Source organism: Streptomyces sp. NPDC031121, from assembly GCF_055570615.1.
In genome coordinates this window covers 310319-363273 of record NZ_JBVIGV010000005.1, presented here as the reverse complement: position 1 = coordinate 363273, position 52955 = coordinate 310319, and the positions used below count along the sequence as shown (strand labels likewise).

The window sequence follows — 52955 nt, the reverse complement described above, 5'->3', positions numbered from 1 at the left end:
ACGGAAAAAAAGAGCAGTCCCCCCCCCCCCCCCCCCACCCCGCCCCCCCTCTCCCCCCCCCCCCCCCCCCCCCCCCCCCCCCGCCCTCGCCCTCGCCGCCCTCGCCCTGCTGGCCTCCGCGCCCGCCCCCGCCTCCGCGATCCCGCCGCCGCCACCCGCCGCGCCGGCCGCGGATCCCGCACCGGCGGGCACGGCCGCGTTCCGGCTGTCCGACCCGCGGGTCATCGCGCACTACAGCCACGAGGACGGGCAGACCCCCGAGAACATCGCGCTCGACCCGGACGGCTCCGCGTACCTGACCTTCGCCCTCGCCCGGCAGGTCGTGCACTCCGACGCCGACGGGCACACCCGGGTCATCGCCACCCTCCCCGAGGCGGCGCCGGCGCGGACCCCGGGCACGGGCGCCGCGGCCGTCACCGGGATCGTGCGCACGCACGACGGCAGCCTGTACGTCCCGTACGTCACCGGCACCGACCGGACCGGCATCCACCGGATCCGCCCCGACGGCACCGTCGAGCTGTTCGCCCGCCTGCCCGCCGACGGCCACGCCAACGGCCTCGCCCTCGACAAGCGCCACGGCCTCCTCTACGCGGCCGACTCGCGCCTCGGCACCGTCTGGCGGATCTCCCTCCACGACGCCTCCGTGACCGCCTGGGCCGCGGGCACCCCGCTGGAACCGCTCACCTCGGCCGGCGCCAACGGCATCAAGGTGCACCACGGCGCCGTGTGGGTTTCCAACTCCGACCGCGGGACCCTGCTGCGGATCCCCGTCCGGGAGGACGGCACGGCCGGCGCCGTCGAGACCCACGCCACCGGGCTCGCCGGAATCGACGACTTCGCGTTCACCGGGGACGGCAGGACGGCCGTCGCCGCGCTGCCCGCCTCCGACGAGGTGGTCCTCGTACGGCCCGACGGAACCCGCGGCACCCTGCTGACGCGGCGGGACGGGATCTCCGGCCCGACATCCGTCGCGGTCCGGGACGGCAAGGTGTACGTGGCGAGCGCGTCCGCTCAGGCCACGGACAAGGACCCCAACCTGCTGGTCGCCGCCATCGAGGGCGCCGGCCGCGGCGAACCGGCCCCCGCCGACCCCGGCGCGGCGCACAGCGGGGCGGCCGCGGCGGCCACCGACGAGGCCTCCGCCGCATAGCGGCCCGGGGCGGCGCCGCCGGCTCGGTCCCGGCGCCGCCGTCCGGCGCGCCGCCCCGCCGCCCCGCCACGGGATCAGGCTCCGGCCGCGGCCTCGTCGTCCATGCCCGCGAGGACCAGCGGCAGCCGGGCCGCCCCGCCCTCCGCCACCTTCAGCGGGACACCCCAGTCCTGCTGGTGCACATGGCATGCGGGGTACTCGTTGGCCGGGTCGTCGTCGCAGGACGCCGCCATCGCCGACACGTGCAGCACGCCCTCGGCGACCTCCGGGTTCAGGGCCAGCTCGCGGAACAGGTCCGTCCCCGCGCCCTCGCCCGACAGCAGCAGCTCCGGCGGGGTCGACGACACCAGCAGCCGCGTCGACGGCCCGTACCGGGTGTCGAGCTTCTGCCCGCTCGGCGCCCGGAAGACCACGTCCAGCCGCAGGGTGCCCGGCGCGACCTCGGTCGCCGCCCGCTGCGTCCGGTGCGCGACCGCCTCCACCCGCACGGCCTCCTCCGGCAGCCACAGCCGCGTCAGCCGGTGCCGGGCCGACTCCACGACCACGATGTCCTCACCGGCGAGGACCGCGCCGCTGGGCTCGCGCAGGTCCGTGGCGAGCGTGGTCACCTGCCCGGTCGCCGGGTCGAAGCGGCGCAGCGCGTGGTTGTACGTGTCGCACACGGCGACCGACCCGTCCGGCAGGGCCGTCACGCCGAGGGGATGCTGGAGCAGGGCCTGCGCGGCGTCGCCGTCGCGGTGGCCGAAGTCGAACAGGCCGGTGCCGACCGCGGTCCGCAGCACGTACCCGTCGCCGTCCTCGGCGCGCTCGACGTAGCGGAGCGCGCTGTTCTCCGAGTCGGCCACCCACAGGCGGTCCCCCGCCGCGGCGAGGCCCGACGGCTGCGCGAGCCAGGCCTCGGCGGCCGGGCCGTCGAGGAGCCCCTCGCTCGTCGTGCCCGCGGCGACGGCCACGGTGCCGTCGGCCGGGTCCCACGTCCACAGCTGGTGGACGCCCGCCATCGCGATCCACACCCGGTCCTGCCACCAGGCCACGTCCCACGGCGAGGACAGGTCCACCTCCAGCGCCGGGCCGGAGCTCGGCGAGCCCTGCCACCACTGGCGGCCGGTGCCGGCGACGGTCTCCACGGCCCCGGTGGCCGGGTCGTACGTGCGCAGCGCGTGGTTGACGGTGTCGGCGACGACGACCTTCCCGCCGGGCAGCAGCGCCAGGCCCTGCGGCTCGCTGAAGGCGTCCGGTCCGAAGCCGCGCTCGCCGCTGCCGACGTGCCGGACGACGGTCTCGCCGTCCGGGGCCAGCTCGACGAGCCGGTGCCGCGTCGAGTCGGACACCAGCAGGTTCCCCGACGGCAGCACGAGCGCCTTCCCCGGGAACCGCAGGTCGCCCGCGACCGGCTCGGGCGCCACGTACGGGCCGTCCCCGCGCCGCAGCGTGCCCTTGGCGGCGTGCTCGGCCTCCAGCTCCCCGACGAGCCGCTCAATGGCATGCGCATGCCCCTCGCCGGCGTGCTGGGCGACGATGTACCCCTCGGGGTCGATCACGACGAGCGTCGGCCAGGCCCGCACGGCGTACTGCCGCCAGGTCGCGAGCTCGGGGTCGTCGAGGACGGGGTGGTGCACCTCGTACCGCTCGACGGCATCGACGACGGCGGCGTGCTCGGCCTCGTGCACGAACTTCGGCGAGTGCACGCCGATGACGACGACGGTGTCGCGGTGCTTCTCCTCCAGCTCCCGCAGCTCGTCGAGGACGTGCAGGCAGTTAATGCAGCAGAACGTCCAAAAATCGAGAATCACGACGCGTCCCCGCAGGTCGGCGAGGGTCAGCTCTTTGCCTCCGGTGTTCAGCCAGCCCCCCTTCCCGACCAGCTCGGGGGCGCGGACACGGGCACGGCGGGGCGCAGGGGTGGGCGCCGGGGCGGCATCGTTCATCCTTCAAGCTTGCCATCCGCGTGTGAACGGCGGATCAGCGCGCGCTCCCTGCTCCCGGGCTCATGCCTTCAGGAAGGCCTCGAGGGAGCGGACCAGGGCCGTGGTGAAGGCGGTGCGGGTGGGGGTGGGGAGGCGGTCGAGGGAGAGGTAGGGGTTGAGGTCCTCCAGTTCGACCAGGAGGAGGCCGCCCTCGGGGGTGCGGCAGGCGTCCACGCGCTGGATGCCGTGGGCGAGGGTGTTCCACTCGACGAAGGTGCGGGCGAAGGCCAGGTCCGCGGGGGTCGGGTCGTAGGGGGTCAGTTCCCAGCGGCGGTCCGGGTCGGGGGCGTGGAGGGCGTACTGGAAGGCGTCGTCCACGAAGTAGAAGGACACCTCGTACGCGAAGTCGATGCGCGGCTGGATCAGGTGCGTGCCGGGCGGGGTGGAGGGGGTGGGGGTGTAGTGCAGGCCGATCGAGTCCGCGCCTTCCTTCGGTTTGACCGCGTATGCGGTGGAGCGCGGGAGGAGGTGCAGGTCGGCGGGGTCGTCGATCGTCGGGATGACCGGGAGGCCCGCGGCGGTCAGGTCGAGGAGGTACTGCTTGCCCGCCATGTCGCCGCGGCCGGTGGGCGGGTTGTAGACCGGGGTTCCGGTGGCGCGGGCCGCGGCGCGGAAGGCGTCCCACTGCTCGCGGTAGTGGATCACCGGGCCGCTGTTGCGGACGATCGCCGCGTCGAAGCCGTGCGCGAGGAGGGCCGCGGCGTCGCCGGGGTGGCACAGGGCGAGGTCGAAGTGCTCGCGCAGGCGGGAGGTGAGGTGGACGTCCTCGTCGCCGTAGCGGCGTCCGCGCGCCGGGTACGCCAGGTCTGTTACGTAGAGCAGGGCCATGGCCCCAACCTAGTGCTCCGGCCGGGTCGGGGCTCCTGCCCTTGAAGGCCGCTGAGCGGGTTCACGCCCGGCGGGACGTCGACGCCCTCCACCGTTGCGAGCGCACCGCCCGGAAGGCCGTCCGTTCGGTCCTCGCCCCCTTGCACGCCGCAGCCACCCGCATCCAGGACCTCGACCCGCCCGCCCAGCACACCTGCCACGCGCCGAGAGGGAGTCTCCCGACCACGTACGAGGACGGGAGACTCCCTGATGCAGGCCGGACAGGCGACCGATGACCGCGAAGTCGGAAGCCGATCTCAGTCGCGGTTGCGGTCGTGGTCGTTGTGGTTGCGGTCGTGGTCGTTGTGGTTGCGGTCGTGCTCGTGGTGGTTGTGGTCGCCGTTGCGGTCGTGGTCGTGGTCGTGCTTGTGGTGGTCGGGGGCGGGATGGAACTTCACGGTCGTGGTCGTGGTGACTGTCCTCTTGAGGACCTTGCCGTGATGGTTCTTGGTGGTCTTGGTGACCGTCGTGACGGTGGTGACCTTGACCCGCCCGTCACTCAGGGTGCGCTTCGTGACCGTGGTCTTGGTCGTCACGTTCGCCTGGGTGCGGCCCTCGTGCGCCACGTACTCCTGGATCGTCTGAACGGCCGGCGTCTGCGGCGTGGCCGGCGCGGCCGAAGCGGCGGAAGGGAGGAGCGCTCCGCCGGCGGCGAGAGCTCCGCAAGCGCCGAGGAGGGCGAGACGCTGGGTGAGGTTGACGCGGGTCATGGGTGTCTCCTGGAGGGGTAAGTCAGCCGGTCCATCGCCCGGCCGATCCGAGTCGCCCCTTGCTGGGGCCGTGCTTCCATTGGGCCCCGTGGACGGCACCCGGGTCAGGCCCCTGGATCTCGGGGCTTGACACCCTCCTCCTCGCAGTGTCCGTTCCTCGGCCGGACAGGTCGGCTCCCGACGCGGTCGGCGGAAGGTCCTCCGCCACTGCTGCGGTGCACCCGCTCGCCCGGCCGCCCGTCCCGCCACCGTTGCGGGGCTTCCCGAGTGCGGGACGTCCCGGCATCGCGCACCTTGGGCCGCATCCCGCTGCTCCTGTCGCCGGTGGGGCGGCCCGCTCCCTACCGGCTTTGCGCGGGACGTGTGGTTACCGTTCTCCCATGCCGCCTGACCCCGCATCACGTCCTGCCGAATTCACCTCCATGCCCAGGGCGGAGTTCGCCTTCCCCGGTCCGCTGCGCGACCGGCTCGTCGCGGCGATCCTCGACGGTTCGAAGACTTCTACGACGACGCTCCTCGTCGACTACGAGCACGAGTGCGAACCCCTGCCGGAAACGGGGGACCGGTGGGTGGTCATCGACTCGGACGAACGTCCGGTCGCGATCATCGAGGTGACCGAAGTGCGCGTCGTCCCGCTGGCAGAGGTGGACCTGGCGCACGTGGTGGACGAAGGGGAGGGTGACACCAGCGTGGCTCGGTGGCGTGCGGGCCACGAGGAGTTCTGGCACAGCGAAGAGATGCGTGCCGCGTTGGAGGACCCCGAGTTCACCGTCGACGACGCGACGCCAGTGGTTCTGCAGCGCTTCCGCCTCGTCACCGACCTTCGCGCCGCCCCTTGAGGCCGGTCCGGGCGGCCGCTCCGACCACGGCCGTCCCGACCGGATGGCAGCCGGCAAAGGTGGTGCCCAGGCTGCTACCGCCCTGCTGCCGTCCGGGACCTCGTTCCGGCTGCGGTGTAGGCCTGGGCGGGCCCTGCGGCCGCGCCGGGGGCGCGGCGGGCCGCCGCGTGGCTGCTGTCCCGGGTGGGCGGAGCGTCGCTCGTCAGGTATTGGGCTGGCACTTGAGGGTGAACGTCAACTCGTCCGACGCTTTGTCTGCCGAGAGCTTGGCAGTCACCTTGGGGGCGGGGTCCTGGGGCATCGCCCGCGTCGGGGACTTCACCCGGAACGATTCGACCTTCATAGGTGAGGCGGTGAACTTGACGTCCGGGGCGATCGTCCTGTTGCCGGACGACCAGGTGTAGTCGACGTTCCCGGTCCCCTTTCCGACGAGGCTGCCCTCGAAGGTGACTTCCTGCGGTTCCTTGCAGTTGACCTCGGGGGTCGCAGTCGACGCCCTGGTGATATCCACGGACGTAATCCTGACGGGTGCGGCGGGCGGCCTGGCAGCCTTGTCGCACTGGGTCGTCTGCTTGTTGGCGCCCTGCCCGACAGACACGCTGTAACGGGCGTTCTTGACGTCCTCTTCCGTGAATGCGCCCTTCGCGTTGACGTGGGCCGTGAACGTTGCGTCCGCTCCGGTGATGACCACTTCCTGCCCTGCCTTGAAGCCCTTCAGTTGCAGGTCGTACTCGACGGGATCCGTACCGGCGGCTACGACGATGCCGCATTCCGGTTGCTGCGGGGCCGCAACCGGCGCTGCTGGGGCAGCATGGGCGGCGAGCCCGGGCGGTAGGGTGACAGCACCCACGATGAGGGGTGCGAGAATTGCGTATTGGGCGTGCCGATTCATGCGATCCCTCCTTGCAGGAATGGCATTGCGGGGATAGCCGACATCTCGAATGGCGCACGCCATCACTCCGCGCGGTGCGGGTGCAGGCAAACGACGTGAGCGCGGGGCCGCGGGTACCAGCCAAAGGCCCCCCGGCGGCCCGGGCATCTGTATTCCGGTCGGGCCCATTTCCTGGGCACCGGGCCACACGACGCCCCTCTTCCAGGGTATCTCCGGACCAGGGACGCGGCATGCTGGGCGGTCTGTATCCCTCGAGTCCCCCCGCAGGGGCGGTTTCGGGCCTGGCGTGCGCATGGGCAGCTCGTGCGGTCTGCCACCAACTTGTTCCGCAATTGCGGCTCGCAATTGCGGCTAGAGGCGGCGGTCCTTCAGGGCCGGGAACTGGTCGCGGGTCTCCGCGACCTTCGACGGGTCCAGGTCGACGTGGAGGACCGTCTCCTCCGGGCCCGCCTCGGCGAGGACCTCGCCCCACGGGTCCACCGCCAGGCTGTGCCCGGCCTGTTCGACGCCCGCGTGGGTGCCGGCCAGGGCGCAGGCCAGGACGTACGACTGGTCCTCGACGGCGCGGGCGCGGTTCAGCAGGGTCCAGTGGGCGCGGCGGCGGGCGGGCCAGCCCGCGGAGACGACCAGCGTCGTCGCCCCGGCGTCGACGAGGCCGCGGAACAGTTCGGGGAAGCGCAGGTCGTAGCAGGTGGCGATGCCGAGGGTCTGCTCCGGCAGGGCCACGGTCGTCAGGGTGTCGCCGGCCGCCATCATCACGGCCTCGCCCTGGTCGAACCCGAAGCGGTGGATCTTGCGGTACGTGGCGGCCAGCTCGCCGGCCGGGGAGATCGTCAGCGCGGTGTTGTAGAGGGAGCCGTCCCCGGCGCGCTCGACGACGGAGCCGGCGTGCAGCCAGACGCCCGCGTCGCTCGCGGCCTTCGACATCGCCTCGAAGGTGGGGCCGTCGAGCGGCTCGGCCTCGGTCTCGAACAGCTCGTAGGCGAAGGCTCCGACGGTCCACAGCTCGGGCAGCACGACGAGGTCCGAGCCGGCCTGCTCCCGTACGAGATCGGCCACGCGGGCCCGGCGGCGGGCCACCGACTCCCCGTCGGACACCGCGATTTGGATGAGCGAGGCGCGCACACTACCACCGTTCTGGCGTTCAAGCCGCCGATTCGGGCCTACGATCGTCACACGAAAGCACTGCCGGGGTGCTCATCGGCAGCGTAGTTTGGGATCCAGTCCACCGCTTCCGGAAAACGCGCCACCGAACAGCTCGCGAGGGGTCCCCTTGACCGTCCATCCGCATCCCAGCCTCCAGCCCTATGCCGACGCGTGGACCCACTCCGTCGAGGCGATATCCGAGCTGGTCCTCCCGCTGACGGAGGGCGAGTGGAACCGGGCGACACCCTGCCCCGGGTGGTCGGTCCGGGACATCGTCTCGCATGTCATCGGCGTCGAGACCGAGATGCTCGGCGACCCGCGGCCGATCCACACGCTGCCCCGGGACCTGCGGCACGTGGTGGACGAGTTCACCCGGTACATGGAGGTCCAGGTCGACGTCCGGCGGCACCACACGGCGCCGGAGATGACCTCGGAGCTGGAGTACACGCTGATCCGGCGGTCGCGGCAGCTGCGCAACGAGAAGCGGGATCCGGCCACGGTCGTGCGGGGGCCGCTGGGCGACCAGGTGACGCTGGAGACGGCGCTGCGGCTGCGGGCGTTCGATGTGTGGATCCACGAGCAGGACCTGCGGGCGGCGCTCGGCGTGCCGGGCAACTGGGACTCGCCGGGCGCGTACGTGGCGCGGGACCTGATGCTGGCGCAGCTGCCGAAGGTGGTCGCGAAGAAGGCGGGCGCGCCGGCGCACTCGGCGGTCGTGGTGGACGTCCACGGGCCGGTGGAGTTCCTGCGGACGGTGCGCGTCGACGGCGGCGGGCGCGGCAGCATCGACTCGACTCCCTCGCTGGGCCCGGCGGTCACGCTGGCGACGGACTGGGAGACGTACGTGCGCCTAGCGGCGGGCCGGGTGCGGCCGCACGCGGTCGGCGACCGGCTGAAGGTGGAGGGCGACCGGGAGCTGGCGGACGCGATCCTGGCGAACTTCGCCGTCACGCCCTAGCGGCGGGCTGCGCGGCGGCCGTGCGCTCGCGGCCGTGCCCGCCTTCCTGCTCGCCTTCCTGCTCGCCTTCCTGCTCGCGTTCGTCCGCGCGTTCGTCCGCGCGTTCGCGTTCGCGGGCCAGGGCGCGGCCGCGGAGCCGCAGGATCCGGGCGACGCCGAGGAGCTGGACGGCGAAGACGGAGGAGAAGGCGGCCCGGTAGTCGCCGCCGGTGGCGTCGAGCAGGACGCCGATCGCGAGCAGGGCGGTCATGGAGGCGAGGAAGCCGCCCATGTTGGTGATGCCGGAGGCGGTGCCCTGCCGTTCGGCCGGGTTCGCGGGGCGGGCGAAGTCGAAGCCGATCATCGAGGCGGGCCCGCACGTCCCGAGCACCGTGCACAGCGCGACCAGCAGCCACATCGGCGCGCGGCCGCCGGGTACGGCGAGGACGGCGGCCCACAGGGCGGCGGTCAGTGCGACCGTGCCGAGGGCGAGCGGGGCGCGGGCGCTCTGGCGGCGGCCTATGGCCTGGCCGTAGACCAGCCCGAAGAGCATGTGCGAGGCGACGATGAGGGTGAGCAGCCCGGCGGCGGTCGTCCGCGGCAGCCCCTGCGCCTCGACCAGGAACGGCATGCCCCACAGCAGCAGGAACACCATCGCGGGGAACTGGGTGGTGAAGTGCACCCACAGGCCGAGGCGGGTGCCCGGCTCGCGCCAGGAGTCGCGGATCCGGCTGCGGACGAACCCGGCCCCGCCGGAGCCCGGCCCGGCGGCGGCCGCCGGGCCCGCCCCGGCGCCTTCGGGGCCGTCCCGCAGGAACAGCACCAGCGGGGCGAGCACCACCAGGCCCGCGGCCGCGCTGCCCGCGAACGCCGCGGCCCAGCCCAGCCCGTGCAGGACGGGCGCGAGGACGAGGGTGGACACGAGGTTGCCGGACATGCCGACGAGCCCGGCCAGCTGCGCCATCAGCGGTGCGCGGCGGACGGGGAACCAGCGGGTGCCCAGCCGAAGGACGGAGATGAAGGTCATGGCGTCGCCGCAGCCCAGCAGGGCGCGGGCGGCGAGGGCGGTCTCGTACGAGGGCGCGAGCGCGAAGCCGAGCTGGCCGACGGTGAAGAGGACCGCGCCCAGGGTCAGCACCCGCTTGGTGCCCAGCCGGTCCACCATCAGGCCGACGGGGACCTGCATGCCGGCGTAGACGAGGAGTTGGAGGAGGGAGAAGGCCGACAGGGCCGAGGCGGAGACGTGGAAGCGGTCCGCGGCCTCCAGCCCGGCGACGCCGAGGCTGGTCCGGAAGACGACGGCGACGAAGTAGACGGCGACGCCGATGGACCAGGCGGCCACCGCCCGCGGCCCGCCCGGGGGCTCCGCGGGGCCGGTCACCGGCCGGTCGCCGGCACGGGCTGCCCGGCGCGGCCGGCGCGGGCCCGTACGGCGGCGGGGGCGGAGGCAGGCGCGGGCACGGTGGCGGAGGCGGGCATGCACCCAGCATAGGTACATGCATCATGCACGCGTATGGCGTTCCATGATGCGGACGAGACGGGGCCGGGCCCGCTGCATCGAAGGATGTACGGCGGCTTCGTCCACCGGCACGACGTACCGGGCCGGGCGCGCCGGGACGCTGGAGCCATGGCCCACACCACCGCCCTTCCCGGGAGCCGTGTGACCGCGGCCCGGCTTCCGCTGCTCGATGTCCTGCGCGGCGCCGCCATCCTCGGCACGCTCATGACCAACGTCTGGATCTTCGCCGCGCCCGGCTCCGAGTGGGGCGTGCTCCAGGGCGGGCTGGACGCCCCCGACCCGCGCACGGACCCGTCCGCTGCGAACATCGCCGAGTCCGTGTTCCGGTTCCTGGCCGACGGCAAGTTCCTCGCCCTCCTGACCGTCCTGTTCGGTGTGGGGCTGGCCATCCAGTACGACTCCGCCGCGCGCCGCGGCGAGCCGTGGCCGGGCCGGTACCCGCGGCGGGCGGCGTTCCTGTTCCTGGAGGGCACGGTGCACTTCGTGCTCGTCTTCGCCTGGGACGTGCTGATGGGGTACGCGGTCACCGCGCTGCTGGCCGCCTGGCTGCTGGCCCGCTCCGAGCGGGTGCGGAGCGCGGTGATGTGGACGGCGGGCGGCCTGCACCTCGCACTCGTCGGACTGCTGACCCTCGCCCTCGCGGCCTCGCCCGACGGGGCGGACCGGGCGCCCGACCCGCAGGCCGTCGCCCTGTACGCCGAGGGCAGCTGGGTCGACCAGATCCGCTTCCGCCTCGGCAACGCCCTCGCCCTGCGCATCGAGCCCGTCTTCACCTTCGGCCTGCTCCTCTTCCTCTTCCTGCTGGGCGTGCGCCTCTACCGGGCCGGGGCGTTCTCGCCCACCGGTGCCGGGCGCCGCATCCGGGTCCGGATGGCCCGCTGGGGCCTCGGCGCGGGCCTGCCGCTCGGGGCGGCCGCCTGGCTCGGCGGGGACGACTTCTTCTTCCTCGGGCGGTACGCCGTCGCGCCGCTCGTCGCGCTCGGCTACATCGGCCTCATCGGCTGGGCCCTCGACCGCTTCACCGTCCCCGGGGCGGCCGCGCTCGGCGCGATCGGCCGGACCGCCCTGTCGGCGTACGTCGGCCAGAACGTGCTGTGCATGCTGGTCTGCTACGGCTTCGGGCTGGGCCTCGCCGGCCGGCTCGCCGGGACCGGGCCCTGGTGGGTGATGGGCCTGTGGGCGGCGGTGTCGCTGGTGCTGGCCGCCGGGTCCGTGCTGTGGCTGCGGCGCTTCGACCGCGGCCCGCTGGAGGCGGTGCAGCACCGGCTGACCGGCCGGCGCCGGGCCTGACGCGCCGCCCGTGCCCGGGCGGACGGGGGCCTCGTACGGGGCCGCGTCCGCTCAGGCAGGGCCGATCACCCGCCCCTCGTGCCAGCCCGCCCCGTCCCGCCAGTAGTGCTGGAGGCGGCGGTCGGTGCGCAGGACGACGGCCTCCAGGTTGAACCCGAAGCTGCCCTGGAGCAGGCCGGTGACGGCCTGTACGCCGTGCCCGAAGACGGCGCTGCGGCTCCAGGCGGACCCGGCGGCGCCGCGCCGCCAGTGCTCGACGCGTCCGCCGGCGACGGCGACGCACAGCTCGTAGGTGCCGGCGGTGTCCTCGTCGGCGGCCCCGTCCTGCCCCTCGATCATGCAGGGGGCGGAGGCGGCGCCGCTGCCGAAGACCTCGCCGGGCCGCCAGGTGAACCCGTCGGCGTCGTCGCGCCACCACCGCTGCATCCGGCCGTCCGTTCGCGCGGCGACGAGGTCCAGGCAGCGGCTGCGGGTCTGGACGAGGGCGGGCCCGCAGTGGGCGATGCCCGAGGCGAAGCGGCCGCCGTCGTTCCACGTCCAGGGGGCGCCGTTGATCCGCCACCAGTGGTTCAGGCGGCCGTCGGCCGTGCGGACGACCACCTCGAAGTTGCCGGGTTTGCCGTAGTCGCTCTGGATGAATGCCGGGGTGGAGCCGACCGCGGCGTCGCCGGTGCCGAACGCGCCGCCGTCGCGCCAGCAGCCGGCGGACTGCTCGAAGTACCAGTGGCGCAGCCGGCCGCCGGTCGTCACGTGCAGGGACTCCATGTTGCGGTTGTAGGTGGAGCCGGTGAAGGACGGCTGCCCGGAGGCGTCCCCCGCGAAGGCCGCGGCGCGCGCCCAGGGGAACGGGGCATCGCCCTCCCGCCACCAGTGCCGCAGGCGGCCACCGCCCGTCGTGGCGACCATCTCGAGGTTGCGGTGGGCGCGCCCGTTGCCGCTCTCGTAGACGTTGCCGGAGTGCAGGCGGCGCCTGGACCACGGGTCGACGTCGGTGCCGGTCAGCCCGCACTTGGCCCAGTGGTCGACGCCGGACTCCCCGTACGCGATCCGCCCGTAGCCGCCGACGTGGTGGCGCGGCCCCCACGAGTTCCGGAACAGCCAGCAGCCCGCGGCGTCGTCGTAGCCGACGACCAGCACGCAGTGCCCGCCGGCGGGGCGGCCGCCGGTGCGGTGGTAGACGCCCGCGCCGAGCGCGAAGAAGTCCTCGTCCACATCGAGGCAGGCGGTGAGCGGGCCGACGGTGTCCAGCCAGACCTTCTGCTGCTCGACGTCGCCGAGGCGGACGTACCCGCCGATGCGGACGGTACGGCCCGACCGGTCCCAGCCCGGGGTGTACTCGGCGCGCCAGCCGTCGCGGCGGTCGGCGGGCACGGACGGCGGCGGCGGGGAGTACGGCCAGCAGTCCGGGTCGGCGAGGCCGCCGTTCTCCCGGATCCAGTCGAGGGCCGTCTCCGGGTCGGAGCCCTGCCCGCAGGCCAGGCGCAGCCCGTCGTGGACGTCGCCCGGGGAGCGCTCCGCCCACACGCAGTGCTCGATCCGGGCCATCGACTCGACCAGCCCGGCCGCGGCGAACGCCCCGCAGGAGGCGCAGGGGGCCTGGTCCTTGACCTTCGTCAGCCACGGCATGCCCCAGCGGCCCCGCCAGTCGACCGCGGTCGGCAGCGCTCCGGCCACCGGGCCGCGGCCCGGGCCGAGCAGGCCGTGCGCGGCGCGCCGGCGCGTCAGGTGCGGGACGGCGCCCGGCCGGCCGGCGAGGGCGCGCAGGTCGACGGTTCCGGCGTCGGCGGCGGTCGTCGGCTTCGCACCGGGGCCCAGGCCCAGCGGCGGCCGCGGCAGCGGTTCGCCGTCGGCGAGGTGCTCCAGCACCGACCAGCGGGCCCCGAGCGAGGCCAGCCTCGCCCTCAATTCCCCCGCGGTGCGGGCGGACCCGTTCGACTGCTCCGGCATGGCGGCCCCCCGGCTGCTGCGCTGCGTACAAGACCCGGGAGCGTCCCGCCGCGGCCGGGCCGCGTCAAGGGAGCCCGCGCGGTCGCGCGGACGCACGGGGGGTCGTACGCCGGAAGGCCCGGCGGCGGGGCATGCGCCGGGAGGCCCCGCGCGCGCCCCCGGTCAGGCCCGGGTGGCGGGTCGGGCGGGCGCCGGCTCCGCGGGCGCGGGGGCCGGGGGCCGGGGGCGGCGGTCGGGGCGCAGGCCGTACAGGGCCCAGGGGACCGCCAGGAGGAACACGGCGCAGGCCGCCTCGAACGCGAAGGCGTACCCGCCGGTCGCGGCGTGCGGGTCGCCCGCGGCGAGCAGGGCGGCGGTGCGGGCCTCGGCGGCGGAGGTGGTCAGCGCGAGGCTGGCGGTGGGACCGGCCAGGATCGCCGTGTTGACGACCGCCCCCGCCAGGGCGGACTGCCCGTCGGGGACCTGGCCGACGGCGCCCACGACGGCCGCGGAGACGAGGGTGCCGCTGCCGGCCGCGAGGACCGCCAGCCCGGCGAGGACCGCGGCCTCGGAGCCCGTACGGAGCCCCGCTGCGCCGATCAGGAACAGCCCGGCGGCGATGGCGGCGAGCCCGCCCGCCGCGACGGTCCGCACCCCGAGGCGGGCGACGGTGCGCCCCGCGGTGAAGCCGACGCCGAGCAGCACCGCGCTGTACGGGACGAACGCGAGGGCGTTCTGCAGCCCGGACCAGCCGCGCTCCTGCTGGAACCACAGCGCGAGGAGGAAGGCGGTGCTCGCGCCGGTCGCCGGGCCCAGCAGCGCGCACACCAGGGCTGTGGCCCTGCGGCGGGACGCGAGGAAGCCGGGCGGCAGCAGCGGGGCGGGGGCCCGCCGCTGGGCCGCGGCGAACGCGGCGAGCAGCACCGACCCGAGCGCGAGCGGCCCGAGGACGGCGGCGGCGGTCCAGCCGTGCGGGCCGGCCATGACCAGGCCGTAGCCGAGGGAGCACAGGGCGAGCGTGCCGAGGACGGCGCCCGGCAGGTCCGGGGGGACGCGTACGGGCGCGGGCCCGGTCGGCAGGAACCGCGGCGCGAGCGCGAGGGCCGCGGCGGCGACGGCCCCGAGCACGCCGAAGCTCCAGCGCCAGCCCGGCCAGGAGGTGAGGAGCCCGCTGAGGACGATGCCCGCGGCGGCCCCCAGGCTGCTCAGCAGTCCCCAGCGGGCGAGGACGGCGGAGCGGGCGGGGCCCTCCGGGTAGACGGCCCTCAGCAGGGCCATGGCGGCCGGGGCGGCCATGGCGGCGCCGCAGCCCTGGAGGAAGCGGGCCCCGAGGACGAACGGCGGGGCGGGGGCGAGGGCCGCGGCCAGCGAGGCGGCGGCGAACAGGGCGGTGCCCCGGCAGAACAGGCGGCGCGGGCCGGTCCGGTCGGCCAGGCGCCCGCCGAGCAGGAGGAGCCCGCTGAAGGCGAGCCCGTAGGCGGAGCTGTCCAGGACCAGGTCGATGCGTCCGAGCCCGAGTTCCCGCGCCATGGCCGGCCCGGCGGCGAACGTCACCGACACCGAGGCGTTGAGCAGCAGTTGCACGGAGGCCAGCAGCGCGAAGGGCGCCCAGCCGGTCCGCCGCGGGGCGGGCGCGGGCTGCGGGGGGTGGTCCATGCGGCGAGTCTCGCAGCGGGCGGCGGGGGCGGCGCCGGGGTGCGGGTCAGTGCGTCAGGTCGCCCCGGCGGCGTACGGGGCGGGTGCCCCGGGGGCGCGGTGGGTGCGGGCGCGCGCCCCTGCCGGGCCGGGTGGGCCCGTGCCGCCGGCCGTCAGGACTCCTTGGGCAGCAGGACGACGCGGCTGCCGTGGAGTTCGCCGTCCTCGATGCGCCGGTGGGTGCGGGCGGCCTCGGACAGCGGGACGCGCTCTATGGACCGTGCGCGCAGCCTGCCGTCGCCCATCAGGCGGTTGATCGCGACGGCGGCTTCGGCGAGTTCGGCGGTCGTGGCGTGGGAGATGACGAAGCCGACGACGGAGCCGTCCTTCATGTAGAGCGGCCCGGCGGGCAGGACGGGCTGCGAGCGGGCGCCGGCGAGGAGCACGATGCGGCCGCGCGGGGCGAGCACGTCGACGGCGGCGGCCAGGTCGTTCACCCCGGAGGTGTCGATGTGGACGTCGATCCCGCCGGGGCTGCACGCGCGGATGCGGGCGGTCAGGTCCGGGTCGCGGTAGTCGAGCACCTCGGCGGCGCCCAGGGACCGGCAGTGCTCCGCGTCGCGGGCGGCGGCGGTGGCGACGACCCGGGCGCCGGCCTCGACGGCCATGGTGACCAGGGCGCTGCCCACGTTCCCCCCGGCCCCGGCGACGAGGACGGTCTCCCCGGGGCGCACCCGGCCGTGGGTGAACAGCGCCAGGTAGGCGGTGCCAGCGGGGTGCACGACGGCGACGGCCTCGGCCGCGTCGACGCCGGGCGGCAGGCGGTAGAGCCGGTCGGCGGGGACGACGGCCTGCTCGGCGGCGGCACCCTGGCGCCCGCCGTGGCCCAGGCTGTTGCACCAGACGCGGTCGCCGGGGGCGAACCCGATGGCGCCGGGGCCCGCGGAGACGACGGTGCCGACGAGATCGCGGCCGACGGCGAACGGGAAGTCGACGGGAGTGCGGAAGAGCCCGGACCGCACGAAGGTGTCGACCGGGTTGACGGAGACCGCCTCGACGTCGACGAGGACGTCGGTCGGCCCGGGCACCGGCGGGTCGATCTCTCCGTACCGGATGTTCTCGGCGGGGCCCAGTTCTTCGATGAAGGCTGCACGCATGCCCCGATCCTCGCAAGGACGACAGCACCCGGGGCACCCGCCGGCCGAGGCTTCGTCAACTCCCCGCAGCTGCCCGTTTTCAACCCCGGGAGTCCAGCAGGCCGATTGCCGACGCAATGAGCGCACGAGCGTCCGGGCCGTACGATGCTGCCTGTTTCAGGTTGTCGAACGCTTTCAGGTACAGCGCCACGTCACTCGGCTGCGTTTCCTTGATGGCGGCCGACAGGGTTTCCACGTGAACCCGCTGACGGTCGAATATGGTGAACGTTTCCAGCGGCCACGCCGGCCGGGGCGCCGTGAACGGGATGATTCCCAGCGAAACGGAAGGCAGCGCCATCACGGACAGGAGATGGCCCAACTGTGCAGCCATTGCTTCCGCGCCGCCAATCCGGTACCGCAGGACCGCCTCTTCGATCAGGACAGCGAACCTGTGGTCACCTTCGTGGATTACGTGCGATCGCTTGATCCGCGCGGCCACGGCTTCTGTCACGTCGTCCGGTGTTCCGCGGAACCTGGCGATGGAGGTCAGCAGAGCCGTCGCATATTCTTGGGTCTGGAAGAAGCCGGGAATCACGTTGGAGCAGTACACGTGGAATTGCCGCGTCTGCTCGTAGAGCGGTACACCCGACTCCTGCAGCCGTCTCAGCCCGGTCCGCTGGAGGCGCTTCCACTGGACGTACATGGAATCGGCTTGCCGGTTGGAGGCGATCAGGTCATCGGCAAGCCCCGGCACGCCGCATGCTGCGCACCAGGCTCTTATGTCCGCATCGCTGGGCGGCGTCTTGGCGTGCTCGATTCGCGACGACTTCGACTCACTCCACCCACACCGGGCAGCCAACTCACGGGCCGTGATCCCTGCGTCGAGCCTGATTTCCCGCAACCGATCGGCTACGGCTTCCCTGGCCGCTTGGGCTTTCGACGAAGGCGATGACATGAATTGACTGTCCGGTTCGACTCAGATCGCGTATTCGTTGTGCGGGGTTGCCCGCCGCCAGATTTCCTCGAACGCACTGCCACAGAGCTGAAGAATGCCGGCGTCGGTGCTCAGTTCATCCATGACGTGCCGGCCACCCCCGGCGAAGTGGTGGATACGAATCAGCTTTCCGTCGAACAACCAGAAGTCATTGGCGGGGTCCACCCCTGCAACACCAGTTCTCCCGCCTCCGCGTCAGCCCAGACGGTGGGGGCAGTGCTCAAGGTCGGTGTTCGGGTCGATCCCAACGAACCGTAGCGCCATGACGGCCTCTCTCCGGATGTGGTGTGCCTGAACTTGCACGGCCATCCTCCCAATGTCGGACAGACAGTCAAGACCGCCTGGCCGAAATGGCGTGCAAGCTCATGCAAGTTGGTGGAGACGCTTGCTCCGCGCGCTCTAGCGTCTGGCCATCACGGCAAGACCGTGCAGACCCCCGACCATCTCGAGCGAAGGAGCATCGGATGCCCAAGCACGGCGGCGGTACCGGAAGCGGCCAGGGCGGCAGCCAGCAGGACGACAGCAGTAGCGGGGCCAGGCACGGCGGGGGCGGCTCCGACGAGGGCGGCAACACGTCCGACGGCTCCGGCCCCACCACGGGCAAGCAGGCACGGTGACGACACGCACCCAAGAGGCGGGCCCGTCGGGTCTCGCCTCCGCCCTCATTGCCTCGGGCGCTCTGCATCCGGATTGGCTGCCCGCCTTCCGGGCAGTCCCGAGGGACATGTTCGTTCCCGACCGCATCTGGCCCGGTATCGCGGACGGGACCCGGCAGAACCCCGCGGTGGATCGCATGAAGGACCCGGAAGGGTGGTTCAGGGCCGTGTACGCCGATATCCCGCTGACCACTCAGTGGGACGACGGCAGCCACACCGGGGACGGGCTCGGCACGACACCGTCCAGCTCCAGTTCCCAACCCCACATGGTGTTCTCGATGCTGGAGGATCTCGACGTGGGGGACGGGCATCGAGTCCTGGAGATCGGTACCGGCACGGGGTGGAACGCAGGGCTGCTCTGCCACCGGCTCGGCGGTGAGAACGTCGTCTCCGTCGAGTTCGACCCCGGCGTCGCCGAGGGGGCCGGGGAGAACCTGCGAAACGCCGGACTGTCCCCGGCCCTGGTCGTGGGCGACGGTGGGAAGGGATACCCGGGAGGAGCGCCGTACGACCGCGTCATCGCGACGTGCTCGGTCCGGGAGGTACCCGGGGCGTGGGTGGAGCAGACCGTGGCCGGCGGGTTGATCGTGGCGCCGTGGGGGACGCTGTACGGGGGTGAGGCGATCGTCCGGCTGACTGTGCAGGGCGGCCGCACGGCCAGCGGGCGGTTCACGCGCTCCAGTGCCTTCATGCGCCTGCGGCAGCAGCGGGCGGACCGACCCCCGCACGATGCCTACTTCAAGGGCCGGAAGTGGCCTGCGGACGGCGTCAGGAGCGTCACCACTCTGTCACCCGCCGACGTGGGCGGATGGGTGGAACAGTTCGCCATCGGACTCCAGATGGCCGGGGCGTTCTGGACTGTGGAGCGCTACGGAGACGGCGCGTACACGCTGTGGACCTACAGCACCGACACACTGTCGTGGGCGTCCGCCGACTACGAGCCGGGGGCCGACTCCTTCGAAGTGGTGCAGTCCGGCCCACGAAGACTGTGGGACGAGACGGAAGCCGCCTACCTCTGGTGGGAGGGCCAGGGACGACCGGGGTTCGATCGGTTCGGGCTGACCGTAGCGGACGGAAGGCAACGACCCTGGCTCGACCACCCGGACCACCCGGTTCCCGCAGTGGGCTGACAACGCCGCAACCTGGTGTGCGCGCCTGCCCATGGCGTCTGGGCGGGGCACTGCCAGGACGAGGCGTCGTCAACTGCCCGCTGGCACAGCCTCCTACGACGTCCGGGCGCACCGAAGGGCCGCCACGGGGGTTGGGGGCGGCCCTTCGGAGAGGGGGGTGGGGGGTGGCGGAGCGGCGGTCTCCGGCCTGGGGGGCGGACCGGCAGGTGGGGGTGGGGGGCTGCCGAGGCGCCGGGTGGGGCGGGTCAGGACGCGGGGGCGGCCAGGGTGCGGGTTTCGCGGATCTTGGCGGCGAGTGCCGCGAGGAGGTCCTGGAGGATCTCGACGGTGGTGTCGTCGGTGAGGTTGCCGGCCTGGTCGAAGCGCTCGTGCGCACGGAAGATCTGGAGTTCCGGCTTCACGACGACCCGGGAGTCCGTCCACAGGAACATCTGGCGCAGGGCGAGCTGGGCGCGGACGGTGCCGAAGTTGGTAGGGGCGGCGCCGGCGATGGCGATGGGCTTGCCGGTGAGGGAGGAGTCGAGGGCGGGGCGGCTCGCCCAGTCGAGGGCGTTCTTGAGCACGCCCGGGATGCCGTAGTTGTACTCGGGGGTGGCGATGAACAGGCCGTCGGCCTCGGTGATGCGGCGCCGCAGGTCGGCGACGGACTCCGGCAGCGCCTCGGCCTCCACGTCGCCGTCGTACGGCGGGATGTCGCGCAGGCCCTCGTAGACCTCGATGTCCAGGCCGCCCAGGGCGAACTTCCGGGCGGCGCGCACCAGGGCGCTGTTGTACGAGGCCGCGCGCAGGCTGCCGGAGATGGCGAGGATCTTGAGGTCGGTCATGGGCTGTCCTTCCGCAGGGGCATGCGCAGCGCACGGCGGGGGCGGCCGGGGGCCGTCCGCGTGCCCCTGCGAGTGCGTGGTGGGCGTCGGTGCCGGATGGCAGGAGTGTGGGTGGGCGCGCATCCGGGCGGCAACAGGGCTCGCCGGTATCCGTCACGTGCCGCGGCCCTTGCCCTAACTGAACTGAACTGTATAGTTCATTGGAAGGGAGGGGCGACCCCGTACGACCCCGTACACACGACGAGAGAAGGCATCATGACCACCCTGGGTTCCGCCGTCACCGCGGCCACCGCGATCCGCTCGGTGGCCGACGTCCTGCAGCCGCTCCACACGCCGGAGGGCGAGGGGTACCCGGTCCGGCGCGCCTTGCCGACGCCGCAGATCCCCCTCCTCGACCCCTTCCTGACGGTCGACCAGGCCGGCCCCGCGGCCCTCGGGCCGGGCGAGGCCGAGGGCGCGCCCGAGCGCCCGTACCGCGGCTTCGAGGCCCTCACGTACGTCCTGGACGGCGCCCTGGAGTGCGCCGACTCGACCGGCTTCCGCGCCGCGCCGGCGCCCGGGGACGTGCACCGGCTGACCGCCGCGGCGGGCGTCGTCCACGCGGAGGAGCCGGCGCGGGCCTTCCGGGACGCGGGCGGCGTCCGGCACCACCTCCGGATCTGGGTGAACCTGCCCGCCGCGCACAAGGGGGCGCGCCCGCGCGCCGAGCACCTGCCGGCGGACCGGATCCCGGTGGTGCGCAGGCTCGACGGCTCCTGGTTCAAGGTGATCGCGGGCACGGCGCTGGGCGTGACCGGGCCGGTCGCGACGCCCGCCCCCGTGACGGTCGTCCACGCCTGCCTGGCGCCGGGCGAGAGCGCCCGGCTGCCGGCGCCCCCGGGATGGAACACGGCGGTGTACGTGCTCTCCGGCAGCGGCGCCGTGGGCACGGCCGAGGTCCTCGACGGCGACCTGGCCGTCCTCGCGGACGACGGCGGGGCGGTACGGGTCGCGGGCGGGCCGGTCGGCGCCGACCTGCTCTTCCTGAGCGGCCGACCGATCGGCGAACCGGTCGTCCGCAGCGGGCCGTTCGTCATGAACACCGCCGAGGAGATCGAGCAGGCCTTCGACGACTACGCCTGCGACCGCCTCGGCCGCTACGACGGCTGACGCCCGAGCCCGCCCGCCGCAGACGGTGCGCGGAACCCCCCGGTGCACCGACCGGGGGGTTCCGCGCGCTGCCGTACGGCCGCCACCGCGGCCGCCACCGCAGCGGCAGCCACAGCCGCAGCCACAGCCACAGCCACGGCCGTACGGGCGGCAGGGCTCAGGCGTCCACGCCGTACTGGTTGAGGAACATGTCCACCCCGCCCTGGATCAGCCGCTCGCCGAGCTCCTCCCCGAGGTGGGTGCCGTACACCCCGTAGACCAGGTGCGGGGAGAGCACCAGCCCGGACAGCTGGAGCACCGCCAGCTCCATGTCCGGGATGCGCAGCAGCCCGCGCTCGTCCAGCCGGCCCAGCGCGGCGGCGAGGGCGGCGTGCTGGCGGCCCGGGCCCTCCTCCTGCCAGGTGCGGCCCAGCTCCGGGAAGCGGTGCCGCTCTCCCGCGATGACGTTGCGCAGCGCGAGGACGTCGGGCGTGGTCAGGCCGGCCACCCAGGTGCGGCAGGCCTCCACGAGGTCGGCGCGGACGTCGTCGGACTCGGCGAGGCGGGCCTGTATCACCGACTGGGCGACCTCCAGGGCCTCGTCGAGGGTCTGCCCGATGACGGCGTTGAAGAGGTTCTCCTTGCTGCCGAAGTGGTTGTAGACGGTGACCTTGGAGACGCCCGCCTCGGCGGCGAGCTGGTCCACGCCCGCCCCGAAGCCCTCGCGGAGGAAGACCGTGCGGGCGGCGGCCAGGATGGCCTGCCTCTTGCGGGCTGCCCGCGCACCGGTGGGCGCCCCGGCGGGGGTTGCGGCGGGCCGCGTGGTCTCGGCGGTGCTTGTCCGTGCGGTCATGGCGCTCATCCCCAACTTTCTCCGGCTGCGGCCCCAGTCTAGAACCGAACTGAACTGTACCGTTGCGTTCAGTTGAACTGAACTGTATGGTTCATCTAGCCGGGCCGCCAAGAAGGGGGCCGCAGAAGGCAGTTGAAACGTCCCACCGCAGGAGGAGACAGACATGAGCGGCACCCAGAACCCCCTCTTCAGGTCGCGGGCCCAGGTGCACGTCGCCGCCGCCCCCGCCGAGGTCTACGCCGCGGTCAGCGACCTGGCCCGGATGGGCGAGTGGAGCCCCGAGTGCCTCGGCGGGGAGTGGACGACCGGCGAGCCCGGCGCCGTCGGCTCCGTCTTCCGCGGTGACAACGAGCGCGCCGAGGACGTCGTCGCCTGGGCGCCGGTGGTCCGCGGCCGGTGGACCACCTACGCCGAGGTCGTCGCCGCCGAGCCGGGCCGCACCTTCCAGTGGGCCATGCACAACAGCAGGGGCGAGAAGCAGGACAGCGTCTGGGGCTTCACCATCGAGCCCGACGGCGAGGGCACCCTGCTCGTCCACCACTTCCGGATGGGCGCCGCCACCGAGGGCATCCAGGGCATCACCGCCGAGATGGACGACGCCCGCAAGCAGCAGTTCTTCGCCGAGTGGGGCGACAAGGTCGCCGGCGACCTCGCCGAGACCCTCGGCCGCATCAAGGTCGTCATCGAGAAGGAAGCCGCCTCGCAGCAGCCGGCCTGAGCGCCGCCGCCGCCCCGAGGCCCGGCCGCGCCGGCCGCACCCGCCGCACCCGCCGCACCAGTACCCGCCGCCCCCGGCCCCCCATCCGTACGTCACGTGAGAAAGGCAAGGCGATGATTCTCCAGCGCATCGGCAACAAGGGCATCCGCCTCGGCACGCTCTTCGAGCGGGCCGCCAGGAAGCACCCGACGAACGTCGTGATCCTCGACCACGACCTGGACATAGCCCCCCAGCTGGGGCGCCGGGCGACGGTGGCGGAGGTCGCCGACCTCATCGACGACATGGCCTCCCGGCTCTGGGCCGCCAACGTCCGCCCCAGCCGGCGCGTGGTGGTCTACAAGTCGGACGGCTTCGACATCACCCTCCTCGCCTGCGCCGCCGTCCGCATCGGCGCCGTCCCGGTGCTGCTGTCGCCGAAGCTGGACGGCGAGACCGTCGCCGAGCTGGTCCGCCGCACCGACCAGCCCTACCTGCTCACCGACCAGAACAAGCTGGAGACGGAGCTGCCGGCCTCGGTCTTCGAGGAGGCCGAGCAGGTCCTGCTCACCTCCGGCAGCTACAAGGAGGCCGTCGAACTCGCCTCCCTCGCCGGCTCCCCCCGCGTACCGGCCGTCACCATGCCGCCCGAGCACCCCACCCTGATCACCCACACCTCCGGCACCACCGGCACCCCCAAGCTCGCCGTCCACACCGGCGCCACCCTCCAGGCGCGCTACCGCCCGCAGGCCGCCATCACCAAGCCGCTGCTCCCGGGCCGCGAGACCATCGCGATGCACGTCTCCTTCGTCCACTCCCGGCTGATCACCGCCCTCGCCATCTCCCTCTTCCGCGGCTACCCGATCGTCGTCCTCGCCGACTCCGACCCCCGCAAGGCCGCCGACCTCTTCGCGCAGCTGCGCCCCGGCATCCTGGAGGCCCACCCCAACTCCTTCATGGAGTGGGAGGAGATGGCGGACGACCCCCGCAAGCCGCTCGCCAACGTCAAGCTGTTCTCCAGCACCTTCGACGCCATTCACCCGCGCACCGTGCAGCGGCTGCTGGCCGCCACCGAGCGCACCGCCCCCGTCTTCGGCCAGCTGTACGGGCAGAGCGAGATCGGCCCGGCCGTCGCCCGCTCCTTCTCCCGCCGCCGCGGGCTCGACGCCGACGGCCGCTGCGTGGGCATGCCCTTCCCCGGGATGACCGACGTACGCGTCGTCAGCCGCAACGGCCTGCCGGTGTCCGAGACGAACCCGGGCTTCATCGAGGTCAAGAGCGACGGCCGGATCGTCACCTACCTCGGCGAGCAGGAGCGGTACGACAAGCAGGTCAACGACGGCTGGTGGCGGATGGGCGACGTCGGCTACCGCACCAAGTGGGGCTGCGTGCACCTGCTCGACCGCGAGGTCGACATGATCGAGGGCTTCGGCTCGACCCTCGCCGCCGAGGACACCCTCTTCACCCGGCTCGAAGAGCTGTCCGAGGTCATCATCATCCCCGACGAGTCCGGCCGGGCCGTGCCCATCGTCTGCACCCGCGACGACAGGCCGATCGACCCCGCCGCCTGGAAGGCCGCCACCGCCGGGCTCCCCCCGATGGCCGAGCCCGTCCAGTGGCGCCAGTCCGACCTCCCGCAGACCGCCACCACCAAGATCAAGCGGCTGGAGCTGGCCCGCCTGATCGCCGCCGGCACCGCGTCCCAGCTCATCGAGGAGAAGATCTGACATGTCGAAGCTCATCATCATCGGCGGCGGCATCGGCGGGCTCGCTGCGGCCCTGGCCGTCGCCCGGCAGGGCCACGAGGTCCTGGTCCTGGAGCGCGCCCCGCAGTTCGCGGAGATAGGCGCCGGCATCCAGCTCGCCCCGAACGGCCTGCACGCCCTCGACCGGCTCGGCCTCGGCGACGCCGTCCGCTCCACCGCCGTCCGGATGGACGAACTCCGCTTCATGGACGGCGTCACCGGCGAGCACGTCGCCAGCCTCGACCTGACCGAGGCCTACCGGGAGCGGTTCGGGAACCCGTACGCGGTCGTCCACCGGGCCGAGCTGCACACCAAGCTGCTGGAGGCCTGCCAGGCCGCCGACGGCGTCGAACTGCGCAGCGCCGCCACCGCGACCGGCTACGAGCAGGACGCCGCGGGTGCCACCGTCGTTCTGGAGGACGGCGAGCGCCTCACCGCCGACGCCCTGATCGGCGCCGACGGCATCCACTCCGCCATCCGCGCCCAGCTCGTCGGCGACGGCGCCCCCCGCAACTCCGGGATCACCGTCTACCGGGCGATCATCCCGATGGAGCAGGTGCCCGAGGAGCTGCGCCACCTGACCTCCGTCACCTGGTGGACGGGGCCCGGCTGCCACTTCGTGCACTACCCGATCGCCGGCGGCAAGTACCTGAACCTCGCCGCGAGCAGCGACAACAAGGCCGTCGAGGCCGTCGCCGGGGTCCCCGCGACCGACGGCGACATCCGCCGCGAGTTCGCCTCGCTCGGCGAGGACGCCCAGCGCCTGCTCGCCCTCGGCGAGGGCTGGAAGTCGTGGGTCCTGGTCGACCGCGACCCCGTCGACACCTGGACCGACGGCCGGGTCGCCCTCCTCGGCGACGCCGCCCACCCGATGCTCCACTACGTCGCCCAGGGCGCCTGCCAGGGCCTGGAGGACGCCGTCGTCCTCGGCGACCTCCTCGACTGCGGCACGGACGAACTGCCGCAGCGCTTCGAGAAGTTCAACGCCGAGCGGCGCGAGCGCACCGGCCGGATCCAGCTGCTCGCCCGCGAGAGCATCAAGCTCTGGCACACCTCCGGATCGGCCGCCTCCGACCGCAACGCCGTCCTGGCCGGCTTCAGCCGGGACGAACTCCACGACTACGTCGCCTGGATGCACGGCCACCGCACCGACGACACCACCACCGCCGCCGCCGCCACCGCCACCACCACCACCACCGCCGCCGCCGCCGCCACCGCACTCACGAACGGAGACCAGCGATGAACCAGGACCGCAACCACGTGCAGGTGGCCCTCATCGGGGTCGGCCCCCGCGGCCTGTCCGTCCTGGAGCGGCTGTGCGCCAACGAGCGGCACACCCCCTCGCACGACGCGGTCACCGTCCACGTCGTCGACCCCTCGGCGCCCGGCGCCGGCCAGGTCTGGCGCTCCGACCAGTCCCAGCACCTGCTGATGAACACGGTCGCCTCCCAGATCACCGTCTACACCGACGACAGCGTCCGCACCGAGGGCCCCATCGAGCCCGGCCCGAGCCTGTACGAGTGGGCGAGGGGCCTCGCCGCTGCGGACGGCGCGGACGGCGCGGACCCGGCCGTCCTCGCCGAGGCCCGCCGCCTGGGCCCGAACACCTACCCCACCCGCGCCTTCTACGGCGGCTACCTGCGGGCCGCGTTCGAGCGGGTCGTCGCGGGCGCCCCCGCCCACGTCACCGTGCGGGTGCACCGCTCCCGGGCCGTGGCCATGGCCGACACCCACGGCATCCCCGGCGGCCCGCAGGGCGTCCGGCTGGAGGACGGCACCCGCCTCGACGCCCTCGACGCGATCGTCCTGGCCCAGGGGCACGTCCCGGCCCGGCTCACCCCGCGCGAGGCGAAGACCGCGAGCCTCGCCCGGATCCACCACCTGCGCTACTTCACCCCCGCCAACCCCGCCGACCTCGACCTCAGCAGCGTCCTGCCCGGGGAGAACGTCCTGCTGCGCGGCCTCGGCCTGAACTTCTTCGACCACATGGCCCTCTTCACCGCCGGCCGCGGCGGCACCTTCACCCGCGGCGAGGACGGCCGCCTCACCTATCACCCCTCGGGCAAGGAGCCCGTCTTGTACGCCAGTTCGCGCCGGGGCATCCCGTACCACGCCCGCGGCGAGAACGAGAAGGGCGCCTACGGCCGCTACCTGCCGCGGCTGCTGACCCCGCAGCGGATCGAGGAGCTGCGCGCCCGCTCCGCGGACGGCGAGGGCATCGGCTTCACCGCCGACCTGTGGCCGCTGGTCTCCCGCGAGACGGAGAGCGTCTACTACGGCACCCTGCTCCAGGCCCGCGGCCGCGGCGACGAGCGCGAGGGCTTCACCCGCCGCTTCCTGTCGCTGGAGGACGCCGCGGACCGGGACGCCCTGCTGGACGTGTACGGCATCGCCGAGGCCGACCGCTGGAGCTGGGAGGCGCTCTCCCGGCCGTACGGCGACCGCGCGTTCGCCGACCGCGAGGACTTCCGGCAGTGGCTCGTGGCCTACCTGGAGCGCGATGTCGCCGCGGCCCGCGCCGGCAACCTCAGCGGACCGCTCAAGGCGGCCCTGGACGTCCTGCGCGACCTGCGCAACGAGATCCGCCTCGCCGTCGACCACGGCGGCCTGACCGCCGACTCGCACCGCGACGACCTGGAGGGCTGGTACACCCCGCTCAACGCCTTCCTCTCCATCGGCCCGCCGGCCTCCCGCATCGAGGAGATGATCGCCCTGATCGAGGCCGGGGTGCTCGTCCTGACCGGTCCCGGCACCGAGATCCGCGTCGACACCTCCTCCGGCCAGGCCGCGTTCACCGCCGCCTCCCGCACCGTCCCGGGCCCGCCGGTCCGCGCCGGCGTCCTGATCGAGGCCCGGCTGCCCGAGCCCGACCTGCGGCGCACCGACGACCCGCTGCTGCGCCACCTGCTGGACACCGAGCAGTGCACCACCTACCGGATCTCCGGGCCGGGCGGCGCGGGTTACGAGTCCGGCGGCCTCGCCGTCACCGAGCGCCCGTACCGGCTGCTCGACGCCCGCGGCCACGCCCACCCGCGGCGGTTCGCGTACGGCGTGCCGACCGAGTCCGTGCACTGGGTCACCGCGGCCGGCATCCGCCCGGGCGTCGACTCCGTCACCCTCGGCGACTCGGACGCCATCGCCCGCTCGGTGCTCGCCCTGCCGCCCGCCGCGGCCGTCCCGGCCGGGGTGTCGCTGCCCTCCGAGACCGACCTGACCGGGGTCCTCGTATGAGCACCGCGGGCGGCGACGCGCTGACCGACGCGGGGCTGCTGTCCCCGGTGCGCGCCGGCACCCCGGCGGAGGAGGCCGTCTCCGACCTCGCCTGGCTCCAGGCGATGCTGGACGCCGAGGCCGCCCTGGCCCGGGCGCAGGCCGGGCTCGGCACCCTCCCGGAGGCCGCCGCGAAGACCATCACCGGCTGCGCCCGCGCCGGCCGGCTGGACCTGCGCGCGCTGGCCCTGGCGGCGCGGGAGACCGCGAACCCGGTGGTCGGGCTGGTGCAGGCGCTGACCCGGGTGGTCGCCGCCGAGGACCCGGCCGCCGCCGAGTACGTGCACCGCGGCTCCACCAGCCAGGACATCCTCGACACCGGGGCCATGCTGGTCGCCGCCCGCACGCTGCGCCTGGTCCGCGCCGACCTGGCCCGCACGGCCGCGGCGCTGGGGCGGCTGGCCGCGGAGCACCGGGACACGGCGATGCCGGGCCGGACGCTGGCCCTGCAGGCGGTGCCGACCACCTTCGGACTGAAGGCGGCGGGCTGGCGGCAGCTGGTCCTCGACGCCGGGGAGCGGCTGGCCCGCGTCGCGGACGGCGGGCTGCCGGTCTCCCTCGGCGGGGCGGCCGGAACGCTGGCCGGCTACCTGGAGTACGCCCGCATCGACGGCGCCGGCGGCCCGGAGGCAGGCGGCTACCCGGAGCGGCTGGCGGAGGCGTTCGCCGCCGAGACGGGCCTCGCCCGGCCCGCGCTGCCCTGGCACGCGCTGCGCACGCCGGTCGCGGACCTCGCCTCGGCGCTGGCCTTCACCGCGGGGGCGCTCGGGAAGGTCGCCGTGGACGTGCAGAACCTCTCGCGGACGGAGGTCGGCGAGGTCGCCGAGCCGGCCGTCGCGGGGCGGGGCGCCTCTTCGGCCATGCCGCACAAGCGCAACCCGGTGCTCAGCACGCTGCTGCGCAGTGCCGCCCTCCAGGTGCCGGTGCTGGCGGCCGGGCTGGTGCAGTGCCTGGTCTCGGAGGACGAGCGCTCCGGCGGCGCCTGGCACGCGGAGTGGCAGCTGCTGCGCGAGTGCCTGCGGCTGGTCGGCGGCGCCGCGCACACGGCGGCGGAGCTCGCCGAGGGGCTGACGGCGCGGCCCGAGCGGATGCGCGCCAACCTGCTGCTGACGGGCAGCCAGGTGGTGTCGGAGCGGATCGCGGCCGTGCTCGCGCCGGAGCTGGGCAAGGCGGCGGCCAAGCGGCTGCTGACCCGGGCGTCCGCGGCCGCCGAGGAGGGCGGCCTGCCGCTGCACGAGGTGCTGGCCGCCGAGCCGGCGCTCCAAGGGCGCTGGGACGCGGACGGGTTGGCGGAGCTGTGCGATCCGGGGGCGTACACGGGCGGGGCGGGCTCGCTGGTGGACCGGGCGCTGGAACGGCCCGAGCCGACGCTTGAGTTTTAAATGAACTGAACTGTATAGTTCAGTATGTAGACGCCGAGCACCGAGCAGAAAGCCGAGGAGCCATGACGCCGCCGCCCGCACGTCCCGCAACCGGACGCTGGATCGAGGACTGGGACCCCGAGGACGAGGAGTTCTGGCAGCGCAGCGGCCGGCGCACCGCCCGCCGCAACCTCGCCCTCTCGGTCCTCGCCGAGCACATCGGCTTCTCGGTGTGGAGCATGTGGTCCGTCCTCGTGCTCTTCATGTCGCCCGAGATCGGCTTCGCCTTCACCCCCTCCGAGAAGTTCCTGCTCGTGGTCGTCCCCACCCTCGTCGGCGCGGCCCTGCGGCTCCCGTACAGCTACGCCGTCACCCGCTTCGGCGGCCGCAACTGGACCGTCTTCGCCTCGGCCGTCCTCCTCGCCCCCGCCGCCGCCGCCTTCTGGTTCATCAGGCAGCCCGGCACCGACCTGTGGGTCTTCCTCCTCATCGGCGCGCTCTGCGGGCTCGGCGGCGGCAACTTCGCCTCCTCGATGACCAACATCACCGCCCTCTTCCCGCAGCGCCTCCAGGGCTGGGCCCTCGGCATCAACGCCGGCGGCGGCAACCTCGGCGTCGCCGCGGTCCAGCTGATCGGCCTGCTCGTCCTCGCCACCGCGGGCAGCGCCCACCCCTCGTACGTCATCGCCGCCTACCTGCCGCTGATCGTGCTCTCCTCGGTCCTCGCCGCCTGGAAGATGGACAACTTCGCGGCCGTGCGCGGCGCGCCCGGCGCCCAGCGCGAGGCCGCCCGCAACCCGCACACCTGGATCATCTCCCTCCTCTACGTCGGCACCTTCGGCTCCTTCATCGGCTACGGCTTCGCCTTCGGCCTCGTCCTGCAGAGCCAGTTCGGCGCCACCCCCTTCGAGGCCGCGCAGTACACCTTCCTCGGGCCGCTCCTCGGCTCCTTCTTCCGGCCCCTCGGCGGGCTGCTCTCCGACCGGTTCGGCGGGGCGCGGGTCACCCTGGCCACCTTCTGCGCGATGGCCGCCGGGACCGGGCTCCTGCTGCTGGCCTCCGCGCAGTCCTCGTACGCCCTGTTCCTCGGCGGCTTCACCCTGCTGTTCGTCCTGACCGGCATAGGCAACGGCTCGACGTACAAGCTGATCCCGGCGGTCTTCGCCCGGCAGGCGCAGGACGCGGTCACCTCCGGCCGCGACGCCGAGCAGGCCTTCGCCAGGGCCCGCCGGCTCTCCGGCGCCGTCGTCGGCATCGCCGGGGCCGTCGGCGCCCTCGGCGGGGTCGGGGTGAACCTGGTCTTCCGCAGCGCCTACAGCGGCCCTGCGAAATCCGGCGAACCGGCCTTCACCGCCTTCCTCGCCTTCTACGCCGTCTGCATCCTCACCACCTGGGCGGTCTACCTCCGCCGCCGCCCCGCCGCCCCTGCGGACGGCCGGGACGCCGCCGCGGCCCCCGCCGGCTCCGCCCGCACGGAGGCCACCCGTGTCTGAGACCGCCACCCACTGCCCCTACTGCGCCCTCCAGTGCGGAACCCGCCTCTCCCACGACGCCGGCCGCACCACCGTCCGCCCCGACGCAGCCTTCCCCGTCAACCGGGGCGGCCTGTGCCAGAAGGGCTGGACCGCCCCCGCCCTCCTCGACACCCCCGGCCGCCTCACCCGGCCCCTCGTCCGCGGCGCGGACGGCCGGCTCGCCCCCGCCGGCTGGGACGAGGCCCTCGACCTGATCGCCGGCCGGCTGGACCGCATCCGCGCCGAGCACGGCGCCGACGCGGTCGGCGTCTTCGGCGGCGGCGGCCTCACCAACGAAAAGGCCTACCAGCTCGGCAAGTTCGCCCGCGTCGCCCTCGGCACCAGCCAGATCGACTACAACGGCCGGTTCTGCATGTCCTCCGCGGCCGCCGCCGGCTCCGCCGCGTTCGGCCTCGACCGCGGACTGCCCTTCCCCGTCACCGACCTCGCCGCCGCCGACGTGGTCCTCCTCGCCGGCGCCAACCCGGCCGAGACGATGCCCCCGCTGATGCGCCACCTCGCCGGCCCGCGGCTCATCGTCATCGACCCGCGCCGCACCCCCACCGCCGAGGCCGCCGCCCTCCACCTCCAGCCCACCCCCGGCACCGACCTCGCCCTCGCCCTCGGCCTGCTCCACCTCGCCGTCACCGAGGGCCGCGCCGACCGGGAGTACCTCGACAAGCGCACCACCGGCTTCGACGCCGCCTGGCGGCGGGCCGCCGCCTGGTGGCCCGAGCGCGTCGAACGCGTCACCGGGGTCCCCGCCGCCGAGATGCGCGAGGCCGTCGCCCTCCTCGCCGGCGCCGAGCGGGCGTACGTCCTCACCGGCCGCGGAGCCGAACAGCACAGCAAGGGCACCGACACCGTCGCCGCGTTCATCAACCTCGCCCTCACCCTCGGCCTGCCCGGCCGCGAGGGCAGCGGCTACGGCTGCCTCACCGGCCAGGGCAACGGCCAGGGCGGCCGCGAGCACGGCCAGAAAGCCGACCAGCTCCCCGGCTACCGCATGCTCGCCGACCCGGCCGCCCGCGCCCACGTCGCCTCCGTGTGGGGCGTCGACCCCGGCACCCTGCCCGGCCCCGGCCGCAGCGCCTACGAACTCCTCGACGCCCTCGGCACCGGCGGCGGCCCCCGCGCCCTCCTCGTCTTCGGCTCCAACCCCGTCGTCTCCGCGCCCCGCGCCGCCCGCATCGCCGACCGGCTCGCCTCCCTCGACCTGCTCGTCGTCGCCGACTTCGTGCCCTCCGAGACCGCCGAACTCGCCGACGTCGTCCTCCCCGTCACCCAGTGGGCCGAGGAGGAGGGCACCATGACCAACCTGGAGGGCCGCGTCCTGCGCCGCCGCAGGCTCCTGCCCCCGCCCGGCGAGGCCCGCAGCGACCTCGACGTGCTGCACGGCCTCGCCGCCCGCCTCGGCCAGGACCCCGCCCGCTTCCCCACCGACCCGCGCACCGTCTTCGAGGAACTGCGCCGCGCCTCCGCCGGCGGCCGCGCCGACTACTCCGGCATCAGCTACGACCGCCTCGACGCCGGCGAGGCCCTGCACTGGCCCTGCCCCGAGACCCCCGCCGGGACCGCCCCCCACCCGGGCACCCCGCGGCTCTTCCTCGACGCCTTCGCCCACCCCGACGGGCTCGCCCGGTTCGCCGAGGTCGAGCACCGCGACGCCGCCGAGACCCCCGACGCCGACTACCCGCTGTACGCCACGACCGGACGGGTCCTCGCCCAGTACCAGTCCGGGGCGCAGACCCGCCGGGTCCCCGAACTGGCCGCCGCCGCCCCGGAGGCGTTCGTCGAGGTCCACCCCGACACCGCCGGCCGGCTCGGCCTGCGCGACGGCCGCCCCGCCCGGGTCTCCTCGGCCCGCGGCAGCACGGTCGCGCGGGTCCGGCTCGTCGACTCGCTGCGGACGGACACCGTGTTCCTGCCGTTCCACTTCGCCGGCGCCGGCCGGGCCAACCTGATCACCTCGGCGGCCCTCGACCCGCGCAGCCGGATGCCCGAGTTCAAGGTGTGCGCGGTACGCGTGGAACCGGTCGGCGCGGCTGCCGAAGCCGCCGCCGCCAACGACCCGGCCACGGCGTCCGAGGGAGCCGGGCGGTGACCGCGGGCGAGGTGCTGGTGGTCGGCGGCGGCCCCGCGGCGCACCGCTTCGCGGAGCGGCTGCACCACCACGGCCACCGGGGCGGCATCACCCTGCTCGCCGCCGAGCCGCAGGCCCCGTACCACCGCACGCTGCTGACCTCCGTCCTGGACGGCACCCTGCCGGCCGGAGCCCTCGCCCTGCCCGAACTCCCGGCAGGCGTCCGCCTGCACACCGGCACCACCGTCACCCGCATCGACCGGGCCCGGCGCCTCGCCCACACCGCCGACGGCTCCGCGCACCACTACGACACCCTCGTCCTGGCCACCGGCTCCCGCCCGGCCCCGCCGCCCGGACCCGGGCTCGCCGGGCTCGGCCCCGCCGACGGGGTCGTGGCCCTGCGCACCCTCGCCGACGCCGAGCACCTGCGCCGGACCGCGCCCGACGCGCGCCGCACCGTCGTGCTGGGCGGCGGGCTGCTCGGGGTCGAGGCGGCCGCCGCGCTGCGCCGGGCCGGGCACGAGGTGGCCCTCGTCCACCGCGGGCCGCACCCGCTGCGCCGGCACCTGGACACGGCCGCGGGGGACATGCTGACCCGGAGCCTGACCGGCCTGGGCATCGAGGTCCACGCGGACCGCGAGGCGGCCGGGTACCACTCCGGCAAGCTCACCCTCGACGACGGCACCGTACTCGCCGCCGACACGCTGCTGCTGTGCACCGGGGCCGTGCCCGAGACGGACCTGGCCCGGCGGGCCGGGCTGGCCGTCCGCACCGGCATCCTCGTCGACGGGGCCCTGCGCACCGCCGACCCGCGCATCCACGCCCTCGGCGACTGCGCCGAGCACCCCGGCGACGCGGCCGGGCACCTCGAACCCGCCTGGGAGCAGGCGGAGTCCCTGGCCCGGCAGCTCACCGGGACCGGCGGGGAGCACCGCGGGAGCCGCCGGGTGGTCCGGCTGCGGGTCGCCGACCTGGACCTGGTCCGCCTCGGCGGCACCGAAGCCTCCGCCCGGCCCGGCGGCGAGGTGGTCACCTTCAGCGATCCCGCGGGCGGCCGGTACGCCCGGCTGACCCTGCACGGGCAGCGCATCACCGACGCGGTCCTGCTGGGCATGCCGAAGGCGATCGCCGCCGCGACCCGGCTCCACGAGCACGACCTCCCGGTGCCCGCCGGGCGGCTGGAGTTCCTGCTCGGCATCGCACCGGCCGCGCCGGGCGACGGGGAGCTTCCCGACGACGCCGTCGTCTGCCGCTGCAACAACGTCACCAAGCACGCCATCACCGAGGCCTGCCGCACCGGCGCCGCCGACGTGGCCGCCGTCGCCGCGGCCACCCGCGCCACCACCGGCTGCGGCGGCTGCACGGGCGCCGTCCGCGCCCTGTGCGGCGCCCCCGCCCGAACCGAAGGGAGCACGCCGTCATGAAGACGCTCGTCGTCGCCGGCCACGGAATGGCCGGCCACCGCCTGGTCTCGGAGCTCCGCTCCCTCGACACGGCCGGCTCGTGGCGGGTGGTGGTCCTCGCGGAGGAGCCGCACGCCGCGTACGACCGGGTCGCGCTCTCCTCGTACCTGGACGGCCGCAGCGCCGCCGACCTGGCCCTGCCCGGCCCGGGCGCGGACCCCGACCCGCTGGTCGACCTGCGCCTGGACACGCGGGTGACCGCCGTGAACCGGGGAGCCCGCACCGTGACCACCGCGACCGGGGAGGCGATCGGCTACGACGCCCTCGTCCTGGCCACCGGCTCGAAGCCGTTCATCCCGCCGGTGCCGGGCCACGACCTGCCGGGCTGCTTCGCGTACCGCTCCCTCACCGACCTGGACGCGATCCGCGAGGCGGCCGTCCCCGGCCGGCCCGGCGTCGTCATCGGCGGCGGCCTGCTCGGCCTGGAGGCGGCGAACGCGCTGCGCCTGCTCGGCATGGAGCCGCACGTGGTGGAACTCGCGCCGCGGCTGATGCCGGTACAGGTCGACGCGGCCGGCGGCGCGGTCCTCGGCCGGCGGGTGGAGGACCACGGGCTGCACGTCCACTGCGGGGTCGCCACGGCTTCGATCGAAGCGGGCCCGGACGGGCGCGCCGCGGCGGTGGCCCTGGCCGACGGCACCGCCCTGGAGGCGGCGGTGGTGGTCTTCTCGGCGGGCGTCCGCCCCCGCGACGAACTGGCCGGCCCGGCCGGCCTGGACCACGGGGAGCGCGGCGGGTTCCTGGTGGACGGGCTGTGCCGGACCGCCGACGAGCGGATCTGGGCGGTCGGGGAGTGCGCGGCGGTCTCCGGACGCTGCTACGGGCTGGCCGCGCCGGGCTACCGGATGGCGGAGTCGGTGGCCCGGCAGCTGTGCGGGCTGGGCGGGGATCCGTTCGGGGAGGCGGACATGTCGACGCGGCTGAAGCTGCTCGGCGTCGAGGTGGCGAGCTTCGGCGACGCGCACGCGGGCACGGACGGCTCCCTGGAGCTGAGCCGCCTGGACGAGGCGCGGGGCACGTACGCGAAGCTCGTCCTCGACGCCGACTGCCGCACCCTCCTGGGCGGGATCCTGGTCGGCGACGCCCAGGCGTACGCCGACCTCCTCCCCTACGTGGGCCGCCCCGCCCCCTCGGCCGCCCACCGCCTCCTGGCTCCCGCGCCCTGACCCCGCAGGCGCACCCGTCCGCCGCGCCCGCGCGCTGCGGACGAGTGACGCCGAAGGGTGATGACGGCGCGGTGGCGTGCCGCGGGCGGACCGAACCGCCTATGGGTCTGACGTGACCACACTCCCTCTGCGCGGACGTCCCGCTCTCCTCGCCCTGGCTGCTGCCATGCTCCTGGCCGCACCCACCGCGACGGCAGCCACGCCACCGGCGCACCCCCACGGCACCTTCTCCCGCCCGGGAAACCCGGCCCCGGTCGACCCCCGCCCCTCGCCGCCGGCCGACACCGGCCGACACGTGCAGCAGTTCCAACGGCAACTCGCCGAGTCCGGCTACGTCTCCCAGGCCGGAACGGAGGAGGTCTTCGACCTGAACCGCCGGTACTGCGAGGGCGTCGTCTTCAGCGCCATGTGGCCCAACCCCCAGTCGCCCTACATCGTCACCGGCATGCCGGAGGTCCCGGGGCAGGCACCCAACACCAACCCACCCGCGACGTGGCGCCTGCGCCAGGACGAGGCCATCGTCCTGATCGGCACGACGCCGCCGCCGGAGGCCTACTTCTCCTTCGACCTCACCCAGCTGAAGGGCTCGCTGGCCACCGGTCCGGTCCTGTGGACCTCCGTGGGCGACCCGGTCAACAACAAGACGGTGCGCACCCAGGGGCCGACACCGTACGACCGGCCGTTCGCGCTGGTGATCACCGGTAACGGGCGCACCCGGGCCGAGGTCAACAAGATGCTGGACGCCTCCGGGCTGGGCGGGGCGACGAACAACACGACGATCCCCCCGGCCCTGTACCGGCTCGGCCTCGACCAGGGCTCCGACGAGTTCCTGCTCGGCATCCGCACACTGCTGCCCAAGCCCGGCTACGAGAAGGCACTCGACGCCTATCGCGCCTCGCCTCCGATCAAGGTTTTCCGGGTCCGGCCGCAGAGCCCGTCCGGGGACGAGAAGAAGCCGGTGTACGCCCCCGATCCCCTGCCCGTCCCCCGGCTGCGCGTCTCCGGGACCGGGGCCACAGAACTGGACCTCAACCCGACCCTGCAACTGCTGCGCCAGCGCATCATCGACGCCCACCCGGGCTACGAGGTGCACGAGAAGGTCGTCGAACGGGGCTTCGAGGAATCGAACGTCGGGCTACAGGCCAAGCTGCTCACCGATCCCCCGGTCACAGGGGTGGCCGCGCTGTCCAACGACGCCGACGATCCGATCACACGGAACTTCTCCCTGCCCGACGGCTCCTTCGCCGTCGCGTACGGCGCGAACCACGCGGCCACCGGCCAGGCGACCTACTCGAGCGTCACGATGTACGCCGACCGCAAGGCCGCCGTCTCCCTGGCCGCGCAGAACAACCGCGATCTGCAGGGCAGCGCGCGCGACTTCCTCCCCGACCAGCCGAAGGCCGACAAGCTGTACGCCTGGACCTTCAGCCGCGCCGGAGACGCCGGACCGACCGGGCGGCACGTCACCGCGCTCCCGCCCACCGGCAGTGACTTCTGTGCGCAGTACGGCACCGACCGGCCCGTCGACATGAGCACGCTCCGCCTCGTGGCCCGCGCCTACATGCAGCCCGAGACCGCCACCCGCCCCGCCTTCTCCTCGCTCCTCCTGGACCGGCTGCTCGTCTTCACCCCGAAGAAGAAGTAGCAGCCCGGCACACCGCGCGCCCCCCGGGTTCGATGGAACCCGAGGGGCGCGGGGCTGGGTGGTAGGGGGCGGCCGGTCCTGAATTCCGGCCGGGAGTGCTGCGCGCCGCCACGGTGGGCGGCGGGGGCTCCGGTGGGGCGGAGGTGCACCGGTGCGGTGCCGGTGGGGCGGGGCGGCCGCGCGGTGGGACGGGTGGGGGCGGGCAGGGCCGGCGGTCAGACCGTGAGGCGGTCGCGGGGCTGGTCGGAGGTGCCCGGTGCTGCCGCAGCTGCTGCCGCGGCGGCCTTGGCGGCCTTCGCCTTGCGGGAGGTGGAGAAGCGGCGGGTGATCGGCGCCTCGACCCAGGCGTACAGGGCCCAGGAGAGCAGCACCGAGACGACGGCCTGGGCGGCGATCAGGGCGATGCCGACCGGAGTCGGGAAGAGCCCGTCGCCGAGCAGCTCGCGCGAGTAGGCGAGGACGATGTAGTGGACCAGGTAGAAGGCGAAGGAGATCTCGCCGAGCCAGACCATGGGCCGGTTGTTGAAGAGCGTCGGCTTGCTCTCCGCGTCGCGGGCGGCGAACGCGGCGATGACGAGCACGATCGGGATGAGGGTGACGGAGCGCTGGGCGTACAGGTGCTCCACGTTGAGCGCGACGCCGTAGCTGGCGGCCAGCAGCAGCGTCGACCAGACGGTGCCGATGTCGCGCCAGCGGCCGGCCATGACCGCGCGGGCGACGAGGATGCCGAGCGCGAAGTCGAGGAGGCGGACCGGCGGAAGGACGTACGCGAACCAGTACTGGACGGTGGAGGTGCCGTCGGCCCCGGGCATCTGCATGCCGCCGCCGGGGATGACCGCGTAGGTCAGGGTCGGCGTGAGCATGATGGCGGCGACGGTGCCGGCGATCCAGAACTTCAGCTTGGAGGCGTCGATCTTCCTGATGCCCAGGATGAGCAGCGGGAAGGCGAGGTAGAAGACCGCCTCGGCGCCGAGGGACCAGCTGGGCGGGTCGACGCTGAAGTTGGTGGCGAAGTCCGGCACCCAGACCTGGAGCATGAACAGGTTGAGGACGGCCTGCCACGGCTCGGTCATGACGGCCGCGAAGGTGACCAGGGCGAGGCCCCAGGTGACCACGTAGTTCGGGTAGATCTTGACGAAGCGGCGGCGCCAGAAGGCGCGGAAGGTGTCCTTGTCGCGGGCCGACCATGTCAGGACGAAGCCGCTGAGGACGAAGAAGAACGTGACGCCGAGGGCGCCGGCCTGGGAGACGGCCTTGGCGAAGCCGTCGTTGGCCGCGTCGGACTCGAAGAGGCGGATCCACGGCACGCCCAGGGAGGCGTGGTAGAGGAAGACCAGGAGGGCCGCGGGGAAGCGGAGCCCGGTGAGCGAGTCGAGTCTGGGGAGTCTCACAGGTCTTGAACCGTCCATTCCGTTCATGGACATGACAAATACGGCCCTTTCTCGGGAGGCGTGAACGCCGGCGGAAGTGCGCGGGTCCGGGCCGCGGCGGCCCTGTGCAGGCCGCGGCCCGGACCCGTGGGTGCGTCAGTCGCGGATGACCGTCTTGGTCCGCATGAGGAACTCACCCAGGTAGCTGTCGTGCGGGACGCCCGGCCGGATCCAGTAGGTCGGGTGGTCGCCCAGGTAGAGGTTGCTGATGGTGGGCTCCGCCAGCAGCTCGTCGATCAGCGCCTCGTCGTCCGTGAACGCCGTCAGCACCAGCGAGTTGCGCAGCGGGCCGATCCCGTCGGACGGCGACCACGGGGCCACCCACACGCATGGGAAGGGCAGTTCGATGCCGGCCTGCTCGGCGTCCGGCCGGTCCAGCTGGTGCACCGCCGGGCGCAGCACGGCGCTGCCGTCGCCCAGCTCCTCCACCACCCCGTCGCCGCCCAGGTGCGCAGTCGTGCCCGCGGCGCGGGCCAGGAGGAACGCCTCCAGCTTGCGGGCGCCCTCCGCCGGCTGCACCGCCAGGACCGCCTTCTCGTCCTCCGGCGGCAGGCTCGGGATGGCGGCGAGCCGCTCGGCGATCGCCTGCGCCAGCGGCCCCGGGTCCCCCTCCACCAGCACGGTGGTGGCGTTGATGCAGGCCACACCGCCCTGGTGGGCGATCGAGTCGACGATCGTGTCGAGGTGGTCGCGCCAGTCGGCGCCCGCCGGGACGAGCATCTTCGAGCGCCCCGGGCCCTGCGGCAGCACACGGGTGCCCGCGTACTTGCGGACGACCTCGTCCCCGCCGTACACCAGGCCGTAGTCGGCGCTGCGCAGGATCTCGTCCGCCGCGTCGTAGTCCGTGGGCAGCAGCACGACCTGGTCGGTGCCGAAGCCCGCGGCCCGCAGGGCGGAGATCAGGCGGTGCGGGGTGAACGGCTCGCGCCGCGAGGGCCGTACCGCGACCCGGTAGCCCATGGCGAGGGCCTCCACCCACAGCGAGTGCGGGCCGGGGTGGTTGCCGGCCGCGTGCACCGCGAAGACGTCGCCCTTGCGGGTCCACACGGCGCTGCCGCGGCGGGTCTCCTCCGCCCGCCAGTCGTCCACGGCGCCGACGGGGCGCGCCTGGTACGCGGCGACCGGGGCCACCTCGGTGGCCTCGATGATGGCGGCGGTCGCCGCCCGCACGACGCCCATCGGCACGCCCGAGACGCGGGCGACGGTGCGCTGGTACTCCTCGAAGTCGAGCCCGTCGATCGTCTCCTCGGCGAAGATCCGGCCCGCCCGGGCCAGCGCCGCCGTCCGCTCGGCGGCCGGCAGGGTGCGGGCCTTGCGCAGGGCGTCCATGGCGCGGGTGACGAACAGCTTGGGAACCAGGCTCAGTTCGGCGACCGGCGCGCCCGCCACGTCGGTGACGGTCATCCGCTTGCGGGCGCGGAAGGGACCGGAGGGCCCGAGCGCGTCGAGCGTGATCAGGCCGGTTTCCACTAGTAGACCCCCTCGATGACGGTCTCGTTGTCGAACTCCTGGACCGGCGCGATGTCGGCGACGGAGTCGCCGATCTGCCAGACGCCCTCCGGGCCCGGGACCCGGGTCGCGTAGTCGCGCTCCAGGTTGTTCGGCATGAACAGGCTCTTGCTGACGTGGTGCATGACCACCTGGCCGCGCTCGCCGTACCCGACGGTCTCGCGGGTCTCCGGGTCGACGACGTCGAAGACCATGTGCGGGGCGAACGGGTCGTAGATGCACGGGTCGTCGTCGGTCAGGCCCGGGCGCTCGCTGGCGTTGCCGAGGATCATCGTCGAGCCGTAGCCGCTGTACAGGTGGGCCTTCGGGAAGACCTCGGTGCGGTACAGGTAGCGGGTGTCGGCGTCCATCTGCGTGCCGACCCAGTTGATGGCCTTGACCTTCTCGTCGATGAGCTTGGCCAGGTCGTCGCGGCGGGCCAGGCGCTCCAGGACCGGCGGGGTGCACATCAGGACGCCGATGTCCTGGGTCTGGAGCAGGAAGGCCACCTGGTCGACGATGTGCTCGGCGTAGGCGCCCGCCTCGGCGGTCCTGCCGTCCGCGATGAGCTTCTTCACCCAGCGCGGGTCGAGGTCGACGGTGAACGCCAGGCCGCCGCGGAAGGCCGTCTGACGCTTGATCACGTCGCCCACCATGTGCGGGCCGGTCGGGGCGACGACCAGCCAGTTCACGCCCTGCGGGACGCCGTGGCGGTCGAGCTGGCCGCTGCTCCAGGCGAGCAGCCGGTCCAGCCACTCCTGGAGCAGGACGATGCGCTTGGGAGCGCCGGTGGTGCCGCCGCTCTCGTACACGCCGACCACGTCGGGGCGGTCGCCGTAGCCGCGGGGTATGAGGTCCTCCGCGCGGACGTCGCGGAGTTCGTTGGCGAGGTTGGGGAAGCGGCGGAGGTCGGCGAATCCGCCGATGTCCGCCAGCGGGTCGAAACCGAGACTTCCCGCGCGCTCGAGCCAGAACGGCGAACCCGTTTCCGGGGAGAAATGCCACCGCAGGGCGGCGCGCAGGAATTCGTCGGGGTCCGGCTGGGTGTCGAGGGGAAATTCCAGCAGGGGATCAACGGTGGACACGAATGCTCCTTCCGGGTACGGAGTACCGCCGTACTCTCCGCATCGTGCGCCGGTGCCGGGGAGGCGGTCCACGTTATTCCGCTGAGTCCGTCAACTGTCTGTGTCAGGTCAGCTGGATCCCGACCGTCCGCTTCACGCCATCTCCTTCGGGGAGTTCGTCGAGGTCGATTCCGAAGTGGGTGCGGTAGGCGTCGAGGACGGCCGCGTCCGTGTCGAGCGGCTCGATCGTGCGCTGCCCGCCGTCCACCCTGACCAGGCGCCTGTTCTTCAGCGTGACGCGGCCGCCGGCCAGCGGCATCGAGCAGAACAGCTCCTGGAGGAACGGCGAGTCGGGGCAGCTGCGCCACCACCACAGGGTCGGCGCGAAATCACCGAGGCGGCACGGCCGGTCATCGAGCCGGTACAGGGGCCGGCCGTCGAGCAGCACGTCGGTGCCGCCGCCCTCGACGGGGGTGACGAGATACTCGCCGTGCGGGTCTTTCTGCACGTCAGAGCTGGCCAGGCGGAGCGGGTGGCGGCTGTTGCGGCCGAAGCCGGCGTCCACCAGCCAGGGCTCGCCGTCCAGCGTCACCCGCAGCGCGAGGTGACACATCGCGGGGCCCAGCCCGTCCGGCCGGTGCACCCGGCCCGGCAGGATCTCCACCGTGTGGCCGAGCGCCCGCAGCAGCTCGGCGAAGGCGGAGTTCACCTCGTAGCAGCCGCCGCCGCGGCGCTGCCGCACGATCTTGTCGACGGCCCCCTCGCCGAGGTGTATCTCCCGCCCGAGGTGGTAGTCGATGTTTTCGAACGGCACCGTCAGGACGTGCCGCTCCTGGAGGTGCCGAAGCCCTTCCAGATCCGCTTTCCGCGGCTTTTCCGCACCGATCCGCCCGAGGTATTCGGCCACTCCCGCGTCGTCGAGCATTGCTGTCTCCTTGACCATTCGAACCCGGCAGCGTACGACGAACGAAAATACACGCGCACCCGCGGGCGGCCCGCCGAGCTGACGGACAAGGCAGCACCTGACAAAGTGCCCCGCCGCGCGTTGCCGTCCCCGCGCGCGCTTACCAGCATCTGAGGGTCCAGAGTCATCCGACGCGGCGTTTTCGATGAGTCGGTGTGACTGCCCGCCCGCCGATGACGATGGAGAAATCACGGCCATGGCCCCTTCCGCCGCCCACAGCCCCTCGCCGGAAGACGGGGACGTGCTGGTCCGCACCACCGCCGGCACGGTCGCCGGAGAGCGCGCCGGACGGCTGTCCGTCTTCCGCGGCGTGCCCTACGCCCAGCCCCCGGTCGGCGCCCTGCGCTTCGCCTCGCCGCGCCCGCCCGTCCCCTGGAGCGGGGTCCGCGACGCCCGCTCCTTCGCCCCCGAGTCCCTCCAGCCGATCATCCCCGGCAGCTCCGAGGACTCCCTGTACGCCAACGTGTGGACGCCCGGCACCGGCCCGGACCGGCCCCGCCCGGTGCTCGTCTACATCCACGGCGGCGGCTGGATGGTCGGCGGCGGCAGCCTGCCCGTGTACGACGGCGCGCGCCTCGCCGACCGCGGCGACCTGGTCGTCGTCACCTTCAACTACCGCCTCGGCGCACTGGGCTTCGGCCTGCACGAGGAGTTCACCGACCCGGAGACCGGCGACTTCGCCGACTGGGGCCTCCAGGACCAGGCGGCCCTGCTGCGCTGGGTGCACGCCAACGCCGCCGCGTTCGGCGGCGACCCCGGCAACATCACCCTCGCCGGCACTTCCGCGGGCGGCGCCAGCGCCTGGCAGCTGGCCCTGCTGCCGGAACTGCGCGGCATCATCCGCCGGATCGTCCCGATCAGCGCCTGCCACGTGTGGGAGCCGTCCACCTCGCTGACCCCGGCCGACGCCCGCCTCGCCTACGAGGGCGTCGCCCGCCGGCTCGGCACCACCGTCGCAGGCCTGCGCGAGGTGCCCGCCGCCGACCTCATGAACGCCTGGGAGGACGTCTTCGGGGGCCTGCCCGGCGGCCGGGAGGTCGCCTCCGCCCGCGAGTTCCGCGGCCCCGTCGTCGACGGCCGCTGGATGAGCGCCTTCGACTGGGAGCTGCCCACCCCGGACGTGCCGATCATGGCGGTGCACACCCGTACCGAGGGCTCCTTCTACACCGGCCCCTGCCCGCCGCAGCCGACCCCGACCCCGCCGCCCGCCGACGCGGCCGAACTGCGCGAGGCCGTCCGCGGCGTCCTCGACAAGGGCTCCGCCAAGGTCACCGACGAGCTCGTCGACTCCTGCATCGCCGCCTACCGGGAAGCCGCCGAAGCCGAGGGGCTCCCGCAGGACCCGCTGTCGCTGTGGACGGAGATCTGGGGCGACGCCCTGTTCCGCTACCAGATCGTCCGGCTGTCCGAGCGGCACGCCCGGCACGGCACCTCCCCGCAGTACGTCATGGAGTTCGCCCACCCGGTGCGCGCCCCGCACCACGGCACCCCGCACGAGGCGACCTCGCCGTTCCTGTTCGGCACGTACGCCGACACCGCCGCGATCGCCGCCACCTACCCGGTGCCGCCGGAGATCCCGCTGTTCCACGACGGGCCGGGCGAGCGCGCCGTCTCCGAGACCTTCATGGACCTGGTCGCCGCGTTCGCCCGGGACGGCGTCCCCTCCGCCCCCGCCGCCCCGCCGTGGCCGGTCTTCGACCCCGGGACGCCCAGCACGCTCGTCCTCGGCGGCGAGCCGGCCGCCCGGATCGAGGCCACCTCCAAGGCGCGGCAGCTGCGGTTCTGGGACGACGCCGGGTGGGTCCCGCGCACCTGAACGGGCGCCGCCCCGCACACGAGACCCGACACGCGGCCGCCCCGCCGCCTCCCCGCAGGGCGGCCCCCGCCCCCCGTCAGACACGAATGAGGTTCTTGCCATGGCAACACTCGACACACCCGCCGACACCGCAGCACCGCCGCAGGCGGAGGAGCCCACCACGCTGAAGGCGTGGTTCGCGGTCGTCTCCGTCGCGGTCGGCATCTTCACCCTGGTCACCGCCGAGCAGCTGCCGATCGGCCTGCTCACCTCCGTCGGCTCCGCCCTCCAGGTCTCCGAGGGCACCGCCGGCCTCATGGTCACCGTGCCCGGCCTGGTCGCCGCGCTGTCGGCGCCGCTCGTCCCGGTCGTCGTCGGCCGCATGGACCGCCGGTTCCTGCTCGTCGGCCTGATGACCGTCATGGCCGTCGCCAACCTGGTCACCGTCCTCGCCCCGAGCTTCGGCGTCCTGCTCGCCTCGCGCGTGCTCGTCGGCGTCACCATCGGCGGCTTCTGGGCCATCGCGGGCGGCCTCGCCTTCCGCCTGGTCCAGCCCGCGGCGATCCCCCGGGCCACCGCGCTCATCTTCGGCGGCGTCGCCGCGGCGAACGTCCTCGGCGTGCCCACCGGCACCCTGATCGGCGGTCTCGCCGGCTGGCGCACCGCGTTCGCCGTGCTCGGCGTGCTCGCCTTCGCAGTCCTCGTCGCCCTGCTCGTGCTGCTGCCGAAGCTGCCCGCCACCAAGCCGGTCAGCGTCCCCGAGCTCATCGCCCAGTTCGGCAACCGCGGCGTCCGCGCCGGCATCATCGCCACCGCGCTGATCGTCACCGGCCACCTGGCCGCGTACACCTACGTCAGCCCCATGCTCCAGCAGGTCTCCGGCATCGACGAGGACCTGATCAGCCTCCTGCTGCTCGGCTTCGGCGTCGCCGGCATCATCGGCAACTTCGTCGCCGGCGCGGCCGTCTCCAAGAACCTCGCCCGGACCATGACCGTCATCATCGCCGCGCTCGCCGCCGCGATGCTGCTCTTCCCCGTCCTCGGCGAGAGCCAGGCCGGCGGCATCGCCCTGCTCATCCTGTGGGGCCTGGCCTTCGGCGGCGTCTCCGTCAGCCTGCAGACGTGGATGCTGAAGTACGCGCCCGACTCGATGGAGGCCGCCTCCGCCCTGTGGGTGTCCGTCTTCAACCTGTCCATCGCGCTCGGCGCGCTCGTCGGCGGCCTCGTCGTCGACAACATCGAGCTCACCACGGTCGCCTGGATCGGCGGCGGCGTGGTCCTGCTGACCGCCCTCACCCTCCCCTCCCTGCGCATCTCCGGCAAGGCGGCGCAGTGAACCACCCGTTAGAGAAGGGAACCTCCGTGTCCACCACCGACCTGTCCGCACTCGGCGCCGAGCTGCGCGGCCCGCTGCTGCTGCCCGGCACCGACGGGTACGAGGAGGAGACCCTCGGCTTCAACCGGATCCTGCCGCAGACCCGGCCCGCCGCCGTGGTCGTCGCCGACGGCACCGCCGACATCATCGCCGCCGTCCGCTTCGCCTCCCGCAGCGGCCTCGCCGTCGCCGTCCAGGCGACCGGCCACGGCGTGTCCGTGCCCGCCGACGGCGCCCTGCTGATCAACACCCGCAACCTCACCGGCGTCCGCGTCGACCCGCGCACCCGCACCGCCCGCATCGAGCCCGGCGCCCAGTGGAGCCGCGTCATCCAGGAGGCCGCCCCCTTCGGGCTGGCCCCCCTCAACGGCGCCTCACCCGGCGTCGGCGTGGTCTCGTACCACCTCGGCGGCGGCCTCGGCCCGCTCGGCCGCTCCTACGGCTACGCCGCCGACCACGTCAGGAACTTCGACCTGGTCACCGCGGACGGCGAGCTGCGCCACGTGTCCCCCGACGACCACCCCGACCTGTTCTGGGCGCAGCGCGGCGGCAAGGGCAACTTCGGTGTGATCACCTCGATCGAGATCGGCCTCTTCCCGGTCTCCCGGCTGTACGGCGGCGGCCTGTTCCTGCCCGGCGAGCACATCGAGCGGATCCTGCCGGCCTGGCGCGACTGGACGCAGACCCTGCCGGACGCGATGCAGTCCTCGATCGCCGTCATGCGCTTCCCCGACATCGACGTCCTGCCGGAGCCGGTGCGGGGGCGCTTCCTCGCCCACATCCGGATCGCGTTCAACGGCTCGAACGAGGAGGGCGCCGAGCTGGTGCGCCCGCTGCGCGAGCTGGTCGAGCCGGTCCTCGACACGGTCGCCGACATGCCGTACACGGACGTCGCCGACATCAACATGGACCCCACGGTCCCCGCCGTGTACTTCGAGCGCTCCACCCGCATCCGCGAGCTCGACGACGCCGCCATCGCCACCCTGATCCCGCTGATCAAGGAGGGCGCGGACGCCGTCCGGCCCGGCATCGAGCTGCGCCACCTCGGCGGCGCGCTGGGCCGGCAGCCCGAGCACCCCAACGCCGTCCCGCACCGGGACACCGCGTACACCCTGTTCGCGGGCGCGCCGGTATGGCCCGAACACGTGCAGGACGTACGGGAGTTCCAGGAGCGGCTGATGGAGGCGATGGAGCCGTGGCGGATCGGCGGCCCGTTCCTCAGCTTCATCAGCGCACTGGAGAGCTCGCCCGAGCACCTGCGCTCCGCGTACGACCCGCAGACGTACGAGCGGCTCACCGCCGCCAAGGACGCCTACGACCCGCAGAACGTGTTCCGCGTGAACCACAACATCCCGCCGACCGGGTGGCGTGCCCGGTGAGGGGGGCCCGATGACGAAGGAGACGACAGGCATGCTCAGCGACGCGATGGTGGACGCCTACCTGGAGCGGATCGGCGCCCGCCGGCCCGAGCGCGCCGACATCCACGGCCTGCGGCACCTCCAGGAGCGCCACGTGCTGTCGGTGCCCTTCGAGAACATCGACTACCACGTCGAGGGCGCCGAACTGGGCCTGGACCGCGAGTTCCTCTACGACAAGATCGTCACCCGGCGGCGCGGCGGCGGCTGCTACGAGCTGAACCCCTCCTTCGGGCACCTCCTGGAGGCCCTCGGCTACCGGGTGGAGATCCTCTCCGGGCAGGTCTTCCTCGGCGGCGCGTTCGGCGCCCCGCTGTGCCACCTGGCGCTGCAGGTCGACCTGGACGGGGAGGAGTGGCTGGTCGACGTCGGCTTCGGCAAGAACAGCCGCTTCCCGCTCCCGATCGGCAGCTCCGAGGTCCAGAAGGACCCGCACGGCGACTACCGGGTGGTGCGGCCCGAGGAGGGCGGCATCCAGGTCGAGCTGAACGGCGGCATCCAGTACCGGCTCGACGAGCGGCCCGTGCGGATCGAGGACTTCCTCCCGACGCTGTGGTGGTACCGGACCGCGCCCGACTCGGTCTTCCTGCACAACCTGATCGTCTCCCACCAGAAGGAGGACGGCCGCGTCACGATCAACGGCCGCGAGCTCACCCGCACGACCCCGGCCGGCCGGGAGACCGTCGAGCTGCCCGACGACGCCGCCCTGCGGGCCGCGTACGAGGAGCACTTCGGGATCGTCCTCGACACGATGCCGAAGCAGCCGGCCGTGGACCCCGCCATCCGCATCGTCATGCAGATCGACTGAGGCCCCGCCCCTCCCGCCGCCGCCAGGCCCTGCGCCGCACCCGGATCCGGATGCGGCGCAGGGCCCTTTTCTCTGCCCGCGGCCGCTTTCCCGGCGCGCCTGCGGGGCTTTTCCGCGGCCCCCTTCACCGGGGGCCTTCCACAGGCTCCGCAGGCGCACGGAGGGCCTTGGGAGGCCCTTTTCAGGCCGGATCCCGGGCGGTTTCGGCGACGCCCGGCAGGCGCTGCAATTCCCTTTACGCAGACTTGACGAATCGCCACGTGGTCCATACCGCACGCGAATTCGACGGCCCATCATGGAAATCGAAGCCGCCGCGTTCACCGCCGGCCCCGGTAACATCCGTTTTCGAATCCATGGGAGAGATCCACATGCGCAAGAGCACCCGTATCAAGGTCGGCGTACTCGCGGGCGTCGCCGCGCTCGCCACCGCGACGGCCGTCACGGGCTCGGCGAACGCCGCCGCCGACGGCACCAACGGCTGCCTGACCCTCCCGGGCAGCTGGAAGGTCGTGGACGACAACACCGGGGAGACCTTCCTCGGCAGCTACCACGGCAGCGCCTACGCGACGGCCGGCACGGTCAACTTCACCTCGCCGAACAACACCACCACGGCCTCGCACGGCGAGTGGAAGCAGACCGGCTGCGGCACCTACTCCGACACCGACACCGCCCTGCTGCTCGGCGCGGACGGCAAGGCCAACTCCACCATCACGTTCCAGGCCAACATCACCGTCACCGGCCGGAACACGGCGAACTTCGACTTCGCGTACAAGATCCACGGCCTGGACGGCTCCTACGTCACCGGCGGCGCCTCCACCGGCAAGGGCACCCGCATCGCCGTCCAGCCCCGCTGAACGCGCTGAACCCCTTTCCGCCCCTTCCCCCTGTGGCGCCCGAACGGGCCCGGCGAATCCCCCCGCCGGGCCCGTTCGGCATGTCCGGGGTCCTTCCGCGCCCGGGCCCGCTGCGGACGGGGGCACGACGAAGCGGGGCCCGCGGCGCGCACCGGGAGGGTGTGCGCCGCGGGCCCCGCGGGCGGTGCGGCGGAGGGGGAGGCGGGTCAGGCGTCCCCGGCCGGCGGCGCGGGCAGGGCCGCGGTCACGGCCTTGGCCTCGTCCTCCGTCAGCTCGATGTCGAACCGCTCGTCCAGCAGCGAGCGGACCTCGTCGTCCGCGATGTACCGGACCTCGCTGCTCCCGTCGGAGCGGGTCAGCGTGAGCCTGCGGTGGTTGAGGTTCAGCCGCCAGTCCTCCGCGATGCGCTCCAGGAAGACCCGCCCGGTGAAGGGCGAGCTGGAGTGCGTCGAGATGAAGTGGTTGGCGACCACGCAGTCGATGTGGTGGTGGCCCTCCGTGGCGTACCAGTACAGCGGGAACCAGCCGTCCCCCCGCTGGAGCCAGAGCACCCACTCCTTGTCGGAGCCCTCCGCGCGGGCGAGCCGGTACGTCCAGCCGCCCTGCTCGGAGACGGTGCCGTCGCGGACGAGGACCGGCTCCAGCGGGCCCTCGTCGCCGAAGCCGACGTCGGCGAGCCAGGTCTCCCCGCCGACGGCCACGCTCAGCATCAGGTGCGTCCGCGGCAGCGGCTTCGGCGCGTCCAGGACCGGGCGGGCGTACAGGCGGGTCACCTCGAAGCCGAGCCGCTCCAGCAGCACTGCGAAGAGCATGTTGTGCTCGTAGCAGTAGCCGCCGCGCCGCCGGCGCACCAGCTTGTCCTGGACGGCCTCGATGCCGATGTCGATGCCGCGGCCCAGCAGGATGTCGAGGTTCTCGAACGGGATGGCCAGGGCGTGCGCCCGGTGCAGCCTGCGCAGGGTCTCCGCGGTCGGCTCCAGCGGGCCCGCGACGCCCAGGCGGTCCAGGTACGCCGGGACGTCGAGCTTGTCGGCCTCCCACTGGGCGGCGCTGCCGATCTGCACCACGGATCAGCCCGCCTGGCCCGCGGCGCCGGACTTCTTCTCGCTGTCGAGCATGGCCATGCCCTCGGCGTCGAAGCGGGTGCCGGCGACCTCCTCGGCGGGAACGGCCCGCTCGATCTCGGCGACGTCCTCGGCGGTCAGCTCCAGCGAGAGCGCGCCGAGGGCCTCGGCCAGCTGGTCGCGGCGGCGGGAGCCGACGACGGGGACGATGTCCTTGCCCTGCGCCATGGCCCAGCCGATCGCCAGCTGCGAGGTGGTGACGCCCTTGGCCTCGGCGACCTTGCCGAGCGCGGCGACCAGCCGGAGGTTGCGGTCGAGGTTCTCGCCGCTGAAGCGCGGGAAGCTGCTGCGGCCGTCGTCCTTGGCGGTGGCGCGCTGGTGGTTCCAGCGGCCCGACAGCAGGCCGCGGGCGAGGACGCCGTACGCGGTGACGGCCGTGCCCAGCTCGCGGGCGGTCGGCAGGATCTCGTCCTCGATCGAGCGGGACAGCAGCGAGTACTCGATCTGGAGGTCCGCGATCGGGTGCACGGCGGAGGCGCGGCGCAGGGTCTCCGCGCCGATCTCGGACAGGCCGATGTGGCGGACGTAGCCGGCCTCGACCATCTCCTTGATCGCGCCGATGGTCTCCTCGATCGGGACCGCCGGGTCCAGGCGGGCCGGGCGGTAGACGTCGACGTAGTCGGTGCCGAGCCGCTGGAGGGTCTGCGCCAGGGAGTTCTTGACCGCCTCCGGGCGGTTGTCCACGCCGAGGATGCCGCCCGCCGGGTCGCGCAGGACGCCGAACTTGACGCTGAGGGTGAGCTGCTCGCGGTCGTGGCTCTGCAGCACCTCGCGCACCAGCAGCTCGTTGTGGCCGCTGCCGTAGAAGTCGCCGGTGTCGAGGAGGGTGATGCCCGCCTCGATGGCGGCGTGCGCGGTGGCGACCCCCTCGGCCCGGTCGGCGGGGCCGTAGAAGTCGGACATGGACATCAGGCCGAGGCCGAGAGCGGAAACCTCGGGGCCGGCCGAACCAAGCGATCGAAGCTGAGTCATATCGCAGAGCATTGCGCCGGAGTTCTGCGAAGCAGAAACAATTTCCGGCCGCTGTGTCAGGTCGCGGGAAAACGCGAATGGCCGGATATCGACGGTGCCCGGCTTTACAACGGGACACGTGCGCGCAGATCATGGAATGCATGACAGAAACCATGCGCACGGTGCGTCAGGAAGCCCTCGGCGGCGCCGAAGTCCTCAACCTGACGGATTCTCCGATCCCCGCTCCCAATGCCACCGAAATTCTGGTAAAGACGCACGCCGCCGGCGTGAATCCGATCGACTGGAAGATCCGTGAATACGGTTTGTGGCTGACGCCGCCGTTCGGCGTCGGCTGGGACGTGTCCGGCACGGTCGTGGCCGTCTCGCCCGGCGAGAACCGCTTCAAGGTCGGCGACGAGGTCTTCGGCCTGCCCGCCTTCCCGAACGAGGCCGCCGGGTACTCCGAGTACGTCGCCGGGCCCGCCCGCCACTTCGCCCGCAAGCCGTCCGCCCTCGACCACGTGCAGGCGGCCGCCCTGCCGATGGCCGCGCTGACGGCCTGGCAGGCGCTCGTCGACGGCGCGGACGTCCAGCCCGGCCAGCGCGTCCTGGTCCACGCGGCGGCCGGCGGCGTCGGCCACCTCGCCGTGCAGATCGCCAAGGCCCGCGGGGCGTACGTCATCGGCACCGCCAGCGCCGCCAAGCACGACGTGCTGCGCGAGCTCGGCGCCGACGAGGTCGTCGACTACACCGCGGTGGACTTCACCGAGGCCGTCAAGGACGTCGACGTCGTCCTCGACCTGATCGGCGGCGAGTACGAGGACCGCTCCCTGCGCACCCTGCGCCCCGGCGGCACGTACATCGGCGTGATCAACCCGCTCGCCCTGGACGAGATCAGGGCCAAGGCGGAGGCCCTGGGGCTGCGCGGCATCACCGTCAACGTGGCGCCCGACCACGCGGTCCTGGAGCAGGTGGCGTCCCTCGCCGAGGAGGGCCGGCTGCGCCCGCTTGTCGCCGGCACCTTCCCCCTCCAGGACGTCCGCAAGGCGCACGAGCTGAGCCAGTCCCAGCGCGCCACCGGCAAGATCGTCCTCACCTTCTGACCCGGCCGGGCCGGAAGCCGCCGAAGGGGCGGCGGGGACACGGAGTCGTGTCCCCGCCGCCCCTCGCGGCACGTGCTCAGCCGGCCTCCGGAGCGGCCGGGTCGAAGCCCCCGGGGCCGTGGAGCCAGGACACCCGGTCGTACATGGCCTCCGGGGACAGGGACGCCAGCAGGGCGTTGCGCTCCGGGCGGGCCGGGCCGGCGGCGTGGTAGAGGCGGCGGCCCATCTCGCGGGCCACCAGCTGCACGCGGGCGGTGCGTTCGCGGCGGGCCGCACCGTACTTCTCCAGGCGCTGCTCGAAATCGGCCGGGCAGCCGTCGAGCAGCCCGGACAGCACCACCGCGTCCTCGACGGCCTGGCAGGCCCCCTGGGCGGCGTACTGGAGCATCGGGTGCGCGGCGTCGCCGAGGAGGGCGACGCGGCCCTCGGTCCACCGGTCGACCGGGTCGCGGTCGCACAGCACCCACGCCTTCCAGTCCCGGCCCAGCTCCAGCAGCCGGCGGGCGGCGCCCGACAGCTCGGGGAAGGCCGCCAGGACGTCGCCGTCGCCGACCCGGACGCCCGCCACCGCCTCGGCGGCGCCGTCGTCGCGGGTCGCGGCGAGGTTCACGTGCCGGCCCGAGGAGACGGGGTAGTGGACGAAGTGCCACTTCGGGCCGGCCCACAGCGTCACCGCGTTCGGCCGGAGCTCCCGCGGGACCAGCTCCGCGGGGATCACCGTGCGGTAGATGGTGTGCCCCGACACCCGGGGCGCACCGTCCCCGACGAGCTGCCGCCGCACCGCCGAGTGCAGCCCGTCGGCGCCGATCAGGGCGTCGCCGGTGACGCGGCGGCCGTCGGCCAGGACCGCGGTGGCCGTCCCGGCCCGCTGCTCGTAGCCGACGACGCGGTGGCGGCCCAGCAGCTCCACGCCGGGGTGCCGGCGGACGGCCTCCAGCAGCGGCAGGTACAGGTCCACGCGGTGCACGACGGCGTACGGGCTGCCGAAGCGGGCCCGGTACTCCTCCCCGACCGGCATCGCGGCGACCTGCTCGCCGGTCGTGCCGTCCATGAAGCGCAGCTCGTCGACGACGACCGCCCGGTCGCGGACCTCCCGGCCCACGCCGAGCAGGTCCAGCGCCCGGAAGGCGTTCGGGCCGAGCTGGATGCCGGCGCCGACCTCGGTGAAGACCTCCCGGCGCTCCAGGACCGTGACCCGGTGCCCGCGCCGGGCCAGCCCGAGCGCCGCGGCGAGGCCGCCGATGCCGCCGCCGGCGATGAGTATCCCGGCCATGGGCGTCTCCCTTCCTCTCGTTGTCAGTGGCGGGCCGTGCCCGCGTGGGCCGGGAAGAGCCGGCCCAGTTCGGCGTGGAAGCCGGGGAAGGTCTTGCCGACGCACGCCGGGTCGTCGAGCGTGATGCCGGCGGTGCGCAGGCCCAGCACGGAGAACGCCATCGCGATCCGGTGGTCCCGGCGGCAGGCGATCCGGGCGGGCGCCGGGGTCCCCGGGTGGATGGTGATCCGGTCCGGGCCGGACTCGGTGCGGATGCCGCAGGCGCGCAGGTTCTCCTCGACGGCGGCGATCCGGTCGGACTCCTTCAGCCGGGCGTGCCCGATGCCGTGCACGGTGATCGGGGCGTCGGCGAGCGGGGCGATCGCGCCCAGCGTCATGAACGTGTCCGAGATGTCGCCCATGTCGACGTCGAAGCCGCCGCGGAGGGCGCCCGTCCCGGTGACGGTGGTCGTGTCCTCGCCGATCTCGACGCGGGCCCCGGCCCGGCGCAGCACCTCGACGAAGCGGAGGTCGCCCTGGACGCTGGAGCGCCCGAGGCCCGGCACGGCCACGGTGGTGCCGGTGACGGCCGCCGCCGCGAAGAAGTACGAGGCGGTGGAGGCGTCCGGCTCGACGTCGAGCTGCGCGGCCCGGTAGCCGCCCGGCAGCACCTGGATCACGCCGTCCCCGAACTCGTCCACGTACGCGCCGAAGTGGCGCATCAGCGCCTTCGTCATGTCGATGTAGGGGCGGCTGACCAGCCCGGCGCCGCGCACGGTCAGCGGCTCGCGC

Annotated in this window: 44 protein-coding genes (1 of these 44 cut by a window edge); 23 read left to right on the top strand and 21 right to left on the bottom strand. The window is 73.8% G+C overall.

Annotated features, from left to right (window positions below; genetic code table 11):
- Window positions 1–322 precede the first annotated feature (322 nt).
- The gene (locus ACZ462_RS11805; protein ID WP_467805827.1) at window positions 323–1150 is read left to right on the top strand and encodes an NHL repeat-containing protein; all 828 of its coding nucleotides are present in this window, start codon (window positions 323–325) and stop codon (window positions 1148–1150) included.
- A 74-nt stretch (window positions 1151–1224) separates the two neighbouring features.
- On the opposite strand, the gene ACZ462_RS11800 is transcribed toward ACZ462_RS11805, so the two are convergent.
- The 3 genes from ACZ462_RS11800 to ACZ462_RS11790 all read right to left on the bottom strand — a co-directional run bounded on the left by ACZ462_RS11800 (window position 1225) and on the right by ACZ462_RS11790 (window position 4694).
- Window positions 1225–3078, bottom strand: coding sequence for an NHL domain-containing thioredoxin family protein (locus ACZ462_RS11800; protein WP_467805829.1), 1854 nt, complete (start codon window positions 3076–3078; stop codon window positions 1225–1227).
- A 60-nt stretch (window positions 3079–3138) separates the two neighbouring features.
- Window positions 3139–3945, bottom strand: coding sequence for an ATP-grasp domain-containing protein (locus ACZ462_RS11795; RefSeq protein ID WP_467805831.1), 807 nt, complete (start codon window positions 3943–3945; stop codon window positions 3139–3141).
- Between the two features lie 296 nt (window positions 3946–4241).
- The gene (locus tag ACZ462_RS11790; protein ID WP_467805832.1) at window positions 4242–4694 is read right to left on the bottom strand and encodes a hypothetical protein; all 453 of its coding nucleotides are present in this window, start codon (window positions 4692–4694) and stop codon (window positions 4242–4244) included.
- Between the two features lie 422 nt (window positions 4695–5116).
- Between ACZ462_RS11790 and ACZ462_RS11785 the strand changes: the two genes are divergently transcribed.
- Window positions 5117–5533 (top strand): ASCH domain-containing protein, encoded by a 417-nt coding sequence (locus ACZ462_RS11785; RefSeq protein WP_467805833.1) that lies wholly within the window; start codon window positions 5117–5119, stop codon window positions 5531–5533.
- A 202-nt stretch (window positions 5534–5735) separates the two neighbouring features.
- Here the strand turns inward: ACZ462_RS11785 and ACZ462_RS11780 are convergent, their stop codons facing one another.
- Both ACZ462_RS11780 and ACZ462_RS11775 read right to left on the bottom strand, forming a co-directional pair.
- Entirely contained in the window at window positions 5736–6425 is a 690-nt protein-coding gene (locus ACZ462_RS11780; protein ID WP_467805834.1) for a hypothetical protein, read from the bottom strand.
- A gap of 351 nt (window positions 6426–6776) precedes the next feature.
- On the bottom strand, window positions 6777–7550 hold the full coding sequence (locus ACZ462_RS11775) for a carbon-nitrogen family hydrolase (RefSeq protein WP_467805835.1): 774 nt from the start codon (window positions 7548–7550) through the stop codon (window positions 6777–6779).
- Window positions 7551–7698: 148 nt separating this feature from the next.
- On the opposite strand from ACZ462_RS11775, the gene ACZ462_RS11770 reads away from it, so the two are divergent.
- Window positions 7699–8529: a maleylpyruvate isomerase family mycothiol-dependent enzyme gene (locus tag ACZ462_RS11770; protein WP_467805836.1), complete on the top strand. Its 831-nt coding sequence runs from the start codon at window positions 7699–7701 to the stop codon at window positions 8527–8529.
- On the opposite strand, the gene ACZ462_RS11765 is transcribed toward ACZ462_RS11770, so the two are convergent.
- Window positions 8519–9889: an MFS transporter gene (locus ACZ462_RS11765; protein ID WP_467805837.1), complete on the bottom strand. Its 1371-nt coding sequence runs from the start codon at window positions 9887–9889 to the stop codon at window positions 8519–8521. The genes ACZ462_RS11770 and ACZ462_RS11765 overlap by 11 nt on opposite strands.
- A 246-nt stretch (window positions 9890–10135) precedes the next feature.
- Between ACZ462_RS11765 and ACZ462_RS11760 the strand changes: the two genes are divergently transcribed.
- On the top strand, window positions 10136–11317 hold the full coding sequence (locus tag ACZ462_RS11760) for a DUF418 domain-containing protein (RefSeq protein ID WP_467805968.1): 1182 nt from the start codon (window positions 10136–10138) through the stop codon (window positions 11315–11317).
- 51 nt (window positions 11318–11368) lie between these two features.
- On the opposite strand, the gene ACZ462_RS11755 is transcribed toward ACZ462_RS11760, so the two are convergent.
- The 5 genes from ACZ462_RS11755 to ACZ462_RS11735 all read right to left on the bottom strand — a co-directional run bounded on the left by ACZ462_RS11755 (window position 11369) and on the right by ACZ462_RS11735 (window position 17173).
- Entirely contained in the window at window positions 11369–13264 is a 1896-nt protein-coding gene (locus ACZ462_RS11755) for a C1 family peptidase (RefSeq protein ID WP_467805839.1), read from the bottom strand.
- Window positions 13265–13426: 162 nt separating this feature from the next.
- Entirely contained in the window at window positions 13427–14899 is a 1473-nt protein-coding gene (locus tag ACZ462_RS11750; protein WP_467805840.1) for an MFS transporter, read from the bottom strand.
- Between the two features lie 152 nt (window positions 14900–15051).
- Window positions 15052–16035 (bottom strand): NADPH:quinone reductase, encoded by a 984-nt coding sequence (locus tag ACZ462_RS11745; RefSeq protein ID WP_467805841.1) that lies wholly within the window; start codon window positions 16033–16035, stop codon window positions 15052–15054.
- A gap of 79 nt (window positions 16036–16114) precedes the next feature.
- Window positions 16115–16969 (bottom strand): helix-turn-helix domain-containing protein, encoded by an 855-nt coding sequence (locus ACZ462_RS11740; RefSeq protein WP_467805842.1) that lies wholly within the window; start codon window positions 16967–16969, stop codon window positions 16115–16117.
- 21 nt (window positions 16970–16990) lie between these two features.
- Complete coding sequence (locus ACZ462_RS11735; protein WP_467805843.1) at window positions 16991–17173, bottom strand: DUF6879 family protein; 183 nt, start codon at window positions 17171–17173, stop codon at window positions 16991–16993.
- Between the two features lie 299 nt (window positions 17174–17472).
- Here ACZ462_RS11735 and ACZ462_RS11730 point away from each other — a divergent pair, with 299 nt between their 5' ends.
- Complete coding sequence (locus ACZ462_RS11730; RefSeq protein ID WP_174250325.1) at window positions 17473–17625, top strand: hypothetical protein; 153 nt, start codon at window positions 17473–17475, stop codon at window positions 17623–17625.
- A 176-nt stretch (window positions 17626–17801) separates the two neighbouring features.
- A complete protein-coding gene (locus ACZ462_RS11725; protein ID WP_467805844.1) occupies window positions 17802–18794 on the top strand; it encodes a methyltransferase domain-containing protein in 993 nt (330 codons plus the stop codon).
- Between the two features lie 245 nt (window positions 18795–19039).
- Here ACZ462_RS11725 and ACZ462_RS11720 read toward each other — a convergent pair whose 3' ends face one another.
- Window positions 19040–19618 carry an NADPH-dependent FMN reductase gene (locus tag ACZ462_RS11720; protein WP_467805846.1) on the bottom strand — a complete coding sequence of 193 codons (579 nt, stop codon included), beginning with the start codon at window positions 19616–19618 and terminating at the stop codon, window positions 19040–19042.
- Between the two features lie 255 nt (window positions 19619–19873).
- On the opposite strand from ACZ462_RS11720, the gene ACZ462_RS11715 reads away from it, so the two are divergent.
- On the top strand, window positions 19874–20767 hold the full coding sequence (locus tag ACZ462_RS11715) for a pirin family protein (protein WP_467805847.1): 894 nt from the start codon (window positions 19874–19876) through the stop codon (window positions 20765–20767).
- 157 nt (window positions 20768–20924) lie between these two features.
- Here the strand turns inward: ACZ462_RS11715 and ACZ462_RS11710 are convergent, their stop codons facing one another.
- Window positions 20925–21599 carry a TetR/AcrR family transcriptional regulator gene (locus ACZ462_RS11710; RefSeq protein ID WP_467805848.1) on the bottom strand — a complete coding sequence of 225 codons (675 nt, stop codon included), beginning with the start codon at window positions 21597–21599 and terminating at the stop codon, window positions 20925–20927.
- 163 nt (window positions 21600–21762) lie between these two features.
- Here ACZ462_RS11710 and ACZ462_RS11705 point away from each other — a divergent pair, with 163 nt between their 5' ends.
- The 10 genes from ACZ462_RS11705 to ACZ462_RS11660 all read left to right on the top strand — a co-directional run bounded on the left by ACZ462_RS11705 (window position 21763) and on the right by ACZ462_RS11660 (window position 36540).
- Complete coding sequence (locus tag ACZ462_RS11705) at window positions 21763–22317, top strand: SRPBCC family protein (RefSeq protein ID WP_467805849.1); 555 nt, start codon at window positions 21763–21765, stop codon at window positions 22315–22317.
- Between the two features lie 113 nt (window positions 22318–22430).
- Window positions 22431–24020: a class I adenylate-forming enzyme family protein gene (locus ACZ462_RS11700; protein WP_467805850.1), complete on the top strand. Its 1590-nt coding sequence runs from the start codon at window positions 22431–22433 to the stop codon at window positions 24018–24020.
- A gap of 1 nt (window position 24021) precedes the next feature.
- Entirely contained in the window at window positions 24022–25281 is a 1260-nt protein-coding gene (locus ACZ462_RS11695; RefSeq protein WP_467805851.1) for an FAD-dependent oxidoreductase, read from the top strand.
- Window positions 25278–27269, top strand: coding sequence for an FAD/NAD(P)-binding protein (locus ACZ462_RS11690; protein WP_467805852.1), 1992 nt, complete (start codon window positions 25278–25280; stop codon window positions 27267–27269). The genes ACZ462_RS11695 and ACZ462_RS11690 overlap by 4 nt, the downstream gene beginning before the upstream one ends.
- Complete coding sequence (locus ACZ462_RS11685) at window positions 27266–28690, top strand: nitrosuccinate lyase (protein WP_467805853.1); 1425 nt, start codon at window positions 27266–27268, stop codon at window positions 28688–28690. The genes ACZ462_RS11690 and ACZ462_RS11685 overlap by 4 nt, the downstream gene beginning before the upstream one ends.
- 62 nt (window positions 28691–28752) lie before the next feature.
- Window positions 28753–30162: an MFS transporter gene (locus tag ACZ462_RS11680; RefSeq protein WP_467805854.1), complete on the top strand. Its 1410-nt coding sequence runs from the start codon at window positions 28753–28755 to the stop codon at window positions 30160–30162.
- Window positions 30155–32287 (top strand): molybdopterin oxidoreductase family protein, encoded by a 2133-nt coding sequence (locus ACZ462_RS11675; RefSeq protein WP_467805856.1) that lies wholly within the window; start codon window positions 30155–30157, stop codon window positions 32285–32287. The genes ACZ462_RS11680 and ACZ462_RS11675 overlap by 8 nt, the downstream gene beginning before the upstream one ends.
- The gene (locus ACZ462_RS11670; RefSeq protein ID WP_467805857.1) at window positions 32284–33690 is read left to right on the top strand and encodes an FAD-dependent oxidoreductase; all 1407 of its coding nucleotides are present in this window, start codon (window positions 32284–32286) and stop codon (window positions 33688–33690) included. The genes ACZ462_RS11675 and ACZ462_RS11670 overlap by 4 nt, the downstream gene beginning before the upstream one ends.
- Window positions 33687–34895, top strand: a complete 1209-nt coding sequence (locus ACZ462_RS11665; protein WP_467805859.1) for an FAD-dependent oxidoreductase — start codon at window positions 33687–33689, stop codon at window positions 34893–34895. Before ACZ462_RS11670 ends, ACZ462_RS11665 begins: the two co-directional genes overlap by 4 nt.
- 112 nt (window positions 34896–35007) lie before the next feature.
- On the top strand, window positions 35008–36540 hold the full coding sequence (locus ACZ462_RS11660) for a hypothetical protein (protein WP_467805860.1): 1533 nt from the start codon (window positions 35008–35010) through the stop codon (window positions 36538–36540).
- A gap of 215 nt (window positions 36541–36755) precedes the next feature.
- Here the strand turns inward: ACZ462_RS11660 and ACZ462_RS11655 are convergent, their stop codons facing one another.
- The 4 genes from ACZ462_RS11655 to ACZ462_RS11640 form a co-directional block, all read right to left on the bottom strand.
- Window positions 36756–37931, bottom strand: a complete 1176-nt coding sequence (locus tag ACZ462_RS11655; protein WP_467805862.1) for an acyltransferase family protein — start codon at window positions 37929–37931, stop codon at window positions 36756–36758.
- 135 nt (window positions 37932–38066) lie between these two features.
- Window positions 38067–39374, bottom strand: a complete 1308-nt coding sequence (locus tag ACZ462_RS11650) for an aldehyde dehydrogenase family protein (RefSeq protein WP_467805969.1) — start codon at window positions 39372–39374, stop codon at window positions 38067–38069.
- Window positions 39375–39439: 65 nt separating this feature from the next.
- Entirely contained in the window at window positions 39440–40543 is a 1104-nt protein-coding gene (locus tag ACZ462_RS11645; protein WP_467805864.1) for a phenylacetate--CoA ligase family protein, read from the bottom strand.
- A 103-nt stretch (window positions 40544–40646) separates the two neighbouring features.
- The gene (locus ACZ462_RS11640; protein WP_467805866.1) at window positions 40647–41447 is read right to left on the bottom strand and encodes an arylamine N-acetyltransferase family protein; all 801 of its coding nucleotides are present in this window, start codon (window positions 41445–41447) and stop codon (window positions 40647–40649) included.
- Between the two features lie 235 nt (window positions 41448–41682).
- Between ACZ462_RS11640 and ACZ462_RS11635 the strand changes: the two genes are divergently transcribed.
- From ACZ462_RS11635 to ACZ462_RS11615, 5 genes are all read left to right on the top strand, one after another.
- Complete coding sequence (locus ACZ462_RS11635; protein WP_467805868.1) at window positions 41683–43302, top strand: carboxylesterase family protein; 1620 nt, start codon at window positions 41683–41685, stop codon at window positions 43300–43302.
- A 100-nt stretch (window positions 43303–43402) separates the two neighbouring features.
- Window positions 43403–44617 (top strand): MFS transporter, encoded by a 1215-nt coding sequence (locus tag ACZ462_RS11630; protein ID WP_467805869.1) that lies wholly within the window; start codon window positions 43403–43405, stop codon window positions 44615–44617.
- Between the two features lie 26 nt (window positions 44618–44643).
- Window positions 44644–46035, top strand: a complete 1392-nt coding sequence (locus ACZ462_RS11625) for an FAD-binding oxidoreductase (protein ID WP_467805870.1) — start codon at window positions 44644–44646, stop codon at window positions 46033–46035.
- Between the two features lie 10 nt (window positions 46036–46045).
- On the top strand, window positions 46046–46879 hold the full coding sequence (locus ACZ462_RS11620) for an arylamine N-acetyltransferase family protein (RefSeq protein WP_467805872.1): 834 nt from the start codon (window positions 46046–46048) through the stop codon (window positions 46877–46879).
- 353 nt (window positions 46880–47232) lie between these two features.
- Complete coding sequence (locus tag ACZ462_RS11615; RefSeq protein ID WP_467805873.1) at window positions 47233–47733, top strand: hypothetical protein; 501 nt, start codon at window positions 47233–47235, stop codon at window positions 47731–47733.
- Between the two features lie 206 nt (window positions 47734–47939).
- Here ACZ462_RS11615 and ACZ462_RS11610 read toward each other — a convergent pair whose 3' ends face one another.
- Window positions 47940–48800: an arylamine N-acetyltransferase family protein gene (locus ACZ462_RS11610; RefSeq protein WP_467805875.1), complete on the bottom strand. Its 861-nt coding sequence runs from the start codon at window positions 48798–48800 to the stop codon at window positions 47940–47942.
- Between the two features lie 3 nt (window positions 48801–48803).
- Window positions 48804–49829 (bottom strand): aldo/keto reductase, encoded by a 1026-nt coding sequence (locus ACZ462_RS11605; protein ID WP_467805877.1) that lies wholly within the window; start codon window positions 49827–49829, stop codon window positions 48804–48806.
- A gap of 140 nt (window positions 49830–49969) precedes the next feature.
- Between ACZ462_RS11605 and ACZ462_RS11600 the strand changes: the two genes are divergently transcribed.
- Window positions 49970–50911, top strand: coding sequence for an NADP-dependent oxidoreductase (locus ACZ462_RS11600; protein ID WP_467805878.1), 942 nt, complete (start codon window positions 49970–49972; stop codon window positions 50909–50911).
- A 76-nt stretch (window positions 50912–50987) separates the two neighbouring features.
- Here ACZ462_RS11600 and ACZ462_RS11595 read toward each other — a convergent pair whose 3' ends face one another.
- On the bottom strand, window positions 50988–52184 hold the full coding sequence (locus ACZ462_RS11595; RefSeq protein WP_467805879.1) for a 3-hydroxybenzoate 6-monooxygenase: 1197 nt from the start codon (window positions 52182–52184) through the stop codon (window positions 50988–50990).
- Window positions 52185–52207: 23 nt separating this feature from the next.
- Window positions 52208–52955: the 3' portion of a 3-phosphoshikimate 1-carboxyvinyltransferase gene (aroA, locus tag ACZ462_RS11590; RefSeq protein ID WP_467805880.1), read on the bottom strand. 518 nt of this gene lie beyond the right edge of the window; the window shows 748 of its 1266 coding nt (coding positions 519–1266); its start codon lies beyond the right edge, outside the window; the stop codon is at window positions 52208–52210.

Coding starts and splice junctions, on each gene's coding strand:
- ACZ462_RS11800 (WP_467805829.1), bottom strand. CDS start 3,078: ATGAACGATGCCGCCCCGGCGCCCACCCCTGCGCCCCGCCGTGCCCGT.
- ACZ462_RS11795 (WP_467805831.1), bottom strand. CDS start 3,945: ATGGCCCTGCTCTACGTAACAGACCTGGCGTACCCGGCGCGCGGACGC.
- ACZ462_RS11790 (WP_467805832.1), bottom strand. CDS start 4,694: ATGACCCGCGTCAACCTCACCCAGCGTCTCGCCCTCCTCGGCGCTTGC.
- ACZ462_RS11785 (WP_467805833.1), top strand. CDS start 5,117: ATGCCCAGGGCGGAGTTCGCCTTCCCCGGTCCGCTGCGCGACCGGCTC.
- ACZ462_RS11780 (WP_467805834.1), bottom strand. CDS start 6,425: ATGAATCGGCACGCCCAATACGCAATTCTCGCACCCCTCATCGTGGGT.
- ACZ462_RS11760 (WP_467805968.1), top strand. CDS start 10,136: ATGGCCCACACCACCGCCCTTCCCGGGAGCCGTGTGACCGCGGCCCGG.
- ACZ462_RS11755 (WP_467805839.1), bottom strand. CDS start 13,264: ATGCCGGAGCAGTCGAACGGGTCCGCCCGCACCGCGGGGGAATTGAGG.
- ACZ462_RS11750 (WP_467805840.1), bottom strand. CDS start 14,899: ATGGACCACCCCCCGCAGCCCGCGCCCGCCCCGCGGCGGACCGGCTGG.
- ACZ462_RS11745 (WP_467805841.1), bottom strand. CDS start 16,035: ATGCGTGCAGCCTTCATCGAAGAACTGGGCCCCGCCGAGAACATCCGG.
- ACZ462_RS11740 (WP_467805842.1), bottom strand. CDS start 16,969: ATGTCATCGCCTTCGTCGAAAGCCCAAGCGGCCAGGGAAGCCGTAGCC.
- ACZ462_RS11730 (WP_174250325.1), top strand. CDS start 17,473: ATGCCCAAGCACGGCGGCGGTACCGGAAGCGGCCAGGGCGGCAGCCAG.
- ACZ462_RS11725 (WP_467805844.1), top strand. CDS start 17,802: ATGAAGGACCCGGAAGGGTGGTTCAGGGCCGTGTACGCCGATATCCCG.
- ACZ462_RS11720 (WP_467805846.1), bottom strand. CDS start 19,618: ATGACCGACCTCAAGATCCTCGCCATCTCCGGCAGCCTGCGCGCGGCC.
- ACZ462_RS11715 (WP_467805847.1), top strand. CDS start 19,874: ATGACCACCCTGGGTTCCGCCGTCACCGCGGCCACCGCGATCCGCTCG.
- ACZ462_RS11710 (WP_467805848.1), bottom strand. CDS start 21,599: ATGACCGCACGGACAAGCACCGCCGAGACCACGCGGCCCGCCGCAACC.
- ACZ462_RS11705 (WP_467805849.1), top strand. CDS start 21,763: ATGAGCGGCACCCAGAACCCCCTCTTCAGGTCGCGGGCCCAGGTGCAC.
- ACZ462_RS11700 (WP_467805850.1), top strand. CDS start 22,431: ATGATTCTCCAGCGCATCGGCAACAAGGGCATCCGCCTCGGCACGCTC.
- ACZ462_RS11695 (WP_467805851.1), top strand. CDS start 24,022: ATGTCGAAGCTCATCATCATCGGCGGCGGCATCGGCGGGCTCGCTGCG.
- ACZ462_RS11690 (WP_467805852.1), top strand. CDS start 25,278: ATGAACCAGGACCGCAACCACGTGCAGGTGGCCCTCATCGGGGTCGGC.
- ACZ462_RS11685 (WP_467805853.1), top strand. CDS start 27,266: ATGAGCACCGCGGGCGGCGACGCGCTGACCGACGCGGGGCTGCTGTCC.
- ACZ462_RS11680 (WP_467805854.1), top strand. CDS start 28,753: ATGACGCCGCCGCCCGCACGTCCCGCAACCGGACGCTGGATCGAGGAC.
- ACZ462_RS11665 (WP_467805859.1), top strand. CDS start 33,687: ATGAAGACGCTCGTCGTCGCCGGCCACGGAATGGCCGGCCACCGCCTG.
- ACZ462_RS11650 (WP_467805969.1), bottom strand. CDS start 39,374: ATGACCGTCACCGACGTGGCGGGCGCGCCGGTCGCCGAACTGAGCCTG.
- ACZ462_RS11640 (WP_467805866.1), bottom strand. CDS start 41,447: ATGCTCGACGACGCGGGAGTGGCCGAATACCTCGGGCGGATCGGTGCG.
- ACZ462_RS11635 (WP_467805868.1), top strand. CDS start 41,683: ATGGCCCCTTCCGCCGCCCACAGCCCCTCGCCGGAAGACGGGGACGTG.
- ACZ462_RS11630 (WP_467805869.1), top strand. CDS start 43,403: ATGGCAACACTCGACACACCCGCCGACACCGCAGCACCGCCGCAGGCG.
- ACZ462_RS11620 (WP_467805872.1), top strand. CDS start 46,046: ATGACGAAGGAGACGACAGGCATGCTCAGCGACGCGATGGTGGACGCC.
- ACZ462_RS11615 (WP_467805873.1), top strand. CDS start 47,233: ATGGGAGAGATCCACATGCGCAAGAGCACCCGTATCAAGGTCGGCGTA.
- ACZ462_RS11605 (WP_467805877.1), bottom strand. CDS start 49,829: ATGACTCAGCTTCGATCGCTTGGTTCGGCCGGCCCCGAGGTTTCCGCT.
- ACZ462_RS11600 (WP_467805878.1), top strand. CDS start 49,970: ATGACAGAAACCATGCGCACGGTGCGTCAGGAAGCCCTCGGCGGCGCC.
- ACZ462_RS11595 (WP_467805879.1), bottom strand. CDS start 52,184: ATGGCCGGGATACTCATCGCCGGCGGCGGCATCGGCGGCCTCGCCGCG.